The organism is Euryarchaeota archaeon (assembly GCA_016207515.1).
Taxonomy (GTDB): domain Archaea; phylum Thermoplasmatota; class SW-10-69-26; order JACQPN01; family JACQPN01; genus JACQPN01.
This window is the reverse complement of record JACQPN010000001.1, coordinates 57,672-105,952: the sequence shown is the minus strand read 5'-3', so window position 1 is coordinate 105,952 and position 48,281 is coordinate 57,672. Positions and strand designations below refer to the sequence as shown.

General features: G+C 62.7%; 52 protein-coding genes (1 of these 52 only partly in view). 20 read left to right on the top strand and 32 right to left on the bottom strand.

Annotated features, from left to right (window positions below; all coding sequences use genetic code 11):
• Positions 1–547: 547 nt before the first annotated feature.
• A complete protein-coding gene (locus HY556_00500; GenBank protein MBI4392264.1) occupies positions 548–1,009 on the bottom strand; it encodes a Mut7-C RNAse domain-containing protein in 462 nt (153 codons plus the stop codon).
• Positions 1,010–1,060: 51 nt separating this feature from the next.
• Positions 1,061–1,747: a dihydrofolate reductase family protein gene (locus HY556_00495; protein MBI4392263.1), complete on the bottom strand. Its 687-nt coding sequence runs from the start codon at positions 1,745–1,747 to the stop codon at positions 1,061–1,063.
• An 11-nt stretch (positions 1,748–1,758) separates the two neighbouring features.
• Here HY556_00495 and HY556_00490 point away from each other — a divergent pair, with 11 nt between their 5' ends.
• On the top strand, positions 1,759–3,036 hold the full coding sequence (locus HY556_00490) for a S8 family serine peptidase (protein ID MBI4392262.1): 1,278 nt from the start codon (positions 1,759–1,761) through the stop codon (positions 3,034–3,036).
• A gap of 51 nt (positions 3,037–3,087) precedes the next feature.
• On the opposite strand, the gene HY556_00485 is transcribed toward HY556_00490, so the two are convergent.
• From HY556_00485 to HY556_00470, 4 genes are all read right to left on the bottom strand, one after another.
• Positions 3,088–3,327, bottom strand: a complete 240-nt coding sequence (locus tag HY556_00485) for a hypothetical protein (protein MBI4392261.1) — start codon at positions 3,325–3,327, stop codon at positions 3,088–3,090.
• A 185-nt stretch (positions 3,328–3,512) separates the two neighbouring features.
• On the bottom strand, positions 3,513–4,067 hold the full coding sequence (locus tag HY556_00480; protein MBI4392260.1) for an SIS domain-containing protein: 555 nt from the start codon (positions 4,065–4,067) through the stop codon (positions 3,513–3,515).
• A gap of 103 nt (positions 4,068–4,170) precedes the next feature.
• Positions 4,171–5,037, bottom strand: a complete 867-nt coding sequence (locus HY556_00475; protein MBI4392259.1) for a TIM barrel protein — start codon at positions 5,035–5,037, stop codon at positions 4,171–4,173.
• A gap of 99 nt (positions 5,038–5,136) precedes the next feature.
• The gene (locus HY556_00470; protein ID MBI4392258.1) at positions 5,137–5,274 is read right to left on the bottom strand and encodes a hypothetical protein; all 138 of its coding nucleotides are present in this window, start codon (positions 5,272–5,274) and stop codon (positions 5,137–5,139) included.
• Positions 5,275–5,557: 283 nt separating this feature from the next.
• Between HY556_00470 and HY556_00465 the strand changes: the two genes are divergently transcribed.
• From HY556_00465 to HY556_00455, 3 genes are all read left to right on the top strand, one after another.
• Positions 5,558–6,718, top strand: coding sequence for a type I restriction enzyme HsdR N-terminal domain-containing protein (locus tag HY556_00465; protein ID MBI4392257.1), 1,161 nt, complete (start codon positions 5,558–5,560; stop codon positions 6,716–6,718).
• A 210-nt stretch (positions 6,719–6,928) separates the two neighbouring features.
• Positions 6,929–7,459, top strand: coding sequence for a nucleotidyltransferase domain-containing protein (locus HY556_00460; protein ID MBI4392256.1), 531 nt, complete (start codon positions 6,929–6,931; stop codon positions 7,457–7,459).
• A 2-nt stretch (positions 7,460–7,461) separates the two neighbouring features.
• Positions 7,462–7,851, top strand: a complete 390-nt coding sequence (locus tag HY556_00455; protein ID MBI4392255.1) for a HEPN domain-containing protein — start codon at positions 7,462–7,464, stop codon at positions 7,849–7,851.
• A gap of 36 nt (positions 7,852–7,887) precedes the next feature.
• On the opposite strand, the gene HY556_00450 is transcribed toward HY556_00455, so the two are convergent.
• Positions 7,888–8,250: a hypothetical protein gene (locus tag HY556_00450; GenBank protein ID MBI4392254.1), complete on the bottom strand. Its 363-nt coding sequence runs from the start codon at positions 8,248–8,250 to the stop codon at positions 7,888–7,890.
• A gap of 511 nt (positions 8,251–8,761) precedes the next feature.
• Here HY556_00450 and HY556_00445 point away from each other — a divergent pair.
• Together HY556_00445 and HY556_00440 are read left to right on the top strand one after the other, a co-directional pair.
• Positions 8,762–9,556: an electron transfer flavoprotein subunit beta/FixA family protein gene (locus tag HY556_00445; protein MBI4392253.1), complete on the top strand. Its 795-nt coding sequence runs from the start codon at positions 8,762–8,764 to the stop codon at positions 9,554–9,556.
• A complete protein-coding gene (locus HY556_00440) occupies positions 9,553–10,509 on the top strand; it encodes an electron transfer flavoprotein subunit alpha/FixB family protein (GenBank protein ID MBI4392252.1) in 957 nt (318 codons plus the stop codon). Before HY556_00445 ends, HY556_00440 begins: the two co-directional genes overlap by 4 nt.
• Positions 10,510–10,559: 50 nt before the next feature.
• Here the strand turns inward: HY556_00440 and HY556_00435 are convergent, their stop codons facing one another.
• From HY556_00435 to HY556_00415, 5 genes are all read right to left on the bottom strand, one after another.
• Positions 10,560–10,976 carry a hypothetical protein gene (locus HY556_00435; GenBank protein ID MBI4392251.1) on the bottom strand — a complete coding sequence of 139 codons (417 nt, stop codon included), beginning with the start codon at positions 10,974–10,976 and terminating at the stop codon, positions 10,560–10,562.
• Between the two features lie 10 nt (positions 10,977–10,986).
• A complete protein-coding gene (locus HY556_00430) occupies positions 10,987–11,409 on the bottom strand; it encodes a roadblock/LC7 domain-containing protein (protein MBI4392250.1) in 423 nt (140 codons plus the stop codon).
• A gap of 135 nt (positions 11,410–11,544) precedes the next feature.
• Positions 11,545–13,137 (bottom strand): lysine--tRNA ligase, encoded by a 1,593-nt coding sequence (gene lysS / locus HY556_00425; GenBank protein ID MBI4392249.1) that lies wholly within the window; start codon positions 13,135–13,137, stop codon positions 11,545–11,547.
• Between the two features lie 168 nt (positions 13,138–13,305).
• Positions 13,306–13,653: a hypothetical protein gene (locus tag HY556_00420; GenBank protein ID MBI4392248.1), complete on the bottom strand. Its 348-nt coding sequence runs from the start codon at positions 13,651–13,653 to the stop codon at positions 13,306–13,308.
• Complete coding sequence (locus HY556_00415; protein ID MBI4392247.1) at positions 13,634–14,104, bottom strand: hypothetical protein; 471 nt, start codon at positions 14,102–14,104, stop codon at positions 13,634–13,636. Before HY556_00415 ends, HY556_00420 begins: the two co-directional genes overlap by 20 nt.
• A gap of 134 nt (positions 14,105–14,238) precedes the next feature.
• Here HY556_00415 and HY556_00410 point away from each other — a divergent pair, with 134 nt between their 5' ends.
• Complete coding sequence (locus HY556_00410; protein ID MBI4392246.1) at positions 14,239–14,871, top strand: RlmE family RNA methyltransferase; 633 nt, start codon at positions 14,239–14,241, stop codon at positions 14,869–14,871.
• A 24-nt stretch (positions 14,872–14,895) separates the two neighbouring features.
• Here the strand turns inward: HY556_00410 and HY556_00405 are convergent, their stop codons facing one another.
• From HY556_00405 to artA, 5 genes are all read right to left on the bottom strand, one after another.
• Complete coding sequence (locus tag HY556_00405) at positions 14,896–16,041, bottom strand: tRNA (guanine(10)-N(2))-dimethyltransferase (GenBank protein ID MBI4392245.1); 1,146 nt, start codon at positions 16,039–16,041, stop codon at positions 14,896–14,898.
• A gap of 101 nt (positions 16,042–16,142) precedes the next feature.
• A complete protein-coding gene (locus HY556_00400) occupies positions 16,143–16,691 on the bottom strand; it encodes an NTPase (GenBank protein MBI4392244.1) in 549 nt (182 codons plus the stop codon).
• Between the two features lie 79 nt (positions 16,692–16,770).
• Entirely contained in the window at positions 16,771–17,475 is a 705-nt protein-coding gene (gene pssA / locus HY556_00395) for a CDP-diacylglycerol--serine O-phosphatidyltransferase (protein ID MBI4392243.1), read from the bottom strand.
• Complete coding sequence (locus HY556_00390) at positions 17,472–18,101, bottom strand: phosphatidylserine decarboxylase (protein ID MBI4392242.1); 630 nt, start codon at positions 18,099–18,101, stop codon at positions 17,472–17,474. The genes pssA and HY556_00390 overlap by 4 nt, the downstream gene beginning before the upstream one ends.
• A 60-nt stretch (positions 18,102–18,161) precedes the next feature.
• Entirely contained in the window at positions 18,162–19,292 is a 1,131-nt protein-coding gene (gene artA, locus HY556_00385) for an archaeosortase A (GenBank protein MBI4392241.1), read from the bottom strand.
• Positions 19,293–19,513: 221 nt separating this feature from the next.
• Here artA and HY556_00380 point away from each other — a divergent pair, with 221 nt between their 5' ends.
• The 3 genes from HY556_00380 to HY556_00370 are packed head-to-tail and all read left to right on the top strand — an operon-like array spanning position 19,514 to position 22,263.
• Complete coding sequence (locus HY556_00380; GenBank protein MBI4392240.1) at positions 19,514–20,302, top strand: slipin family protein; 789 nt, start codon at positions 19,514–19,516, stop codon at positions 20,300–20,302.
• Positions 20,303–21,619: a nodulation protein NfeD gene (locus HY556_00375; protein MBI4392239.1), complete on the top strand. Its 1,317-nt coding sequence runs from the start codon at positions 20,303–20,305 to the stop codon at positions 21,617–21,619.
• Positions 21,616–22,263, top strand: a complete 648-nt coding sequence (locus tag HY556_00370) for a ribonuclease HII (protein ID MBI4392238.1) — start codon at positions 21,616–21,618, stop codon at positions 22,261–22,263. The genes HY556_00375 and HY556_00370 overlap by 4 nt, the downstream gene beginning before the upstream one ends.
• Before the next feature lie 46 nt (positions 22,264–22,309).
• On the opposite strand, the gene HY556_00365 is transcribed toward HY556_00370, so the two are convergent.
• The 3 genes from HY556_00365 to HY556_00355 are packed head-to-tail and all read right to left on the bottom strand — an operon-like array spanning position 22,310 to position 24,685.
• On the bottom strand, positions 22,310–23,029 hold the full coding sequence (locus HY556_00365) for a hypothetical protein (protein ID MBI4392237.1): 720 nt from the start codon (positions 23,027–23,029) through the stop codon (positions 22,310–22,312).
• Entirely contained in the window at positions 23,029–23,553 is a 525-nt protein-coding gene (locus HY556_00360) for an RDD family protein (protein MBI4392236.1), read from the bottom strand. The genes HY556_00365 and HY556_00360 overlap by 1 nt, the downstream gene beginning before the upstream one ends.
• Entirely contained in the window at positions 23,537–24,685 is a 1,149-nt protein-coding gene (locus HY556_00355) for a DUF1614 domain-containing protein (protein ID MBI4392235.1), read from the bottom strand. The genes HY556_00360 and HY556_00355 overlap by 17 nt, the downstream gene beginning before the upstream one ends.
• A 73-nt stretch (positions 24,686–24,758) precedes the next feature.
• Here HY556_00355 and HY556_00350 point away from each other — a divergent pair, with 73 nt between their 5' ends.
• On the top strand, positions 24,759–25,145 hold the full coding sequence (locus HY556_00350; protein ID MBI4392234.1) for a hypothetical protein: 387 nt from the start codon (positions 24,759–24,761) through the stop codon (positions 25,143–25,145).
• Positions 25,146–25,170: 25 nt separating this feature from the next.
• Here HY556_00350 and HY556_00345 read toward each other — a convergent pair whose 3' ends face one another.
• Together HY556_00345 and HY556_00340 are read right to left on the bottom strand one after the other, a co-directional pair.
• Complete coding sequence (locus HY556_00345; protein MBI4392233.1) at positions 25,171–25,965, bottom strand: ABC transporter substrate-binding protein; 795 nt, start codon at positions 25,963–25,965, stop codon at positions 25,171–25,173.
• Positions 25,966–26,100: 135 nt separating this feature from the next.
• Positions 26,101–27,474, bottom strand: a complete 1,374-nt coding sequence (locus HY556_00340; protein MBI4392232.1) for a helix-turn-helix transcriptional regulator — start codon at positions 27,472–27,474, stop codon at positions 26,101–26,103.
• A gap of 423 nt (positions 27,475–27,897) precedes the next feature.
• Between HY556_00340 and HY556_00335 the strand changes: the two genes are divergently transcribed.
• Entirely contained in the window at positions 27,898–28,113 is a 216-nt protein-coding gene (locus HY556_00335) for a hypothetical protein (protein ID MBI4392231.1), read from the top strand.
• A 195-nt stretch (positions 28,114–28,308) separates the two neighbouring features.
• Here HY556_00335 and HY556_00330 read toward each other — a convergent pair whose 3' ends face one another.
• Complete coding sequence (locus HY556_00330) at positions 28,309–28,974, bottom strand: ArsR family transcriptional regulator (GenBank protein ID MBI4392230.1); 666 nt, start codon at positions 28,972–28,974, stop codon at positions 28,309–28,311.
• Between the two features lie 199 nt (positions 28,975–29,173).
• Between HY556_00330 and sufB the strand changes: the two genes are divergently transcribed.
• From sufB to HY556_00295, 7 genes are all read left to right on the top strand, one after another.
• Positions 29,174–30,622 (top strand): Fe-S cluster assembly protein SufB, encoded by a 1,449-nt coding sequence (gene sufB / locus HY556_00325; GenBank protein MBI4392229.1) that lies wholly within the window; start codon positions 29,174–29,176, stop codon positions 30,620–30,622.
• Between the two features lie 26 nt (positions 30,623–30,648).
• Positions 30,649–31,413 (top strand): Fe-S cluster assembly ATPase SufC, encoded by a 765-nt coding sequence (gene sufC / locus HY556_00320; protein MBI4392228.1) that lies wholly within the window; start codon positions 30,649–30,651, stop codon positions 31,411–31,413.
• Positions 31,414–31,422: 9 nt separating this feature from the next.
• Entirely contained in the window at positions 31,423–32,775 is a 1,353-nt protein-coding gene (sufD, locus tag HY556_00315) for a Fe-S cluster assembly protein SufD (protein MBI4392227.1), read from the top strand.
• Between the two features lie 16 nt (positions 32,776–32,791).
• Positions 32,792–33,235 (top strand): SUF system NifU family Fe-S cluster assembly protein, encoded by a 444-nt coding sequence (locus HY556_00310; protein MBI4392226.1) that lies wholly within the window; start codon positions 32,792–32,794, stop codon positions 33,233–33,235.
• 46 nt (positions 33,236–33,281) lie between these two features.
• The gene (gene sufT, locus HY556_00305) at positions 33,282–33,839 is read left to right on the top strand and encodes a putative Fe-S cluster assembly protein SufT (protein ID MBI4392225.1); all 558 of its coding nucleotides are present in this window, start codon (positions 33,282–33,284) and stop codon (positions 33,837–33,839) included.
• A gap of 109 nt (positions 33,840–33,948) precedes the next feature.
• Complete coding sequence (locus tag HY556_00300) at positions 33,949–35,166, top strand: cysteine desulfurase (GenBank protein ID MBI4392224.1); 1,218 nt, start codon at positions 33,949–33,951, stop codon at positions 35,164–35,166.
• A gap of 57 nt (positions 35,167–35,223) precedes the next feature.
• Positions 35,224–35,586, top strand: coding sequence for an iron-sulfur cluster assembly scaffold protein (locus HY556_00295; GenBank protein ID MBI4392223.1), 363 nt, complete (start codon positions 35,224–35,226; stop codon positions 35,584–35,586).
• A gap of 114 nt (positions 35,587–35,700) precedes the next feature.
• Here the strand turns inward: HY556_00295 and HY556_00290 are convergent, their stop codons facing one another.
• From HY556_00290 to HY556_00250, 9 genes are all read right to left on the bottom strand, one after another.
• The gene (locus HY556_00290) at positions 35,701–40,095 is read right to left on the bottom strand and encodes a PGF-pre-PGF domain-containing protein (protein ID MBI4392222.1); all 4,395 of its coding nucleotides are present in this window, start codon (positions 40,093–40,095) and stop codon (positions 35,701–35,703) included.
• Positions 40,096–40,242: 147 nt separating this feature from the next.
• Positions 40,243–40,971: a hypothetical protein gene (locus tag HY556_00285; GenBank protein MBI4392221.1), complete on the bottom strand. Its 729-nt coding sequence runs from the start codon at positions 40,969–40,971 to the stop codon at positions 40,243–40,245.
• 350 nt (positions 40,972–41,321) lie between these two features.
• Positions 41,322–41,729 carry a PIN domain-containing protein gene (locus tag HY556_00280; protein MBI4392220.1) on the bottom strand — a complete coding sequence of 136 codons (408 nt, stop codon included), beginning with the start codon at positions 41,727–41,729 and terminating at the stop codon, positions 41,322–41,324.
• Positions 41,726–41,932, bottom strand: coding sequence for a hypothetical protein (locus HY556_00275; protein ID MBI4392219.1), 207 nt, complete (start codon positions 41,930–41,932; stop codon positions 41,726–41,728). Before HY556_00275 ends, HY556_00280 begins: the two co-directional genes overlap by 4 nt.
• A 146-nt stretch (positions 41,933–42,078) precedes the next feature.
• Positions 42,079–42,729: a hypothetical protein gene (locus HY556_00270; protein MBI4392218.1), complete on the bottom strand. Its 651-nt coding sequence runs from the start codon at positions 42,727–42,729 to the stop codon at positions 42,079–42,081.
• 64 nt (positions 42,730–42,793) lie between these two features.
• On the bottom strand, positions 42,794–44,083 hold the full coding sequence (locus tag HY556_00265; GenBank protein ID MBI4392217.1) for a DUF58 domain-containing protein: 1,290 nt from the start codon (positions 44,081–44,083) through the stop codon (positions 42,794–42,796).
• 39 nt (positions 44,084–44,122) lie between these two features.
• Complete coding sequence (locus HY556_00260; GenBank protein MBI4392216.1) at positions 44,123–45,133, bottom strand: MoxR family ATPase; 1,011 nt, start codon at positions 45,131–45,133, stop codon at positions 44,123–44,125.
• A gap of 23 nt (positions 45,134–45,156) precedes the next feature.
• A complete protein-coding gene (locus HY556_00255; GenBank protein MBI4392215.1) occupies positions 45,157–46,125 on the bottom strand; it encodes a hypothetical protein in 969 nt (322 codons plus the stop codon).
• Positions 46,122–47,633, bottom strand: a complete 1,512-nt coding sequence (locus tag HY556_00250) for a DUF4129 domain-containing protein (GenBank protein ID MBI4392214.1) — start codon at positions 47,631–47,633, stop codon at positions 46,122–46,124. Before HY556_00250 ends, HY556_00255 begins: the two co-directional genes overlap by 4 nt.
• Before the next feature lie 169 nt (positions 47,634–47,802).
• On the opposite strand from HY556_00250, the gene HY556_00245 reads away from it, so the two are divergent.
• A protein-coding gene (locus tag HY556_00245) for a hypothetical protein (GenBank protein MBI4392213.1) crosses the window boundary here: on the top strand, positions 47,803–48,281 show its start. The gene runs 1,030 nt beyond the window's last position; 479 of the gene's 1,509 nt are visible here — the first part of the coding sequence; the start codon lies at positions 47,803–47,805; its stop codon lies beyond the right edge, outside the window.

Sequence of the window (48,281 nt, the reverse complement as noted above, 5' to 3'; positions counted from 1 at the left end):
GGTACTTCAGCCCGATGGATCGCCGGTACCGCGTATTCCTGGAATACTTCCCCCACCGCTCGACTGTGGCGAGTCTGCTCCGGTGGGGCGAAGCGTTCGGGGGATTTCACAACATGAAGATGGGGTTAACTTGACAGTCTCCCATGAACGTGACACAAACATTAAATAGAATATGCCTGTTGGCGGTCTTGGACCCGCGGGTGGTCGAGAAAGAATTTTCTCAGCCTCCCCAAACCCCCTACATCCATCCGCGGGCTTCCTTTTCACAAATTCTAGCGTTTCAGGGCGTAATACGGATTTCGTTGACCGTGTTTCCCTTGGACTTAGCAGGAGTTCCATTCCCCGGGAGGCCGCTCGCGAAGGTGGGCGGGCAAAGGCCCGCGAGTCCATGACATTTCGAACGATTCCCCTGACGCACCCCGGTTACCTCGGACGAGCAGGGTACGTTTTTTGAAACGGTCCCGCCTAGTCCATGCATCGGCCGGAACAAGCACGCTGCAACCTTTTCCCCGCGTTCATCCTTCGGCCTCGGTCCTTCGGGACGGGTTCATTCTGGTCCGTCGGAGTGTATGTGACGCGCAAGGAAGGCGCGCATGTTCCTCGTGTGCGATCCCTCCCAATAGTATTTCTTACAGCCGGCACAAAACAATGTGGCCTGTCCCGAGACGAACACATCTGCCGGCACGTCCCCCTCCTTCGGTCGCCCGTTCGCCAAGACCTCGTTACAGGCCGGGCATCGTGAAAGGAAAAGGGAAGGATCGGGGTTTTCAGGCGCCACATCAAGGAACTCGTCCAACTGCGAGTCGAGGTCGACGCTCGTGATGAATATCGCCCGCGCCGCGAGGCGGACCGCCAATTGTCGGTCTCGCGTCACGACGACACGGTCCTCCTTGGCTGCTCTCTCGATGATCTCGATGTCGGCCATGTCCCGGGCGTACTGCGTGTCGTAGCCGAGGACCCGGAGCCAGCGGGCAAGGCTTCCAAGCATCTCGTCGCACAATATCCTCAAGCCACAAGCACCGCCGTCAAGACCCATGAGAGACGGGAGACCGGGGTGATGTCACTTTCGCGCTCGGTACGAGAGAAGCGCGCCTTCTCCCAATCGCGTGGCGGAAACGAGTTCGAGCTTCCACATGGTTTCGAGGCTATTCGCCCCCACTCCTCCGGCAGGGGTTGGGGCGCCGCGCCCCCCGACGATCAAGGGAGCGACGTACGTGTGGAACTCGTCGACAAGGCCCGATGCAAGGAAGGAGGCGATTACTTCGCCGCCGCCCTCGACGAGGAGCACACGAGCACCCCTTTTTTCCAGTTCGGCCACGACCGCGATGGGCGCGATGGGGGTCGGAAGAGCGACGACCTCCGCGCCTTCGAGCCTCTCGCCGGCGCGGCCGGTGAAGATGATCGTGCGGCCGCCTTTGAGTAGACGCGCATCGCGCGGCGTGCGAAGCCGCGTGTCCAAGATGGCCCGTAGCGGCGTCTCTCGACCGGGGGGAAGGCCAGTTTCTACGAGGAGCGATGGATCGTCCGCCAGCACCGTGTTGATGCCGACGAGGATGCAATCACTATCCCGGCGAAGGCGCTCCACTCGCGCCTTGTCCTCGGGGCCGGACAATCGCAATCGGCCGCCTCCCTTGAGGGCGATCTTCCCGTCCGCCGACATCGCGCAGTTGACGACGACTCTCACGCGCCGGGAAGGGTCACGGGTCACGATAAGGGATACGCTCGCGACTTTAATACGGAGGGCCATTACCGGCCGTAATGCGTTTCCCGCTCGGCCCCCTCATCGCCATTCTCATCCTTGCAGCTCCCTCCCTGGCGCAGGTCGCGACCGAACGCATCTACGCGGCCGAGTCGCTCTGGGGGGTGAAGCATCAGATAAGCGTGGATCGCATGTGGCTGACCTTACGCGAGCCTTGGCTCAAAAGACCGAGCGGCGAAGGCGTCCGCATCGCCATCATAGACACGGGTGTAGACGCAAGCCACCCGGACCTCGAAGGGAGCGTCGTCCTTTTTCGGGATTTCGTGGGGGACAAGGACGGGCGTTTCTCGGAGAAAGCCTACGACGACAACGGGCACGGCACACACATCGCCGGGGCGATGGTCGGGCGCGGCCACCTTCAACTCAATCCGGTGAGCTACTATTGGATGACGGGCGAGCGCGGGATCGCCCCAGACGCGCGTCTCCTCGTCGCCAAGGCAATGGATCATGCGGGGGTCGGGACTGATGACGTGGTCGCGCGTGCGATCCGGTGGGCGGTGGCGCCGAACGGTGATTTCACGATCGGCGCGGACATCATCAACCTCTCGATCGGCGTGGAGGACCAGGAACGCCCCACCGGCCGCGGAGTCCTCGGAGCGACGGTCGGCACGCAGACAAGACGCGCCGTCGAGGACGCCATCGCCAAAGGCGTCATCGTCGTCGTCTCTAGCGGCAACGACGGCAAGGGCGAGGTGTCACAACCCGGCGACATCGACCTCGTCATCAGCGTCGGCGCGGTGGATCGCGACGGCGGCGTCACCGAGTTCTCGAGTTTCGGGTCGCGGCTTGACCTCGTGGCGCCTGGAGTACTCATCAGCGCAGTGCCTCGCGACCTTGACACGAACGATTTCCGTGACGACGGGTACGTCGGGATGGCCGGCACGTCGATGGCCGCGCCCATTGTGAGCGGGGTCGTCGCCCTCATGATGGAGGCGCAGCCGGCGTTACGGGAGCGAAACGTCGAGGGCGGCATGGAAACGAAGGTCGCGCACGTGCAAGACGTCCTACGCCGGAGCGCGGACCCGATCCCGGGGGCAAATGCGAAAGACGGGGCGGGGCTCGTCAACGCCTACCGGACGCTTTCGGCAATAGACGCCGGGACGGGAAAGGTGGACCTCGTTTCGACGGCGGTGGGCCTTCTCGTCGTCGCTCTCCCGATCTATGGGCTCGTCGGACTGTACCGGCGCGTCAAACGCCAAAGACCCGAGGGCGATTCCGCCGAGCTCGCCGGGTTCGAGCGATCGGGCGAGGGAAAGGACGGCTTTCCTCCGGAATAGGGGAAACGCGTCTTAGAAAGAAGACCGGTCACGGCCGCGGCGAATCGTGCCTTATCGCCACTTCGAGTAATGGTCGATGAGGCGGAAGATGTCGTCGCGCGTCTTGTTCCCGTACAGCTTCTCCTCGAATTTCTGCTGCGCGTACTCCTTCGCATCGTCGCTCGACCCGAGGCTGCCGCGCGCAAAGAGAGTCGCGAGGAACGACGCCTGTTGCTCGACCGGCAAGGTCGAGCCGACAAGAACTTGCCTCATGTCGTACGAGAAATGGTCGCGCCGGCGCACATCAAGCATCCTTTTTCTTGGAGACGGGGGATTCGGTTTCTTGAACTTATTGAACGTGCGCCGTTGTGCCAATGGCTCCCCTATGTGGCATCCCTCTTGATATATGTTTGGCACGTGGTCGAGGCAACAGCGCGACGTGCGACCGCGCCATGTGGTGAAACGGGAGAACCACGGATCGAAAAGTACGCGGCCGGCTATTCCAATGTCGCGTGGCGCGTGCGCATCGAGTCCTCGGTCTCACCGACTCGACGCATCAATTCTGCGACGATCCCGTCGAGGTAAAGCGAGGCCGAAGCCTCGAACAACGTGCCGAGCGGTGCGAACTCGCGGCTGCGACCGCCACGCTCATGCGGTATCTCGATCACGAGATCGCCCAAGTCGCCGATCGAGGACGACGCGTTCTCCGTGATCGCGACTATCTTCGCTCCAAGGTCCTTCGCGACGCGCGCTGTGACGAGGACGGAGAACGTCTCCCCCGAGCCCGAGAGAAGAATGACGACGTCGCCGCGCTGTACTGGCGGCGTGATCGTCTCCCCGACTACGTAGGAGGCTATCCCAAGGTGGGACAGGCGGACGGCAAGCGCCCGCCCGACGAGACCGCTTCGACCGCGCCCGAAAATGAAGACCTCCTTGGCGGCCTCGAGGATGCTCAGGAACTCCTCGCTACGGCCCGAGGGCACACCTTCGATCGCATCGAGTGCCTGCTCCGCGATGAAACGGCTCGCGGCCCGGTGTATGCGTTCGCCCATATTTCTCGCCGCGGCGGTGTTACGCCGCCGCCCGGGGGCTTTGGGCGAGCCGGACTTCCCGGCTTTTCCAGCGCCTTGCGCCCGTCGCGGCTTCTTGAGCGTCCTACCCCTCCACGATCGGGCGCGCACCGCGGCCTCCCGCGAAGCCGCGCTTTTCGAGCGCGCGTTCGAAATGGATCTTCACGAACATCGCGTCATGCTCGACGATCGGACTGTTGGAGATTATCGTGATGTCGTACGCGTTGTCGAGGACGACTTCGACAAGGTTGTCCACGTCCATGTCGCCCTTCTTGATGGGGACGTGGTAGAGTTCACTGCCGTTCACGTACTTGACGCCCGTGACGTACGAGTACCAGTGCTTCACGTTGAGCGACTCGAAGGCGTTGAAGACGCGTTGGAACTCATCCCTAGTCTTGAGTCCACCGTTCGACCTCGCGTGCACGTGCGAGAAATCGATGACCGGCGTCGTCCCCGGTACAGCCTCGCACACCTCCTTGACCTCTTGGATGTCACCGAAGGTCTGCTGCTTGCCCATTATCTCGAGGCCGAGCTTCACTTGGAACTTCCCTTCCTCGAAGTACTGCATTATGGTCTCGGTCGTCTTGATGGCCTTCTTGACCGATTCCCTCTTCCCGAGGGTCGTGTAGAAGCCGGGGTGGCAGACGACGACATCCGCCCCCATGAGGTCGGCCATCTTGCCGGAGAGAGTGATCTTGTCGATGGACTTCTGGATCGTCTTCTCGTCATCGGAGGCGAGGTTCGTGTAGTAAGGGCTATGCACGGAGAGCCGCACACCGAGGTCGCGGGCGAGTCTCCCCGCTTCCGTCGCATAGGCCTCGTCCATCCTGATGCCACGGACGAACTCCACTTCCATCGCGTTGAGGCCGAGCTCCTGCACATGCTGGATCCCCTCCATCACGGTGCGGCCTTTGCAGGAAAGCGGAACGCCGGCAGGACCAATGAAAATCATTCGAAAGACGTGTAATCGCTCGTGGTATTTAACCGCTCACCCGCGTCCATCTGGAGCGGCGGAACGGAAAGGACATCCCGTCAAGGCTTCGCTCGGAACCTACTTTCTCAGCCGACGCGCCGTGCTGGCGAGCATGCCCGCGACCTTTCCGACGAAACGCTCGTCCCGCGGCATGAAGGCGCCCACTTTGTCGCTGTCGATGTCGACCTCGCCGATGCAGGTGCTGTCGTCCATCATCGGGACGACGAGTTCGGAGCGGGTGTTAAGAAAGCATGAGACGTAGCTGGATCTTTGTTGAATTCCGCCGTCGCAGGCGCCTCCTGGGCCATTGCGACGTCGACCTTGGCCTCGACAATCTCGCCGGGAGACACTTCGGTCGCGCCTGATTTGGGGGCGAGTATTCTTTCGGCAATGGTGTGGGGGCGGCGGCTCATGACTGGTCAAGGAGGATGTAGTGCGGCGAGTCATATGAAGGTAGCCGCGTCATCAGGTTTGACATGGCCTCGCCACATGCGAAACCATGACCGAGTCCGAGCTACAAGCCGTCCTTCGTTCGCAATCTTCGATCGTGGCCTCTGGCCGGAAGTTGTCGGAAGCCAACACGCGGGCGAGAATTATCGATCCATTCCTTCGGGCGATTGGATGGAATTTTTCGCCCGACGAAATCGAAGTGGAATACCCTGTCCAGATGGCATCCGGCAACCACCCGGCTGATTATTGCCTCAAGGTCGATGGAAATCCTGCGGCATTCCTCGAAGCCAAGGCACTAGGAACAGAAATCGGCGAAAGGGAATTGAAGCAAACGATGTCTTACGGCCGAAACGAGAGGGTCCGGTGGTGCATGGTTTGCAACGGGTCCGACTTCATCGTTCTTGATACGGAGGCTGCGGCAAAGAACGCCACGGACGCGATCGTAATAAGATTCGCTCTCCACAAGGCGTCCGAGTTCGAGTCTTACCTGGAGGCCCTGTCGCCCGAAGGGCTCCGGAAAAACCGATTGGCCGACCTCGCTGACGAGATTGGGCAACGAAGGATTGCTTTGGCACTCTTCGAGGAGGTGCGTGAGGAACGAAGCCGGCGAATCGTTGCCACGTTGGCTGACGTCGGCGTCGAGGAATCACGAATACGCGCGGAAGTCGAGCGTTTGCTCGATCAGGTACGCCTTCAATTAGAGGGGGCCACACCTCGCCTAGTCATGAAGTCGGTTGAACCAACTCGGCTTGAATCCCCCCTAGGGACCTCGGCCGTGGGCCGAATTCGTCGGGAGCGCCTGGTTGGAGACGCTGAGGCCCTAGTCGCGGTAGTGCAGGCAACGCCTGATGGCATTCCATTTCTGGAAAAGTATCGTGCATGGTATCAGGTCCCGATGAAAAGAAACCCGGCGTTTTGCGCCTTCTACATCACGAAGCCCCGTCAGTGCATAAGATTTGTTGCGCCCGTGGAACGCGTAGTGCCCGCTCCCGAGTGGTTCCGTACGACACGGGTCAAGTTTCCGGAGCTCTCCGACGAAGTGAGCGAGCCGAAGGACTGGAAAACGGCCGTAGAGTTCTCGAATGACACTCTCTGGGAGCTTGAGGATCCGATACCGCTTCAGCAAGGAGAACCCCATGTGCAAGGGCTCATTTACACGACCCTCGGTCGCCTCCGAGTGGCAGAGAGCGTAGGCACTTTGCGAACGTAAGGAACATCGGCCGTTCTGGGCGCGGACCGCCGGGGGCCCCTTTCGGAACGCTGTCCGAGTGTGGGGCACGCCCCTAAGAACGTGGCCCCCCACCGAAACCTCTATGTTATCACCAGCTAATACATGTTATCTGGTGCTAACATTCGCTTCCATGGCGGTCTGGAGCCTGTTCTCCATAACACGACGTCGGTTCGGCTTCTCCGGACCCTCGTGGCCTTTCCTGGAAAGGAATTCACCGGTCGGGAGCTCGCCCTCGCGTCGGGCTGTTCCGTGCCGATGGCGATCAAGGAGTTGAACCGGCTCCTGCGCCACGGTGCGCTCTTCACCCGTGTGGCGGGCAAAGCCCACCTGTGGCGATGGGAGAGCGACCACTACCTGACGGCCCCTCTTTCAGCACTCTTCACGGCCGAGAGGCGGGCAAGAGAGGAACTCGCGCGACTACTCCAGGACGAACTCCAGTCGTCTCCGGGACTCGTGCGGCTTGTCCTCTTCGGATCCGTCGCGCGGGGGGAGGAATCGCCGGAAAGCGACATCGACCTTCTTGCGATCGTCGCCGACGAAGCGGCGAAGTCCGCGCTCGCTTTCCGGCTTGACGCAGCTCAAACGAAGGTCGCGTCGAGGTTCGGGAACCGACTTGCGGGCGTCGTCTATTCCGTCGAGGAGGCACGCCGAAAGAATCGGCTGCCCCTCATGAAGAACATAGAAGCAGAGGGGAAGGTGCTCCTTGACCGGACACCATGAGAGTGGAAAGGCTCCCGAAAACGCGTGCCGCCGTCTATCTTGCGAAGGCGACCCACTTCCATCGCATGATGAGCGACGCGTACTCGACCGGTAACAGCGACGGCGCGGCACTCGCGGCCGTTCATTGTGTCATTTCCGCCCTCGACGCGGTAACGGTCGCGTATCTGGGCGAACGGTCCCGCGGCCCAGATCATGCAGACGTTCTGGCCCTCGTCTCGAAGGTGTCACTCCCCGACGTCAGGGAAAAAGCATCGCAGGCGAAGAACGTCCTCGCGATGAAGAACGTCGTCGAGTATGAGGATCGTCACGTCTCGCCGGATGAGACGGAGATCATTGTAAAGGAGGCCGAGCGCGTCCTTCGATGGGCGACGCGGCGCGTAGGTGGTCCGTGAGCGAGGGCACCTGCTCCAAAAAGGGCGACTCCGCCGTCATTCCAATAACTTCGCGACCATCCGCCCCTCCAAGTAATCCCTCTCGGCCAGCGTCACCTTCACCTTGTCCCCCCGCTTGATCTTCACCTTCACCGTCTCGCCGCTCTTGGGGTCCACAAGGTCGCGCCAGTTCTTCGCGTCGATGGTCGCGAGGATTCCGGGCCTTTCAATCGACCCGACAAGAGGGTAACTGTCGTTCTCGTCCACCGACCAAGGCCTGCCCGTGATGGCGGAGGCCGCAATACTCGCCTTGAGCCCGGTAGTCGAGCGGGAGACGCCAGCGTCCGCGATGCCGTTGCCGGTTCCCGCGGATGGTGCGCCTAGCCCGATTTCGCGCGTCTCGGACCTTACGGCGGTCATTTGGGTCTTCGCCGTCTGAACGACGCAAATCGCGATGAAACGACTCACGGTCATGGCGAACATTATTACCCTTGACGCGTAGTGGAATACAGCCCTCGCACAATCACACACCCCGGATACACGTGATGGGAGTGCGGTTGCGGGGGCGAAAGGGTCCGGCAATGGGCCCCCGGCGGAGCGGCTCCCCAGGAGCTATACTTTGATGCCGGGACAACGCCGTCCCCGATACGCCCCGACAGTCGCCCCGCCACGGGTCAGGAAATCGAGAGGGCGAAAGCCCTCAGATGAAACGAACTGTTAGTGGCGGGGGACAGGGGTACAGGATCTTGCGAAAAGTTTGACCCCGGGCCAGCGCGTCGTGGACGCCCGACCCGTACGCTACACACCGGCGGCTTCCACCACACTCGGCTGCCCCGGGGCTTCCGTCACCGTTGTCGATGATGCGGATCGCATGCTCGTAGAATCGACTATTGATTTTATATCGCTCCTCCCGATACCCGCTTGACCGCCCATGGTCAAGATAATCGTCCTCGTGAAGCAGGCAATCGACGTCGATGTCGTGAAGATCGACTCGAAGACGGGCGAACCGCAACTTTCCGGCGTTCCTTTCAAGGTCTCGGACATGGACAAGAACGCGGCCGAAGCCGCGATACGCGTCAAGGAGAAGAACCTGGGCTCGACCATCACGGCGCTCACGGTCGGCGGGGCGAAGGCCGAGGAGGCGATCAAGGAAGTGCTCGCGATGGGCTGCGACGACGCCATCATCTGCCGTGATCCGGCGTTTGACGGGTCCGATAGCGCCTCGAAGGCGTTGATCCTCGAGAAGGCGATCCGCAAGGCCGGGGCGTTCGACCTCATAATCGGCGGCGAATTCGCGATCGACACTCTAGGGGGCCAGGTCACGCCGCGCCTCGCGGAACGATTGGACCTCCCACAACTCTCATACGCGACGGCGCTAAAGGTCGACGGCGGAAAGGCCGTGATCGAGCGCGAAGGCGACGAAGGGGTCGAAGTGCTTGAGGCGGACCTCCCGGCTTTTGCGAGTGTGACCCAGGAAATCAACCAACCGCGTCTCCCCTCGCTGATGGCGATCCTGCAAGCCGGCAAGAAACCGATGAAGGTCTGGAACGCAAGCGAGCTTGGTGTGGCGGCTGCCGACGTCGGGAAGGGGATGGCGCGCGTGAAGCAGATATCCAACAGGGCCCCGAAGAGCGAACGGAAGGCCGAACTCATCCAAGGGGACAACCTAGAAAAACAAGTAGAGGAGCTTGGCCGCCGTCTCGTGAAGGAAGGTGCGTTGAAGTGACGGTGATCCTTGCTTGCGGCAATTCAACGCGCGGCGGGCTCGAGGCCATAGCGGCGGCACGGGCTCTTGGGGGTCCCGCGGCTCAAGTGATCTATGCTGACCTCGGGAAGGCGGCGGGTGATGTTTCCGGATTCATTTCGCATGGCGCCGATGCGGTCGTCGCCGTCACGGACGCGGGGCTAGACGCACGTTCCGTGGAAGGTTTCACGGAGGTCCTTCACAGACTCATCGGCGAACGCGCGCCTTCCTACGTGGTCATGGCCGGGAACAAGTTCGGCAGGGAGACCGGGCCTCGTCTTGCCGAGCGCCTCAAGGCCGCTTGCATCAACGACGTCATCCGGATCCATGGGGACGGCCCGTCCTTCGAGCGGCTCGTCCTCTCCGGCAATTCGGTCGAGACCGTGGCGCCGTCAACGCCCGGGCTCACGATCGTCACCATCCACCCCCATTCTTTCGAACCGCTCCCCGCGGATGCCTCACGGAAGGGGGAGGTCGCAGAGGTCAAGGTAGCTGTCAAGCCAAGCCGGACAAGGCTCGTCGAAGTCAAGAAACGCTCCACTGCGGGTGTCGACATCTCCGCCGCGCAAACAATCGTCTGCGGCGGTCGCGGCTTCAAGAAGAAGGAAGACTTCCAGATGTTATACGACCTGGCCAAAGTCATCGGTGCGGAGGTCGGCGGGTCGCGCCCGATCGGGGCCGACCTGAAATGGATAGCCGACGACAAGTGGATCGGGCTCTCCGGAAAAGAGGTGAAGCCTCGACTCTACATCGCAGCAGGGATATCAGGCCAGATACAGCACCTCTCCGGGATACGTTCCGCGAAGACCATCGTCGTCATCAACAGCAACAAGGACGCGCCGTTTTTCAAGGAGTGCGACTACGGGCTCGTGGCCGACCTTTACAAGGCGCTGCCGTTACTCACCGAGTTTTGCAAGCGGGAACTCAAGCGTTAGTCGAGGCGCTGGAGACCCCGCGCATCAGAGGCGCTCTTCGTCGTTTTCGCCTACTCGAGCCGCCGCTTCGGGCGTCGCTTCCTCGCCGCAAGGTCTACAAGGAGGCCGCGCGAGCGATCCTCCTGGTGACGTCTTGAATAGCCCGAGAGTATGGTGAAGGCGAGTATCGTGGCGATCAAGAGGAAGATCGCCTGGATGCCGTTGAGGTAGAGCGCCATCCCCTGGAATGTCCCGATATCGGCGACGCCGATCGCAGCGACGAGTGGCGGCAGGTACTCCACGAGTTCCATCGTGAGGACCGTGAGGAAAAGGGAAGCCGATAGCGCCAGTTCCCGGACGCGGATGTACATGACCTCCTCGATCACTTCCGATACCGGGTTGTTCGAGAGCACTTGCGCCAGGCGAAGCCCCACGAGGAGGATGAACACGGCCGCGACGCCGTTGAAGAGGGCCACGGCATCTTGCATCGTCGTTATCTCAAACGCCAGGAGTGATCGCCTTCCTGATCCTCTCGACCGCTTTCCGGGCCTCGACGAGCACGAGGATGCTGTTCGTGTGAGGCTGCAGGAGGACCGTGAGCGTCGTCACGTCGTCGACCGCGAAAACGCAGATGGACCCGCTGTCCGTGGTTATCACCGTGTTCATCGGAGTGCCGAAGTCCATGAGCGCGACGCAACGCTCCGAGGCTTTTGCAACAAGGCTACCGACGATGGCGGCCGGCCCCGTCTCCGCCCCGCCCTTGAGGTTCGCTGCGACCACGTGGCCCTCGTCCGTGTTGAGAATCGTCCCTAGTATCCCCGGGACCGCCGATTGGAGGTCCGCGAGTATCTTCGCCAGCTCCTCCTCAAGCTCTTCGCTCGGAGACAGCGGTCTTCCCTCGCCTGCGACGGCTTCTGGCATACGTTGCGCCCGGGTATACATTGGCGTATTAAGCCTTTTATGAAGGCGCGCGTCACAAAGCGGAGTTGTGCAGAGGGCACCGCGTGACATGGATCCCGCGCCGTCTCTCGTGCGCGGCCGGAATCTAGCGGCGTTTCACTTCGACGCTTCCGCGAGCCGCGTGATCACGAAATCGCGGTCGAGACTCGCGAGGAAGAAGCCTGCGCGCGGGCCCCGCTCCTTCGCAAGAAGCGCCTTGTATACGGGCTTGAACGCCTCGCCGCCTTTGAGCCCGAGTCTAGCGCCCGCCTCGTGTATCGCATTGTGTATCGCCTCGGGCGACCAAGCGACGGATCCAAGGGCCGCGACGACGGCCTGAAGGGTGTTCCGCTCGCTCGGCGTGATCGCCGCCGCCATTTCATCGGTGAGTGTTGCCTGGAGGGAGAACCGCACGTCCTCCGGCGCGAACCGTTCGATCCAATGCTTCACGTGCCGGACTCGCTCGCGAAGAGCCTCGCGATCGGCGTCTGATAGCTTCGAGATGTACCCGGTCCGCCCGAGCACCGCCTCGACCTGTTCGATGCCTCCTGCGACCTGCACGACCGTGACGAGGTGTCGGTACGCGACTTGCTGGGGCCGGATGCGTGGGATCTCCCGTGGTTGCGCGAGTTCGTAGGTTCGCTTCGCCTCCTGGAGTTCGGGCGCGCTAGTCCCCGTGAAGGCCGCGTCCTCCCACTTGTCGTAATCGTCGACGAGTTGCAGGATGCCAAGCCCCGTGTCGAAGTCGATGTGCCGCTCCGGCTGGTATCGTAGCATCAGGAACCGCAAGACCGCTGGCGGCGTCATGGCGAGCATGTCGGTGGCAGCCACGGCCGTCCCGGTCGATGAGTGCATGGCACCCTGTCCCTTGATGAGGACGAACTCGTAGACCGTATGGTGGGGAGGTTCGTAATCGTAGACGCGCTTTGCGATCTCGGTGCCAGTGTCCCACGAGCTTCCCGCGGCGGCGTGGTCCTTGCCGAAGGCCTCAAATGTGACGCCTAGGAACCCCCAGCGTGCCGGCCAATCGACGCGCCAAGGGAGTTTTCCGCCTCCCGGCCTCGTTATGTCGTAGCGTCCGACGTGACCGCAGCCCGCCGGGGTCTCGCCCTTCGCGGGAAGCGTGCACGAGAAATCGATGAACGGGTATTCGTAGAGCGTCGGGACGACGCCGCTGAAGCGTCCGCACGATGGGCAGAGGACATTGAAGGGGATCCAGTTGCGGGGCAGGGCCCGCTTGCTCACGCGCTCGATTATCTCCCTGATCTCCGAGGTGCGCTCGAGCGCCACCTTCGTCGCCTCCACGTACATCCCGGAACGGTACATCTCATGGGCAAGGAGTACTCGCGGGTCCACGCCGAGTTCATGAAGCGCCCCAAGGAAAGGCTGCAGGAAATGCTCGGCGTAGGACGCGTGACCGGCGCAAGGGCAGGGGATGTCGGAAAGGGGTTTACCGACGTGAGGCGCATAGGTCGCGGCGTCCAGGAACGGGTAGACTTTGCGCAGTGGATCGAACGTGTCACCGATGTAGATGAGTTCCGAGGCGACGCCAAGGTCTTTGGTGGCCCGGAACACCGCCTCGGTCGTGAGGACCTCGCGCATGTTGCCTACGTGGATCGGGCCGGATGGAGTAATCGCTGTGGCGAAGACCTGTTTTTCAACGGGTTTCTTGGCAACGAGTTCGGAAGCGAGGACGTCGGCCCAGTGCATTCGCGCGTGTTAATGTGGAGGGAGTAAAAAATACCTCTGACGCGCCCCCACCATGGTCGATCGAAACGGGCGACGGCGCGAGGCCCGCGGACGACCTTGCGCCCGGGAAGGCGCGCCCGCTCGCGAAAGGATGGGCCGTTTGAGAGTCGGAATGTCTCGGAGGTGCTTTCAGGGCCCGATCTTCTTCTCAAGCGCCCCGAGCCTCACCTTGATCTCACCTTCGGCTTCTTCCACGCGCGCGATGAGGTCCTTGATGTCGCGATGCGCCTCGATCATCGACCGTTCGAACGGCGTGAAGCCCCGTCCCTGGAGTATCCGATGAGCGACGAAAAGGCCGATCAACATCCCGCCGAGGAAAGCGAGGACGATTATCGTGACGAGCAGGAACACGTTCCCGAGGAGGAACAGGAACAGGCTTTCAAGCGGGATGATGCCGAAGGCGGCCAAAACGACGAAGAGGATGACGAGGGCGACAAGCGCCAGCGCCGTCACGTAGCTACGGGGAAGTTGCGCCATCGTCCTTCTGGCCGTTAATATCCACACGCTCTAATAGCTTTTCGAACGGCAACGCGGTCTCGCGCGCTTCACGGACCAAGGCGACCCCGGCCTTGTAAGGGGTGATGCGGGCGGACTCGCCGGACGCGTTCAAGGCGAAGTCGAGTTCATAGTAGAACCGGTTCTCGGCGCGCAGGGCATCGATCCGTAGGTGGAAGGAAGAGTTTCCCGTCTTGTTGTTGAGCGCATAAGTGTCATTCAACGCGATGGACGTCGCGTTGTCGAGGCTCAAGTTCAACCAGTCATACCTCAATTCTCCGAAAGCCGAGTGCACGTAGACTTCAACGCGGCCGTCGTAGCCGTCCGCCAGGAGGAGCTTCGGATGCTGCAACGGAGAACCGGAAGAGGGAGCGCCCACACTGAGACAACCGCCGAAAACGAGTATCAGCGGCAGGAGCGCTCTCGCCTTCACGCTCGATGAAGGTCGATGGGGCGGATAAGTTTGACCGTTCTCGAGACGTCTTGAAGCGCCTCGCCTCGACGCCTCGCCCGCGAGCGGCGGCCCCGATGCAAAAACTCTATCGTGCGGGGCCCTCTCCCGCCCCCGTGGTCAGGCGCTGGGTGAAGGAAAGGCGTAACGACGCCTTCTACCGCAAAGCGAAGCGCGAGGGTTACCGCTCCCGCGCCGCTTACAAGCTCCTGGCGATCAACGAGCGGTTCGAGATCTTCAGGCCCGGTTTTTGCGTCGTCGACCTCGGGGCCGCCCCGGGCGGATGGAGCCAGGTCGCAAAGGAACTCGTGGCTCCGGACGGCCGCGTCGTAGGCGTCGACTTGCAACGCATCGACCCCGAGGAGGGCTGCGTGTTCCTCCGGGGCGATGTCACGAAACCCGAGGTCGAGGAAGAAGTGAGGAAGGCCGCCGGCGCTAGCGTGGACGTAGTGCTTTCGGACATGAGTCCCAACATCTCGGGCCACTACGAGACCGACCACGCGCGATCGGTGCACCTTGCGGAGACCGCGCTTCTCGTCGCGACACGGTTACTGCGGCCTGGTGGCCGGTTGGTCGTCAAGGTCTTCGAAGGCGACCTCTTCCAGGATTACGTGAAATTGGTCGAGGCGAAGTTCAGCAAAGTGAGGACCCATCGGCCGCCGGCGACGCGCGAATCGTCGAGCGAGATCTACGTCATCGCGAAACGGTTCGGCCTTCCTCCGCAGGACAAACCGGAGAACGAAGAATGACACGACCGGGTGGAGCGCTCGGCCTCATCGGGCCTTTGCTTCGAGAAGTATCGCCTGGATCTCCTTAGGGGAAGCATCGGTGCGGATCCCCGTGTCGATGAGCGACGTCCTCGAAGCCTTGAACCCGACGGCGCGTAGGCCTTGAAGTATGTCGGAAAACGGGATGGAGGATGCCTTGACGCCACGGGCCACGACGTGAACGTCGATCGAGGGCGATTCCACGCGGGCCTCTTCGGCGAACCGGCCCAGTTGGGCCTCGAGGCGGGTGGCGGAATGGAATTCGCGTTTCCCGAGAATGCCGTGAAGCTCCTCGATGAAGGATTCATCGAAGATCGGCCCCGCCCAGAGGGGGCCGGCTGTTTCGAGCGGGCCGCCGCACTCGCAATGTTTGGCGGGAGCAGTGTGCAAGGCTCTTCGGAGGCATGACGTACAGTATTGCATCACGCCCAACCGGTCAAGCGTCTTGTCCGCGGTCGCCGCTCCCCCGGCCGAACGTAGATGGACGCGGTAATAATGCTGATCCGTCTCGACGAGAAGCGGCTTCAACGCGACGTCGTATTTCGCCGCCGCACGGATCGCCGCACCGGCGAGGATGCGTAGCCCCGTCTCATGCATCGCATCGAAGCGAAGCGGGGTCGCGAGGTACTTGCGCTTGCACGCGGCGGGAGAAGTACCGGCGAGGCAAGCGGTGTCGGTGGCCGTGATCGAGACAAGGCCACCACGTTTTAGCGAGCGGCCGATCGCGTCGAGAAACGGAGCCGGGGTGCCGAAGGGGTCTATGTCGATGAGATCGTAGCGCTCGTCGCTCATCAGCGAATTGAGGTCGCGGTTCGTTATCTGGGGCGCCACCGAATTCGCCTCCGCGTTCTTGAACTCCAATTCCGTGGCGGCCGGATCGCGATCGTTCAACGTCACGTCCTTGACGCCGGCCTCGACCATCCAGCGAAGGCCGCGCACTCCACTGGCCGAAAGCCCGTCGAGAGCGAATATCGGACGCGGCGCGTTCTCGGTGGCGGCGATGAGGACGCTAAGCGAGCGGTTCTTCTCGCCCGCCCGGTTGTAGAAGAGCGGGCCGCGACGCTTTCCGGGGCCGCGCTGCTTGTGGTCCGAGGGGACGCGAAGGGTGGTGCCGCCCTCCTTGATCGCGGCAAGCGCGGCATCGGGGTTCATTTGGAGGACCCAAGTGGGCACTCGCAATAAAGTTTGAGGTGTCGCGCAACGGAAGGCGTCCTCCGAAGGCCCGGGCCGCGCGGCCCCAACCGCAGGGTACCCTAGAGCACTTCGCCCTCAAGCAACTTCTCTATCTTGTAAGGCAGCAGGTTCCTGTTCACCTTCGTTACCTCCAGGATGCGGATGTCGTCTCTTCGCCGGATGTCCTGAAGAAGCGGATTCCTGCTCTTCTTGTGCAGTGTCATGAGCATCGGCTTGTGGCAGTCGAGTGCCTTCGTGACAGACGCGCAGAAGGCCTCGCTCTCCATCTCCATCTTGCCGACCTCGTCGATGACGATGACCTCGGCCTCCTTTATGGCCTGCTGGATGGCCTGGACCCCCACGTCTTCGAGGGCTTTCAGGTCGACTCCGAACTTCCCGACCTTCACCTCGCTGTTGATGTTCACGTGGGCGAGGATGCCCTCTTCCTTCGTGAGCCAGTTCATTATCTTGAAGCCGGTCCGTTCGCCGTCGTCGTCGTCGATGGACTCCGTCACCATCCCACCGACGATCGTCTCGCGCTCTTCGAGCTTTGCGACTATCTTCAGGAGCGTCACGGTCTTTCCCACCGATGGGAGGCCGGTAATGCCGATTTTCACGTCGACGGGCATCGTGAGCGGGTGTGTAACGTTCTCCGTGCTAATAAACAGTTTTTAACGTTCAGGGTTGAAACAGGCGCTTTCCGGGGCGTTACTGGCCCCGGCGCTGCAACTGCATCGACACGATGGGCCCAGCGGCGACGATGAGCGCGGTGAGCGACGAGGCAAGGATGAGGACGACGTCCGTGTAGCGTGGATAGAAGAGGAGCGACAAGGCGAACGCCACGGCGACGACGATGATGCCGAGGGCGACCCCGGTTATCCGGTCGCGAGACTTCGGGTAGGCTATGTTGCTGACCATCAACAAGGCGAGGAGGCTGATGACGGCAAGAGACACCGGGCGCGGGATCGGCGAAAGGACCAGGAGGCATATCGAGACGGCGCACCACGGCGTCGGCAGTCCACTGAAGGTCTTTGCTTCGGGCTCGTCGGTCGCGTTGAAACGCGCGAGGCGCAACATGCCAAAGACCAGGACGAGAAGGGCCACGAGGATCGCGGAATACCAGGCTTCGGCCCCGTAAGCATAGATGATGAAGAGGGCTGGTGCGACGACGAAGGTTATGAGGTCAGAGAGCGAGTCCAACTGTTTCCCGATGCGCGTCGACCCGAACCTTCTTGCCACGATCCCGTCGAGCCCGTCGAAGGCAAGCCCGATGCCGATGAACGCAGTCGCGACGATGTCGTCGCGTATCGCCGTGAAGTACCCCGTCTCGATGAAAAGAGTGATGATCGCAAAGAATCCCGCGAGGCCGTTCAGGAGGGTGAGAGCGTCCGCGAAATGGTTCTTCAGCCTCATCCGGTGCGCCTCGCGATCGTGCTTTGCGACGCCCTGACCCTCTCACCCTTCCCCACCGTGGGGAGGAGACCGGGGGGCAGTTCGACATCGACGCGGCTTCCGAGCATTATGATGCCGAGACGTTCGCCTTTCTTCAACGTCTGCCCCGGCACCACGTAGCTTCTCACGCGGCGCATGAAAGCACCCGCGATCTGCGTCACTACGATCGTGCCTTCGCTGCATTGGAGCGTCGTGCGAAGGCGCTCGTTGGCGTCGGAGTCCTTGTCCCATGCGAACCGGTGCCCGCCGCTACGATGCTCTTGCGACACGACAACGGCGTCGGCGGGCGACGTGTTCACGTGGACGTCGAGCGGTCCAAGGTAGATGCGGAGGGCGTGGCCGCCGACCTCCGTCTCCTCGACCGCGACCACCTTCCCGTCCGCGGGGGAGACGACTCCCGGACCCGCCGGGCGCGCGGGGTCTCGGAACATGAAGCCGAGAGACACGCCGGTAAGGTGGAGCGTCAACCCGGCGCCGAAATACAGTCCCTTGTCCGGGACGAAGAAAAGGTCGTAGAGCATGAGGAGGATGCCGATGAAGAAAGGCCAGAAGTAGAGGTGGAAGGTGCCGGGCGCCGTGACTCTCATCATAGACCCCCGTCAACCCTATCGCCAATGGCCGGGACGACGTAGAGGCGGCGCACGAGTTCACCTTGGCGAGGCGCTTGGATCTTCATCCCGTTTTTCGGGTTGCTCGACCGGCCCCGCGTCGCCGGAGGTAAGCGCGCCTCCGTTCACGGGCGGCTTCGGCGGCCTTTCGAAAAACCCGGGTCGACGGCGCTTCGGAAGGTCGAAGATGTCGAGGATGTTCGAATGCAACTCGGGAAGAAGCATGAAGACCGCGAGGGCGATGAGGACGAGGGCGACGAGGCTTCCGCCTTTTCCGACGACCGAGTGCATGAATTCGAAGCGCGCGTACGAGTTGACCGCACCCGTCTCGACGCCGAACAGGCCCCAGAAGCCTACGAACCAGTCTGGAACCGTCTCCTGGATCTTGAAGCCCCAGACGATCAACGCGTTACGGAACAGGTTCAAGAAATAAATGACGGGGACGACCGCGAGGTACGCGAGACGCTTTCGCTCCTTCGCAGCGTTCTCCGTGCAGTAGATAGCGGCGACGAAGATCATTATGGATTGTATCGCCGTGCACGCAAGGATGATGGTGACCGCGTAATCCGTCCCACCTTCGAGGAATATGTGGTACCGGCCCTCGGGGTCGCTCGACGGAGCGACGACCACGGTCGACGGGACGCCGAAGATGAGCTGCAGCACCCACGTCGTCTGGACGGTGGTGGAATAGATGAGCGCCTCGGTTATCGGGGGAAGGCGATATATGACGAAGTAGGTCGCGGCGGAAATGAAGGTCGCTCCAGCCATCCATCGTAGCGGCCGCGGATCCTCGCCCCATTTTTTCGACAGGTGCTCGTGATATGCGATGTAATCGAGGAAGAGCGGCCCGAAGAGGGCGAAGTACGCGTTCACGGGGTCCCCTTCGAAGAAGAAGTGGGGCGCCTGTGTGGGCCAGTAGGAGGCGAACAGCAGCCAGCCGGCGATACGCAGGTCGTACCGGTTCGCGCCACGCGCGTAGTACCCCGCCCCGAGTAGAGCCAGGGAGCCGAAGACGACGAGAAGGAGTACCGGGTCGATGAAGGCAAGGACGGCGCGTAACTGCCCCGGGAAGACATTCAGTCCCACGAGGACGAATACGATCGGGGCCGCGCCAGCGACCGCGATTCTTTGGACGAACGGGTCCGCTAGCTGTTCGTCGAGCGACCTCATCGGGTCTCGGTCATATTGGCTAGTATAATAACTTTTTTGCACTTGCAAGCGACGGAGGGCAACACACGACCGTGGCCTCCCCGGTGGGATGAATGGGCTCGGCCCAGGGGACTTCGTCGTAAAAGGGAGGCCTTCCCCGTGCTTTCGCCGTGATAGGGAAGCCTTCCCAGTGATTTCCCTACCCTTATATCGCCGGCCGCTCTTGCCGTGCCGGTTGTAAAATGGCCTTTGAAGACACGCTCCTGATCGTCATCGTCCTGCTGTTTCTCGTGATGCTTTTCTTCGCGGCTGTCAGGATACTCCGTGAATACGAGCGCATAGTGATTTTCCGCCTTGGTCGGCTCATAGGCATCAAGGGGCCGGGGGTGGCGTTCATCATACCCATCATCGACCAGACGCAGACGATCGACCTCCGCGTCAACGTGATCGACGTCCCAAAGCAACGCGGCGTCACGAAGGACAATGTGACCGTCGACGTGGACGCGGTCCTCTACTATCGGGTCTTCGACCCGGTGAAAGCGGTCGTGAACGTACAGCAGTACTTCCTCGCGACCGGGCTCCTGTCGCAGACCACGCTTCGAGACGTCATCGGACAGGTGGAACTCGATCACCTTCTGAGTAACCGCGAGGATCTCAACCGCAAGCTCCAGGAGATCCTCGACCACGCGACAGACGCGTGGGGCGTGAAGGTCTCGGGCGTGACCATCAAGGACGTGTCGCTACCCGAATCGATGCTACGTGCCATCGCGAAACAGGCCGAGGCGGAAAGGGAACGGAGAAGCCGCGTCATCATGGCGGAGGGAGAGTTCCAGGCGGCCCAGAAGATGAAGGACGCTGCGGAACTGTATACGACCTACCCCACGGCGCTGAAACTCAGGGAGCTCCAGACCCTTGCGGAGATAGCGCGGGAAAAGAACCTCATAGTGGTCTCTTCGATGGGTGGCCAACTGACGGGCGAGACGGTGGCGCTCGCGCGCGGCGTCTCGGGCCGAGGCGGTCCCGGGGCGTAGATGCGGGGCGTCCACGCACTACTAGTCGCATCGCTCGTCCTCCTTTGCGCCCTTCCGAGCGCCGAAGGGGCCGGAGGGCGCGTTCTTGTGATGAAAGTCGACGGCCCGATCACCGGATCGACCGTCACGTATCTCGAGGAAGCGCTCGACGCCGCGGAAAAGACGGGGGCGGCGGCGATCGTCTTGGAACTCAACACGCCAGGCGGAGGTCTCGAGGAGACGTTCCAGATAACTGACATGTTGGCCGCCTCGAAGGTGCCCGTCATCGGTTACGTGCACCCGTCCCAGGCGGTCGCGTGGTCGGCGGGGACCGTGATCCTCATGGGGACCCATGTCGCCGGCATGGCGCCTTTCACCGTCATCGGATCGTCGCAACCGGTGGCGCTCTCTGAAAGCGGCTTCACGCCGATCAACGACAGCAAGATAATCAACGCTCTCGTGAAGAAACTGCAGGAACTTGCCAATGCCCATGACCGAAACGCCACGGCGGCCGGCCTATTCGTCACCGAGAACCTCAACCTCAATGCGACCGAGGCGCTTTCGGCCGGAGTCGTCGAGGTCAACGCTCCCGACGTGAGGAGCCTCCTTGTTGCGATACACGGCCGTAACGTCGCGACGGCCACCGGGAATGTGACCCTCGACACCTCGTCGGCCGAGATCGTGGAGTTCCCGCCGTCGCTACGCGTCGGTCTCCTGTCGTTCTTCCAGGACCCCACGATCGCCTCCATCCTTCTCCTCGTCGGCATCTACGCGATCATCTTCGGCCTCCAAGCCCCGGGCCACGGGGTCGAGGTGCTAGGCGTCATCGCCATCATCCTCGCACTCATCGGCCTCGGGTTCAACGTCAACCTTGTCGGTGTGCTCATCATCATCCTCGGCATCGCACTCATAGTGGTGGAGCTCACGGTCCCAGGTTACGCGATTTTCGGGATAGCCGGCGTCGTGCTGCTCCTCGTCGGCGTCGCGATAACCGTCCCGCTCTCTCCAAGTGCGCCGGGGGAGGGTTTCCAGTTCCCGGCCGAATACCAACGACAGTTCCTCATCGTCATCGGTGTACCGACGCTTCTTCTTGCCCTCGTCGGCGTCTATGCGTTGGCAAAGGTCGTCGAGGTGCGAAAGAGAAGACCCGTGATCGGCGAGATCGTGGGGGAAACGGCGCGCACCGTCGACCCGGTGGGCCCGGAAAAGCCGGGCTACGTCGATTGGCAGGGCGAACGGTGGACGGCCCGCTCGGAGGAGGAGATCGGTCCGGATGAGGACGTGGTAATCACCGGCAAGGTGGGCGTCGAACTCAGGGTCAAGAGGAAGACCGTGTGAAGGAGCTCATCGTCGGCGTCGATGAGGCAGGCCGTGGTCCCGTCATCGGTCCCTTGGTCGTCGCGGGTGTGGCGGTCGATTCGATCGTGGCCTTACGCGACATCGGAGTGAAGGATTCGAAGAAACTATCGCCGGCCCAAAGGGAACGCCTGGCGCCGGAGATAAAGAGGCTCGCCGTCGATTGGAAGATCAGGGTAAGATCGGCCGCGGAACTGGATCGCCTCATGGAGAGGCAGACTTTGAACGAGATCGAGGTCGACATGTATGCCGAGGTGATCTCGCTTCTAAGGCCCACGCACGCGTATGTCGACGCCGTGGACGTGGACGAGAAGCGTTTCGCGGCCGACCTCATGAGGCGCATCCCCGCCGGGATAACGGTCGTCGCGGAGCACAAGGCCGATGCGACCTACCCGCACGTGGGCGCCGCGTCCATACTCGCCAAGGTCCTAAGGGACGCGGAGGTCCAGAAGATATCAAAGGAACTCGGAGGCAAGATGGGAAGCGGCTACCCGAGCGACGAGGTGACGATCGCGTTCATCGAGAAGTACGTCAAGGAACAAGGCCGGTTCCCGCCGCATGTGCGGCGTCAATGGAAGACGGCCAGGGACATCTGGAAAAGGGCCACTGGTCTCGATCGGTACTGAACACGCATCGCCTCGCGTCCCCTCGACCGGTGCTTCCCCGTGCCGTTCATTTCTTGAGCCAGCCGCTAAGGACGTTCCTCACCTGCACGTAGGCGTTCTCTGGAAGGACCGGCCGATCCCCCTTCTTTCCGGCAACCCCCGTCATGACCTTGCCGCCGATCCCGCAGAACATCGCCTCGGACAAGGTCCCCCGCAGTTCCGTGGGCGGAAGGTGCGCGACGGCGACGCCCGCGCCGCTACGCACCGACACGTCGTTGGTGACGATGGTGAAGGCGTGGCCGGCGTCGACGTTCGTGATGATGAGGTTGTCGGCGTCCGGATGCCTGTGTGCCGAGAGCACCTCACCGACATGGAGATCTATTGCGTTCTCAGGGTGGTTTCCGGGGAGCCGGAAGCGCTGCGGCAGGCGCTTGAGATTCGCGAGGGCGAACCGGACGAACGCGGCGGCCATGCGGTCCTCCTTGATCTTGACCTGCCATTGGGGGCCGCCGAGGCTCTCCTCGATCCTTGTGGCCGCTGCGACGACCTCCTTGGCCGACGCGGAAGTCTCAAGGTCGCCGGATTCACCGTACGAGTACTTGAGGCTAAGGACCTCCGTCTTCAAATGGGACACGGCGGCTTCGAAAGCACCCTTGTTGAACTGCCCACGAAGGCGGTTGCCGTGGCTCACCGCCGCGAGTTCCGTCTCGATCCGTTCGGCCACCAGTACCCGGTAGTCTGCTGCCGTGTCCATTTCCTCACCCGACTCGTGCGAACGGGCGCCCACTACTTGACGACTACGATGGTGGATGCGGCCGTGTCCCCGATCCGTTGGTCGAATTCCGACCTGTGTAGCACCATGACGTCGATGGCCAACATCAGGACACCGATGATGAGACTCAGGCCGTCGCCCGCAAGAAGGGGAATCATCCACAGGAAGCGCAGGAGGTTTCGAAGGAACGCGTCGTAAAGGCCGACGCCCGGGGCCGCGCCGCCCGGCGACTCGCCTTCGCCCGGCATCGGAGAACGCGTCCGTATCGATGCCACTCGTATCCCGACGAGGCGCTTGCCCAATGTCTCCCCCCAAAGGCCTTCTAGTATCGTGAAGTAGGCGAGAAACGCAGGGAAGACGAGGAGGTTCGCGAGGGTAAGGCTACGAACGAGGCCCGTCGGCGACTCGGTCTGGCCGAGGACGGTGAGGGAATAGGCGACGAGTATCACGGCGAAGACGGCGACGACGTCGGCGGTCAGTGCGGCGGCCCTCTGTCCCAAGGAGGCTATGTGCGCCTGCGTGTCAGCGAAGTGGTACATGGTCCACCCTCCACAACCGGTTCGCCCCGACCGCGGGCGGTGCCAGACTGGCCACGATTGTCTTCGCCGCCCGGTTCGCCTCGCCCGCCTGGATGCGCCCTGGTTCGACGACCAGTGAAAGCCGGTACTCGCGGCTCAAGGTCTTCATGTCCTCGAGTATCACGCCGTTCCTGATCTCGCGTCGCTTGAACCGCGTGATGAGCGGGGGCGAACCCGTCCTCAAAGCGTAGTCGACCGCGCGGTAGGCGTATTCAAGGGCACGGCGGTGTTCGCCGGACTTGATGTACAGGTCGGAAAGCGCAAGGCTCGCGTGACACTTCTCCTCGGGCGTCGGGTCGGCGATCATCTTGAACCGCTCCCAGACAGATAGAGGGTCGTAAAACTCCACGGGCGGCACGGGGTACTGGAACCTCAATCTCATGAGGGAACGTTCCCCCGGGCGAAAGAGGAGCACTATGACGAGGTCCGTCGTCATCGCGAGTATCCCCGCGAGGAAAACCATATCGAAAACACCGGCCCCCCCGATCGAGATGGTGCTCGAGCCGCCGGTCTGGGCGAAGAAGTTCAGGATCTGGGGCAGGTTGTAGATGTCGGCGCCAAGAAGCGACCCGATGCTTCCAGCCGCGTAGGCCACCGGGACGCTGCGGATGACGAAGGGTACGGTTACCAGAAGGGCAAAGACCAGAGCGACCAGGGAAGGCGCAAGGCAAGTGGGGCACGTGGTGATGATCCCGACGTCGGGCTCGAAGCGCACTATGAAGAAGGCGACTATCGAGACGAGTACGATGCCGATGACCGCCTTTCCGGCGTCGAGCTTTCCGCTCCTTATCCACCACGCGACGAGGAAGACGGGGATCAGGGCACCTCCAAGGTTCACCGTCAAGAAGGCGTCGCCCACCGGCAAGATAGGGATGTTGACGCCCCAACCGGCGATCGACCCGAGGCAGAGCAAGGTCACCTCGCGAAGCGAGAAACCGATCTCCCGGAACACCTCGGCACGCTCCTTGAAGAGCGCGTAGACGGCAAGTATCGAGCCCGCCGCGAGGATGATTGGCCACGGGAGCGCCGACACCGACTCGTAGAGACCGGGTCCGGTCTGGGACAATACGACCGGCACGGCGACGGGCATCAAGGTATCGGTCGCAAGAACCCGGCGGGCGATAAAAAGGATTATGGACGCGCGAGACTTGGGTCGGGTGCGCGCGATGGAGAGAGCCTGGGTATTCGAATCGAATGCGACGGTGGACGAGTTCACACGGCCCTTCAACCGGGCGCTCGTCATCCGGGGCTGGACGCTCAAGGCGGGAAAGGTCCCGGGCTTCATCGCGGCAAGGGGCCTTTCCACCGTGGTGTTCCGCATCGATTACGACGCGCGTGGGCTCCTCGTGAGAGCCCGCATCAAGTCGCTTCTAGGCGGCGCCAAGGCGGCGGAGGCGGATCTCGTCTGGGCCGGTCAATCTGCCCAATTGACGATCCAGACGCACGACGCCGCGTGCCCCGCCCCCGACTTGCCTCGAGCGCGTGCAAGGGCGCCCCCGACGAGCGAGGCGGGGCGTTCAGAAGACCCTTCCCGCGAAGGCCCGACCAAGTAGGAAGCCGTATTCTGTCGCCCGCGCCCTATACGGTCGGCTCTGGATTGCGCTCCACCCAATCCTCGACCACGCCGGCAAGTCGCGCGGCCCCTTCGACGATCCGCGGCCCCCCACGCATCAGTAATCGGTCGTCGACGGGGATCAAGCCGCCGTGGCGCGATGAACGAAGGTGCGACCACCCCGACCTTGCCGCGGCGTGCGTCGCGTCGATGTTCCCGGAGAGGCCGCACCACGCCAGGAAATCGATCTCTGGATCCCGTCCCTCGACGTCATTGGCCGTGACGGTGCGAGGCTCCGGGTCGGCCTCTTTCACTAGATCCGGCCAGACGTTCTCCCCCCCAGCGATCTCCAGGATCTCGGCCACCCACGGGACCGCGACCATCACGGGGCCCCCCCACTCCTCGACCATCGCGCGCGGTCGCCGTGGCAGGCTCTCTCCCCTCTCCTTGACGACCGCGAGTCCCGCTTTCATGTTCAAAACGAGGTCGCGCCCTTCCTCTTTGCGGTCTATCAATTGGCCCACGAGGCGTACGTTATCGAAGATGGAACTGAGGTCGGTCGGTTGGAGGACGAAGACGCGCAGGTTCCGTCTCACGAGCGCTTCAACGACCTTGTCCTGGATCCTGGTCGACGCGAGGACCACGTCCGGCGACGCCTTCACGACACTCTCTGCGTCGACCGTGGCGGAATCGGAGACACGAGGCCGGTCCTTGATGTGGTCTGGGAAGTCGCAGAAGCGGGAGATGCCCGCGAGTTCGCCGGCCGCACCGAGCGCGCAGACGATCTCCGTTGCATCCGGACTGGTGGAGACGATCCGCATCGGCGGAGCATGCCGCTCTTGGTAGATGACCGTTCCCGGCGAGGCGCCCATCATCCGCCGACGACCGTCGGGGTCTCCGCTCAAGCCCTGCTTGCTTCGATCCTGCCAAGTGGTTTCTTGACGGCCTCGGCTCGTTCACCCCCAAGACCGCGCCCGAGCTCGTACGGCGGGCACGCGGACTGAAATGTCGCAAACACGGATGAGGAGCGCGTCGAGGGCGCGGGCGGTGACCACGAATCCGCCTTCGCTCTTCTCGATGAGCCCGGCTGCAAGTAGGATGCCAAGACGCCGGCTCGCCGTCGACTTCGCAACACCGGCCGACCGCGCGATCTCGCCCGACCCCATTCCGGGCGTGCGGACCAGTGCCCTCAAGAATTCACCGTTCTCGGATCTTCGAAGCAACAGGATGTCCCGGGCCGCCTCTACCGGGAACCGCCCGTGGTTCTCGAAGTAACGGGGGCCGGTGCGGGTGTTGATCCCAGTGACGAAGTCGAACTTGTGGAGCACCACGAGGTGCCGTTTCGCGGTCGTGATGTGGACTCCCACCGCCCTCGCGGCCTCCGCCGACCCGGCCCCCGGGTTCGATCGTACGTGCTCGTAAAGACGCCGGCGCACCTCGTTTGCGAGGAGGCGCTTCTTCACGAGGCGCGTGTAGAGCGTGATGATGGGGCTGAGAAGCATGACGCCCACGGCGGCCGCCGCCGCAGCCGCTACGAGCGTCTCATGGGTGCCGCCCTCCTGCCGGTCGCGCCCCGGTGACCGCGCGGTCCCGCTCCCGGGTGGCGATGGTCCTGATTCGGTGACCGGCGCGTCACTTCCCGGTCCCCGTCCGCCAGGTGCCGCGCCTGCCTCGATGCCTTCGTAAAGCGCCCAATAGAACCCGGCGCCGCCAGTCATCGCGTGCGGGGCAGCATCGACGGCGCCCGGCAGGATTCCGTTCACGTCTGGCAGTGACGGTGCGGAAGGTGGCGCCGGCATCGCGGGGGGCTCGCTCGGAAGGAGGCCATCAGTGCGCGGAACCGTCGGGAGCTCCGGCCCGTCTATCTGTGGAGATGATACCGTCGGACGGGGAAGCCACCGCGATAGCGAGGAGGGCGGCGGCACTTTGATCTCGGAGATCACGGGAGCGCCCGGGAGGGCGGTCCAGAGCCAACGCACGTCGATAACCGGCCCTTGGGGCGGGCCCTGCGGCGCGAGGGTCTCGGCGTCGGCGCCCGGTGCGGGGCCCGGCGGTGCCTCTGGGGAGCCGGGACCATGGTCGTTCAAGAGCCGCTCGATGGCACTCTCCTCGGTGCCCTCGGCTTCCCCGCCACCTCCGCCGCCACCGCCCACGCCACCGCCTCCGGCTCGCCCGCCCAACCCTCCGATAGGCGCCTCGTCCCCTCCGACAGATTCGATGAAGTGCCCTTCGACCGACCGGAACATCATCGCGGATGCGCCGCCGACGGCAAGAGTACCCGTGAGCGCGAGCAGGACCGCAAGTGAGCGAAACTCCAAGACGTTCCCCACTTGGCATTGCGACGCCGACCATTAACCCTGTTCGGGAGAGCGTAGTCGAGTGAAAGGCGGCGTCCTACGGCAAAACCAATGTCTCGCGTTCGAGTTCGTTAGGCTAGAGTTGATGACGCCTCCAGCCGGGCGGCGGGCCCCTCCTGTGGAGGACGTTCGAGACCCGTAGGGTCAACGCAATGTCGGCGGCAGATGATGGCGAATCGCCCCTCGCGGGGCCGGACGGCGCCATGGGCGACGGTCCGGGACCGGCGAAGAAGCCTGGGGGCGTCCACGCGGGCCGAGACCGGCGCTATGGTGCCGGACGGCGTGTCTGTGGACGCGCGTAGGCGGTTTCGCATGGTGCCGGGCTCTTGCCACTGACGCGGGTCGGCCCGCAATGGATACGGTGAAGCGGATCCAAGAAGGGTAGAAGGCAACGACATGAAGACGAACAAACTGATGGCAATCGGCCTGTTGGCCCTAAGCTTGATGGCAGTGACCGCCCCGAGCGTGGCCGCCGCGCCCGCACTCATCGACGCGGCACCCTCGGACGACCTCACGACGACAAACGCGGCGCTCGCCCGCGTGGCGATAACGTGCGCCCTCGTCTTCGTCTGGACACCGTCCGGCGGCGCGTTCGTCTGGGTCTGCGTCTAGAGAAGGCACGCGCGATAGACCTAGACGTCAACGGAACCTCCGAGGGCCGCTGGGATGGCGGCCCTCTCGTTTTTATTTTTTTTCAAGGACGCGAACCATCGTTGAAGCCTTTTTTTCGTAAACGGCCGGCGATCACGGCCGACGTCGCAAGACCTCGCCAGGCCACGTTCTTGTTTTGCCCGGTCTGGAACGCGATCAAGCCTGTTGGCGTTTCTTCCCGGGGACAGGCCCGAGGACGTTGTGGCAACTATGAGCGCCTTCGGCCATGGTCTGGACCAATTCGACCTTGTCGTCGCCGAGCGTTTTTCGGATGAGTTCGTTGTCGAAGGCATGGCATACGAGGCCATGCGTCTCCTGGGCTGCCGCCAAGAAGATGCAGTTCTGGCGCACGAGTTCGAGTCTCCCGTCCTTCTCCTCTATGTGCGCCTGGAAGCCGAGTCCGTTGAGGAATCTCTCGAGCCCTGCGGCGCGTTCCCGGACGGTTTCATGCTCCCCGAGCGGCACGGTCGCGGCCATCTCGGCCGCCAACTCGTTCAGCAGCCCCGCCGTATAGGTCGTCCCCCGTTTCTCCGTTATCTTGGCGAGAAGCATGCGCAAAAGCATCCCGTAGTTCCTTGGTTGGAGCTCCTTTCCGGAGGCGCTGAGGGCGTACCTTTTTTTTGGTCGGCCGACCCCTTCGTTATGGAACTCCGCGGTCACGAAGCCCATGCTGGTGAGCGCGTCGAGGTGTCCTCGGACCGCGGTCTCGTTGATGCCGACCGCGGCACTTAGCTGCGAGATGGACCTGTCACCGCGGGAAAGCTCCTCCAAGATCTTCGTCTTGGAGGCGCCAAGAAGTTTGGCTTGGTCCTCACCCGGCATAGGAAATCCTAGGAATTGGCCCCTATATCTAATTAACTCAATATAGACACCACATAATGTTTAAATAAGGATGGCCGGCTAATCATGAGCGTCGCAAACGGGTAACGGCGACCCTTTGGCCTCTGAACAGGTGCAAGGCTAATGGCGCCCAACCGCACGGGAAACGCTCGGGCGACGCGAAACGCGGAACGGGAAAGCGATGTCGGTACCTAACGAAGCGATCCACACGAGGATCCAACAGGAGTACAAGTACGGCTTCGTGACCACCCTCGACGAGGACAGGGCGCCGAAGGGTCTCAACGAAGACATCATCAGGCTCATCTCGTCCAAGAAGGGCGAGCCCCCGTGGCTCCTAGATTGGCGCTTGAAGGCTTTTCGCCACTGGCAGACGCTCACGGAGCCTACTTGGGCGAACGTGAAGTACCCGACGATCGACTACCAGGCGATCACATACTATTCGGCACCAAAGACGAAAAAGGACGGACCCAAAAGTCTCGACGAAGTGGACCCCGAGGTCCTGAAGATGTACGAAAAACTCGGCATCCCGCTCCAGGAGCGCGAGAAACTAGCCGGGGTCGCCGTCGACGCGGTCTTGGACAGCGTCTCGGTCGCGACCACTTTCAAGGGCCGACTTGCTGAACTTGGCATCATCTTCTGCTCATTCTCCGAAGCGGTGCGCGAGCACCCCGAACTCGTCAGGAAGTGGCTCGGCACGGTGGTCCCTTACTCGGACAACTTCTTCGCCGCGCTGAACAGCGCCGTTTTTTCGGATGGCTCGTTCTGTTACATCCCAAAGGGCGTTCGATGCCCGATGGAGCTATCAACATATTTCAGGATCAACGCGGCCGATACCGGGCAGTTCGAGCGCACGCTCATCGTCGCGGAGGAAGGTGCCCACGTGAGCTACCTGGAGGGGTGCACGGCACCCGTGAGGGACACGAACCAGCTTCACGCGGCGGTCGTGGAACTCATCGCCCTCGACGACGCGACCATCAAGTATTCCACGGTCCAAAACTGGTACCCCGGCGACAAGAACGGGAAGGGCGGAATCTACAACTTCGTGACAAAACGCGGGAAATGCGCCGGACGAAACAGCAAGATCAGTTGGACGCAAGTCGAGACCGGCTCCGCGATAACCTGGAAGTACCCGAGCTGCATCCTCCAAGGCGACAACTCGACCGGCGAATTCTACTCCATCGCACTTTGCAACAACTACCAGCAGGCCGACACGGGAACGAAGATGACCCACATAGGAAAGAACACGAAGAGCACCATAGTCGCGAAAGGCATCTCCGCCGGCCACGGACAGAACACCTACCGCGGTGGCGTCAAGATCCTCAAGAGCGCGGAAGGCGCCAGGAACTACTCTCAATGCGATTCGCTTCTCATCGGCGACAAATGCGGCGCGCACACGTTCCCCTACATCGAGGTGAAGAACTCGACGGCCCGGATGGAGCATGAGGCCTCCACATCGAAGATCGGCGACGACCAGCTGTTCTACTGCGCGCAGCGCGGACTCGCCCAAGAAGAGGCCGTGGCCCTCATCGTGAACGGTTTTTGCAAGGAAGTGTTCCGGGAACTTCCCATGGAGTTCGCGGTCGAGGCCCAGAAGCTCCTGAACGTCAGCCTCGAAGGGACGGTGGGTTGATGAAGACGGACCATAAGGCAGGACCGATGTTGGAGATCAGAGGGTTAAAAGCGAAGGTGGGCGAGAACCCCATCCTTAGAGGGATCGACCTCAAGGTGAACCCTGGCGAAGTGCATGCGATCATGGGGCCGAACGGCTCCGGCAAGAGCACGCTGGCCCACGTCCTTGCAGGCCGGCCCGGATATGACGTGACGGCCGGCGAGGCCCTTTACGAAGGGAAGAACCTCCTTGACCTCCCGCCGGAGAAAAGGGCGCGCGAGGGCGTTTTCCTCGCCTTCCAGTACCCGGTAGAGATCCCCGGTGTGGCCAACTCCTATTTCCTCAAAGCCGCGTTGAACTCCATCAGGAAGCATCACGGGATAGAGGAGCTCGACGCCATGGAGTTCCTCGAACTCATCAAAGCCAAGGCCAAGTACGTGGGGCTCGACGAGGAGCTGCTCTCGAGGCCCGTGAACGACGGGTTCTCGGGCGGAGAGAAAAAAAGGAACGAGATCCTGCAGATGGCGGTCCTTGACCCGAAACTCGCGATCCTCGACGAGACGGACTCGGGGCTCGACATCGACGCGCTGCGGACCGTCGCCGACGGCGTGAACCGCCTGCGCAACCCCCACCGCGCGATGATCGTGGTCACGCACTACCAGCGCCTCCTCAACTACATCGTGCCCGACCGCGTCCACGTTCTCTACGAGGGGCGCATCGTGAGGTCGGGCGGCAAGGAACTCGCCCACACCCTGGAGGAGAAGGGCTACTCCTGGATCGAACAAGAGGCCGCGCTCGGCGCGAGCCGGTGAGGTGACGTCGTGCCGCAATCGACGAGCGAAGCCAAAAGCGTCTTCATGGACCATTTCGAAAAGCGGTCGGCACGCGGGCGCCGCGACGAACCGGCGTCGCTATCGAAGATGCGGGAAGCCGCGATCAAGGGCTTCGGGAGATCCGGCTTCCCGAACGCGAGGCAGGAGGCCTGGAAGTACACCGACCCTGCCCCGATAGCGCTCACACGGTTCAAGGACGGCGACGAGCTCGATACAGAGGGTCTCGTCTGTGCCGAACGGCTCTCGCCTTTCAGTCCGGACGGCGACGCAGTGATACGCCTCACCTTCGTGGATGGGCGATACTCGAAGAAACTGTCGAGCACCGCGGCGTTGCCGCCGAGCGTCCTGGTCGAACCCCTGGGGGAAGCCCTCGCAAGGGGCGACGGGGAAGCGGAAAGACACCTGGGCTCTCTCGCATCGCCCGAGGCGAACCCCTTCACGGCCATCAACACCGGCCTCTTCGCGGGCGGCTCCTACGTGTGGGTCGGGGCGAAGACCGTGGTCCCGGCGCCCATACACCTCCTTTTCCTCGCTATCTCGCCGGGCGAACCCGTAGCGATCCACCCCCGGAACCTCATCGTGCTCGGTCACGGGAGCCAAGCTGCCGTGATCGAGACCTACGCATCCCTTGGGAATGCGACGTACCTCACGAACGCGGTGACCGAGGTCGTGGTCGGCGAGGATTCCGTCCTTCGCCATTATCGTCTCCAAGAGGAAAGCGAGACCGCGTTCCACGTCTCGCGCACGGAGGTCGTACAACAGCGTGGGAGTTCCTACCATTCGAACAACGTGAACGTCGGAGGCCGGCTCGTGAGAAACGAGATCAACACGCGCTTTTCCGGCGAGGGCGCGGAATGCGTCCTCGACGGGCTCTTCATGGGAAGGGGCCGCCAGCACGTGGACAACCACACGTTCATCGACCACGTCGTGCCGAACTGCACGAGCCGCGAACTCTACAAGGGTGTCCTCGACGGTGAGGCGCGCGGCGTCTTCTACGGCAGCATCGCAGTCCGAAAAGACGCGCAGAAGACCAACGCCGTGCAGACGAACAAGAACCTGCTCCTCTCGAAAGACGCGATGGTCGACTCGACGCCGCAACTTGAGATCCTCGCCGACGATGTGAAATGCCGGCACGGCTCGACCATCGGACAACTCGACGAGAACGCGATGTTCTACATGCGCTCGCGCGGGATCGGGGAGAAGCAGGCCCGCGCGATACTAACTTACGCCTTCGCAAGCGACATCGTCGCTCGGATAGGTATCCCGGAGCTACGCGAGAAAGTGGACGAGATACTCATGGGCCGCTTCGGCCAGAACGAGCACACGACGGGGGTCGCGTGAGGCGGGGGAGAGACCGATGAGCGACCTTTCCGAGCTTTACGAACAGGTCATCCTCGACCACAACAACAATCCACGTAACTTCAGGAAAGTCGAGGATGCGACCAACCACGCCGATGGGTTCAATCCGCTCTGCGGCGACAAGGTGAGCGTCTACCTCGATATCCGGGGCGACGTCGTGAAAGATGTCGGGTTCGTGGGCGAGGGCTGTGCCATCTCCAAGGCTTCGGCATCGCTCATGACGCAGGCGGTCAAAGGCAAGAGGGTCGAGGAGGTCGAGCGGCTCTTCAAGGGCTTCCACGCCCTCGTCACCGGCCAAGACGCCAAGGGTGACGAGCTTGGGAAACTCCTTGTCTTCTCGCGCGTCTCGGACTATCCGGTGCGCGTCAAGTGCGCGAGCCTCTCGTGGCACACGTTGAAGGCCGCCCTCGAGGGAAAACAGGCGAAGGTGTCGACCGAATGAGGACATTGCATCGCACGAGATCCAAGGACCGCACGAGGTGAACAAGATGGCGAGATTCGAGAACGTGACCGTGAAGCGCGACATCGAGGTCGTCCAGATCCCCTGGGGCGCGAAGATGGAGCTCAAGGCCGGCACGCGCGTCACGATCACGCAGTCGCTCGGGGGCTCGTTCACGATACTCACGGACATGGGCCACATGGTACGAGTCGACGGCAAGGACGCGGATGCGCTTGGAAAGACCATTGAGGGGCCGAAGCGTGCCGAGGTGCCTGCGGGCGCCGACGTATCGAAAGAGGCCGTCGAGAAGAAGGTGTGGGACGTCTTGAGAGCGACTTTCGACCCGGAGATCCCGGTGAACATCGTCGACCTGGGCCTAGTGTACTTTTGCAAGGTGACGCCCCTCGACGGGGCGAACAAGGTCGAGGTGAGATTCACCCTTACCGCCCCGGGCTGCGGGATGGGGGACATCCTGAAAAACGACATCGAGAACAAGGTCAACGCGATCCCCGGAGTCGCCAAAGCCGACATCAACGTCGTCTTCGATCCGCCGTGGGACCGGACCATGATATCCGAGGCCGCAAGGCTCCAACTCGGCCTCTACTGAAGGGCCCGGCGGACCCTGCGGGATGCACTTGCCCCATGGAGAACCGCGTCGTGTGGCGGCAAATCCATAAGTAACAAGGCAAAGATAGGGAAAACGAGGATTGAGGGCATTGGACGTAAAGAAGATCCGAGAAGATTTCCCGACGCTCAAACGCACTGTGAACGGCAGGCGCCTCGTCTACCTTGACAGCGCGGCCACCGCGCAACGCCCGCGGCAGGTCATGGAGGCGATGGACGACTATTACAACAACCACAACGCGAACGTCCACCGCGGCATATACGGGATCTCCGAGGAGGCGACCAAGCTCTACGAGGGCGCTCGGGAGAAGGCACGCGCCTTCATCAACGCGCGTAAGACGAAGGAGATCGTCTTCACCAAGGGCACCACGAACGCGATAAACCTCGTGAGTTACTCGCTCGGAAAGACGCTGAAGCCCGGCGACCAGGTCATCTCCACCGTGATGGAGCATCACTCGAACCTCGTGCCCTGGTACTTCCTTCAGAAAGCCGGCGTCAAGGTCGACCACATCGACGTGACACCCGATGGGACGTTGGATCTTGCGAGCCTCGAACGCCTCATTTCGAACAAGACGAAGTTGGTCACCTTCACAGGTTGTAGCAATGTGCTCGGCACGATAACGCCGGCGCGCGAGATCGTGAAGATGGCGCACGACCATGGGGCGCTCGCGATGGTCGACGGGGCGCAATCGGTGCCGCACCTTCCTGTGGACGTTCAAAAGATCGGTTGCGATCTTCTGGCTTTCTCGGGGCACAAGATGCTTGGGCCCACGGGGATCGGCGTCCTCTACGGGCGCGAGGAGGTGTTGGAGAGGATGGAGCCTTTCGAGGGCGGCGGCGACATGATACGCGAAGTGCAGTTGAACGAGGCGACGTACAACGACCTCCCCTACCGCTTCGAGGCGGGGACCCCCAACATCGCCGGCGCGATCGGCCTCGGCGCGGCGGTCGATTACCTCGCGCACCTTGGGATGGAAAACGTCCGGCGCCATGAGAAGGAGCTCGTGTCGTATGCTTTGAAGCACCTCGGGGAACTCCCGGGAATGAAGATCTACGGCCCGACGAACCCCGAGATCAAGGGGGGTGTCGTGGCCTTCAACTTCGGCCGCATCCACGGCCACGACCTCGCGACCATCATGGACAAGCAGGGGATATGCCTCCGGTCGGGCCACCACTGCGCCCAACCGCTTCTTGCGAAGTACGACACGTTCTCCACGTCGAGGGCGAGCTTCTACGTGTACAACGACGAATCCGACGTCGACGCGCTGGTCGCCGGGTTCGAGAAGGCGAAGCAGATAATGAGGGCCTGAAGCGCCCTTTCAGGGGAGACGCACGCAATGGGTTCCCGCGAAGATGACGGCGGAGCGATGTATGGCGAGGAGATACTCGACCACTACAACAATCCCCGGAATTTCGGGAAACTCGACCCGGCCACGTTTAAGCAACGCGAGGCGAACCCGCTTTGCGGCGACGTCATCGAGGTCTACGTAAGGCTCGACGCCAACGGAAAGGTCGAGGCGGCCACGTTCAACGGCCAGGGGTGCGCGATAATGACGGCAAGCGGCTCGATGCTCACCGACCTCGTGAAGGGCAAGACATTGACGGAGCTTCGCTCCATGCCGAGCGGCGAGATCCTGAAACGGATGGGCGTGCAATTGACAGAGGTCCGGGAGAAGTGCGCGCTCCTTTCTTGGCAGGCCGTCACGGCGGGCGCGGCAAGACAGCGGTGAGGCTTTTTCGCGGGACAACGATGACAGGCGGGATGCATTCGCGTTGAAACAATCCGCGAATCCCTGGCCCGACGGCGGAGGAAAGACCGGCTTCCAAGTGCCGGTGCGGTTTGGCTACCGTTTTCGCGAGCGTCGCATGGCGGCGCACGCGACCAACGACGCAAACAGTGACGCGAGCAGCTCCGCACCCGGCGTCCTCGTCTTCTCGACTGTGAAGGAAGCGCTTCCCGTTTCAAGGGCCCCGTCGGAATAGACGACTGCGACGTCCACTCTGTGGGCACCTGGACCGAAGTAGGCCGGGTCGATCGTGTAGGAGTACGGGGGGCCCTCCGCTATGTGGACGCTTTCCCCGTCGAGCGTGAAAGTGACGGTCGCGCCTCCTTCCCCATGGGGCCGGATCTCGACGGTCTTCGGCTGCGTGAGAATGGAGCCCGATCGAAGCCCCGACAACGGGAAACTCGTTCCGGCGACATGCGCTTCCCGGTCCACTTCGATGGACCAAGTCACGACCTGCGCGTTGCCCTGCGAATCTGCCACCGTGAGCATCAGAGCGTGGACGCCTTCTGCGATGAGACCGGCCCATAGGACCTCGTTGCCACGGACGATTACGGGCGCCTCGACGGTCTCGCCGTCGATCGTCATTGTCGCGGCGTCTCCATTGAGGGGCGATTCGTCTTCGAATGCCGCCTTCATCTCCACGTTCTGGCTCGCCAGCCGCGCGCCGTCCGCCGGGTGAAGGGTCACGAGGCGCGGCGGCGCGTCGTCGGCGGACGCTGCCACCGTGAAAAGCGTCGACACCTCCGTCTGCCTCCCCGAGTTGTCCGACACCTCCAGCCTTATCTCATGGGCTCCGACCAAAAGCCCGAAGAACGTGTGCATGACTTTCTCGTCCCCGGATATGTGAAGACCTTCAACGGCGACTCCGTCGATCGACAACCGGACCGATCCTATGACCAGACCGACGTCGTCGCTCACGACGGCCGTATAGAGGACGGTGCGCTGCGATGACGTCGCGTCCGACGTGGGCGAAAGGACGTGGGCGCGCGGCGCCTCCGCGTCCCCGACGATCGCGAACAATGAGAATCCCGGGGAATCGGCTTCGAGCGTCATCGAGGCGACGCCGATGGACTTGATGCGCGTAGGAAGTGGAGTCCAGCCCGTGGCTTCGTGGCGAAGGATCACGATCGCATGGGCGTCCAACCCGTTCGACGCGGCCCAGGCGATCGGCACATCGAGGGTGAAGCGTGCGGAGGAAAGCGCCACGCGTCCCCCTCCATCGGCGCGCGTGGCCTTCGCCTCAAAGTATGTCATGACGACGCCCCCAGGGCGCTCGATATCCACCGGCTTCACGTTGCCGGCCGAAAGCGTCACGATGGCGCGAGAATCCTCGGCAGCGAGGATGTAGAGGCCATGCACTGGGATGAGCGCGTCATCGACCGCTATCTGGGTGGCAGTGGACGTGGTGAGGTCCGCTTCGACAGGTGCCATCGCTTGAACCGTGCCGGGGACCTGCTCCGTCGATACGGTGAAAGCGCACACGGCGACCGACTTCTTCCCGGCGACGTCGCGCGCCGTGAATTCGAAGGTGTGGACGCCTGGCGAGAGAGGCGAGGAAGGAAGATACCGTGTCGCACCGGACGACAGCGGCGTGAGCGCCTCCCCGTCGAGGAGCGCTTCGACGGAAGCGACCCCAACGTCATCCGTGGCCTCGCCCTCGAGTGCCGGAAGCGTCCCGCTCGGAAGTCTTGGGCCGCAAGTCACACGGGGGGTCTCAAGGTCGAAAAGCACCGTCACGTCGCCGCTTGACTCCCCTGGTTCCACGTTTCCGGCGAGGTCGATGGCGGTGGCTCGAAGCCGGTAGAATGCGGGGATCGTCGGCTGGAAGACCAACATGGATTCGCCGACCGGTACCTCGAAGCGCCCCGCCTGCATCCATGCTCCGGACGCGTCGGACGGCGAGGCCGAATGCCGTTCGAAAAGGAGCAACGAGCCGCCCGGCGCGGCATCGTCGAACAGGACGGTGATCAACAGCTTGTCCGAGTCTTGTACGGCGGCGATTACGGCGGCCGTCGGGGAAACGAAATCCACCGTTGTCGAAGCGTCCGCGGATCGTTTGGTCTCGACGTGGCCCAAAAGGTCCACCGCGTGCGAAACGAATTCGTATTTCCCCCCTTCGGTCGCTTCAAAGATTGTCGAGAGCAGGGGTGTGGAAGCGAGAAGCGTGCGCCATCCGGGATCGCCCTCCTTTCGCCAAAGCACGTTGTATTCGCGTACACCGGTCCCGGCGTCGGCGCCTGCCCAATGCAACGTCACTTCGCTCGACGCGGTGTACGCCGGTAGCGCGAAAATCCTCGACACCGGCGGCGCGGTGTCGATGACGAAGGTCGTCGTCGCCGAAACGGTGCGTCCTGCCGCATCCATGACCGTGACGGCCACCGTGTGCGATCCATCCGTAATCCCATCGAACAAGTGACCCGAAGGAGATTGACAGGGAAAAGGGGCCGCTTGATCGAGCCGGCATGAAATAGCGACCGGGTTCGCCTCCTCAATGGCAAAGCCCAAGGCAACCGTGTCGGCATCCGTCACCGTCCCCGGTGCCGGGGCCGTGATTGAAACGGAGGGTGCGACCGTGTCGCGGATGAAGGAGACGGACCGCGACGTCTCACGTAGCGCCTTGTCCGTGGCGACAACGGTGAGAATGTGGAACCCGTCGGAAAGCCCCGTGAACACCTTCGTACCCGGTCCATCGCAAGCGACCGGGAACCCACCGTCGAGGCCGCATCGCACCGAGGCGATGTTGGTGTCCGTAGCCCTGAAACGCAGCGCGATCGAGTCGCCGCTTGCGAGCGTCGAGCCTTCCACGGGGGAGAGGATGATCACCAAGGGGTCCTTGAGGTCGACGGTGAAAAGCGCCGAGGCCGTCGAGACGCGCCCCTGCGAATCGTGCGCCGCTATCGTGAACGAATGGGTGCCTTCGGCGACTTGGTCGAAGGTGAGCTCCGTGAGGCCAAGACAGTCAAGGCTTTCTCGTTCGTCGAAGAAACAAGACGCGGCCTCCAGGAAGGCGTCCGCAGCGAGAAACCGGACCCTGACGCGATCGACTGCTACGAAGCCGCCGTCGGCGGGCGAAGAGATTGATGCGACCGGTGCTTCGAGGTCGAACGAGACGGTAGTATCCGGGGCCTGCGGCGCGCTTTCGACGTTACCTGCCTGGTCCCGGGCGATCGAATGGAAGGAATAGGTGACGCCGTCGAGCCCCTGGAAGGCGCCGCTTAGTTGCGAGGTGCGCGTCAACCATTCCCTCGGCGCGGCCTCGTTGTCTGCAAAGACCACAACTGTAAAATCCTGCACCGGCGAGAGCGCGTCGGCGCCTGACCAATGGACCACGAGGTCGGCAATGGGGCTCTTCGAGGGCAGCGCCGTCACCGAACTCGTCGGCGGGGACCGGTCGACCACAACGAACGCGTCGGCCTCGCTTGGGATCACCTCGACGTTTCCGGCACAGTCGACGGCGACCGTGGCCACACCGTTCGACCCCTCCATCTGGAGGGTCGCGGAAATGGGGATGTCGCTCGTCGCGGGTCCTGTTAGGACGCAGTCAGACACCACTGATTCGCCAAGGAACGCAGTCGATCCGGCGGCGAACCGGTAGACCCGAATGGCACCGATGCCAGAGCGCGAGCCATCCGCGGCATGGGGATCGGTTGCGGACGGAAAGATCGTCGCCATAGAACTCACGAAACCGGAAAGAAGGGACGCAGAGGACGAAGGTGGTGTCCGGTCGAGGACGATGACGTCGTCGACTATCGTGCCCTGGGCATCGATTCCGCTCGCCGGCGACGCCTCGACGTTGCCGGCGTGATCTCTCATGATCGTGAAGAATCCGTACCTGCCCTCGGCGGCCGCGTCGTCGAGGGACCATGAGAAGTCGCCGTCAATCGACATGTCGACCCGTTCCAGGGTCGATCCATCGGGTAGCACTGCCGCTATCGTGACGCTTGCGATCCTCGCAAAACCTTGTGAGCACCCGACCGCCGATGCCCCGACGCAATCCACGGCGGAATACTCGATGAGCACCGTCCGCCCGTTGGTGCTGGCTAGTGCGACTGCCGCGGAGCCCTCCGGCGGCGAGTCGTCGATCAGGAAGTTCGTGGCCGCGACCTGGTGGATGACGGCGTCATTGGCGAAGCCTGCTGTCGTTTCCAGCGCGAACGTGAGGTTGTCCCATGGGACAGGGTCCCCCTCGTCCACGCCTCGAAGTACGGCCTCGCCCGTCCCGGACATCCCGCGCATGAGCTCGTCGGGGAATGCAACGGCATCGGAGTAGACGTCGCACTCCTCCGAGTACGCGGCTCTCTTCGCGTCGGTCGGGGCATCTGGGCACTGGTGCAAGGCGCCCGCGGGCAACGGGTGAGCGGAAAACACGACGAGGAGAGCGAGGGCCAGCGCGCCGCGAGAACCCGAAAGGGGTCCGCGTCCAGTGTCTCCTGCCGTCTCTATGCGCCTCAATACCGTCCTCCCGGCCACCTCGCCGGCTAAGCCCGTGCCGTCATCGCCAGGTCCACTTGCCCCATCATTGGAGTCACCGAGGTCCGCTAGTCGGACGATGGACCGGTGAGGGCTTCGGAGGCCCCGCGGTCGCTTCTCCGGTCGATTCTATGGGGTAAGGTCGAACCCGGTAAGTTGCTCCGTGAGTGAAACGAAGGCACCCGCCATCGGGACCAATGCTCTCGACGCGTCGCAGGATGTGTCTTGATGCCTTGCCAGCTGGGTTTCGCCGCCGCCGACACGATCCTGCGCCAGCGACATGGCGTTTCGGCCCACGGAACCGTTTCGACACGATTCGAATGGTGTCGACGAGGCCGGGTCGGTCGTGTTGACCCCAGCGGCCACCGCGTCTGCCGGCCGATTGCATGCCGCGTTTTGGGCGCTCTGACCCAGCGCGCTCGTAGTATCGGTGGTCGTGTTCAAGAAAGCCCAGCCGTTGAACAGCAACGAGCTGCCGTTCACGTTGGGGACAGGCGTCTCGGGAACGTTTGCCAAGACCGAGTTACTGAAGTTCTGGATGATCGCGATCTGGGCAAGTCCCGAATCGTTGCCCGCCTCCACTATGGCTTGGGCATATTGGATCGCGGGGCCTGCATCGCCGGTCGAGAGACCGTTCACACCGACTGTCGATAGTCCAGACACGTTTTCCGTGGCCGACCGGTTGAAGGCCTCCACGTTGGCCACGGTCTGATCCCCAGCGGCCGTCGCGTTGTCCTGGATGTTCTGGCTGCCGTCCGCGGATGCAGATCCCGAGAATACGAAAAACGCAATCGACATGATCCCGAACTCTACCAATACCTTGGTTGACCTGTTCATGCAATTCCCTCTTTCAGCCATCGTGGCCGCGCCCCCGCCATTAACAGCCATGATGCTTGCAAACGAATCGACACCTCGATTCTTCGTAGATAGGTCAACCGAGCAAGCTTTTGAGATTAAGAACTTTCTCGCGAGAGTCTCTGCGGAACCCCTTAGAGACCCGGACTAATAAGGTTTGGTCGACGTGGGCGCTATCCATGGGACCGCCCTCGAACGTAGCCGTCAGGCGCTTGGAGACCACACTCCCGGACTCTCCGCGCGAAGTATATGCTTTCCCACTACGAGAAATGCTCGTTTCTTGGTTTCGATCTCCTAATCTCGGGGCCGCCGATGGCAGGAATCATCGCAGGCCGCTGGCGGCCCCTGACCTCTTACGTGGACCGTCCTGACGACCGCTTCTTCCTTGATCGGCCCGCCACGGCCGCCAGGATGTCATCGTCGTAACAGAGGGGCGACGCGCCCAACATCTTGCAACGAGCAACGACGGCGGAATCGACCCAACTCAGGGCCCCGTTTGCGCCCGCGAAGATCTCAGCCGTGGCGGCGCCTTCACCGGTCTCCAAGAATTCCATATGGGGAATCTTTCCGAGATCCGCCCATATCGCCCTGGCCACGTCGAAGCCGCGTCGCAAGTGGACGACGCCGAGGGTCTCACCAAGAACCTCCAAGGGAACAACTATCGGTTCCGGCTCTTCGGCGATTTCGCATGCAAGCGCGTGCCGCGGGTCCCGCTCGTCGAAAAGCGTGATGAGGAAACTGGTGTCGGCGACTCGGGTCATGCCCACTCGACTTCGTCGTGGTGATCTGCCAAGTCGCCGCCGAGATTGAAGGCCCGTATGTGGGAAAGGTCGACTTTTCCCGTCGGGCGTACCTTGATCTCCACGACGACCTCCTGTCCTTCCCTGAGGCCGGCTTTCCGCGCCTCCTCCTTCGTTATGCGCAGGCCATAGCTGTTGCCCCACTTCAGAACCTTGGCAATCATGCATTATACCATATGTATAATTGCATATTTCTGCGTTTCGGCGGGGGCCAGAAGTCGATCAAGATGACTTGGTCCCGGGCTGCCTCGCCCCGAAGGACGCCGCATTCTCCCCGGACCCACGCGGAAAACGCAGTGGGCACGGCGCGCTACTTCGGCCGAGCCGCCACCGCGGCGCGTAGCCCCACGGCGGCAAGTACGACGCTTGCAAGAAGCATCGCGAGCGTGAACGATCCAAGTTGCGCCTTCGCGAGAAGCCCAGTCCCTAGCGCCGCAATGATGGCGAGGCCGAGGACGGCCACCGTCCCGGCGGCGATCCGGCTTCGAAGCGAATGGGACAAGACCTCCTGCGCCTCTGCGGCCATCACGTCGTCGGCGCCGCGGGCCTTGAGTTCTGAAACGACGCCGATGGTGAGCGCTTCGAGGTGGATCCAGATGCTCACGGCGAACGCGGCGACGTCCAGGAGCGCTTCGACGAGGTCGAAGCGTTCGCTAGCGCTCACGGTCCCGCCGAGCGGAAGGAAGACGCGGATGGAACTGCGCATGATGGTTGCCGTCGAGATTATCCCAAGTGTCCAATAAACGACGAGGGGAGCGCCCGCCCCCTTTTTTGCAGTCAGGCTCAAGATTCCTATGACAAGCGTGGGGACGAAGAGAATAATGACTTTGAGGTCGAGGCCTCCATACTGGGGTATCGGCATCGGGCCCATCGTCTCGGCGACGAACGAGACCTGGAAGGCGAGGGCGAGGAGGATCGAGAGGAGGAGGATGTGCGGAAGGAGACGGAGCTTCGCGATCACGTCGCCGCCCTCCGGTCCCTGGCGCAACACATCGGGCCGAGGCCCCGGATCGCCGCGCCCTCGGTCATCTCGAAGCCCCCTTGATCGGCACACGCAGCCGTTTCGACGCGTCGTTCCAACGTATGACGGGGAGCGTCGCCCGCCGCGTCTCCTTGATCTCGGCCTGGCGTTCGAGAGCAAGTAGCGGGGTCGTGTCGGCGTCTTCCTTCGAATCGACGTCAAGGACCGCCACCGGAGGCGTCGAACCTCTGAGGACGCGCATGCGGCGCCTGAATTCCAGCAAGGTCGCTCGCAGCGGCGTGAACTGGGCGTCGACGCGGCTCACGACCACGACCATCGGCGACTTCGCGAGCAGTTCCCTCTTGCGTTTTTCGAGCCGTGAATCGAGCGTTTCACCGTCGTCGCCGGCCTTCATCGTGAACACTGCGCGGCGGATGGCGAGGAGGTTCTGGCCGCCCGGCCGGATCGGGAGCGATGGGGCGCCTTTCGGCCCGAAGGCGAGTAGTCCTACGGGATGGCCTCGTGAGTTGAAGTGGAGGCAGAGCTCGTAGGCGGCGTCGGCGGCCCTGTCGAAGCGCGTCTTGATGGGACCCCCTACGTCCATTCGGGATGTCGCATCGAGTATCACGAGCACGGCACGTTGCCCTTCGGGCTCGTACTCGTTGACGAGCAGCTCGTTCTTGCCAAGGCTCTGCGCCCGCGCGGTCGCTTTCCAATTGACCTTGCGGAGTGGATCGCCGATGCGGTATGGACGGATCTGGCGGAACGAGTTGCGCTCCTGGCCGCCCGGCGTCTTGTCCTCGTCCGGCCCCGCTTGCGCGCCGCGTTGCGGAGCGCTACGGAAACCGCGCACGGCCACGGGCTTCGCGACGACTTCAAGGGTCACGGTCGCGCCAGCGTCCAGGCTCTCCGATCTGCGAAGCAGCCCGCCATCGATGAGCGTGAGCCTCAAGGGGGGGATTTCGTAAAGGCCGCGTTTCGGGAATTCAACCTCGCAATCGTGGGCGATGTTCAAGGCCTCGTTCTCCTTTTTCGAGAACACGGCGAAGTTGGATCCTCGGACGATGTTTGCGACAGCCGGGAGCTCGAATCTTGCGATCACCACACCGGACCCTTCGGGGACCTGTCCTTGCATCCGGAACGCGACGCGCGTCCCTTCGACTATCTTCGGGCTTGAAACGACAAGACGCACGACCGGTCCTTGAGGCGGCGCAACCGAGAGGCCTAGGAGAGCGACACTCATCGGCACGAGGCCAAGGAGGATGAGGTGGTGGTTTCCGAGGATGAGGCCGGACAAGAGGGCGGCTCCGCTGGCCTTCACGAGAAGCGTCGCAGCGGGGCCTTGCATCGCCATTCCATCAGATCCGTGAGTACGTACTTGTACCTATATTGCTCAGCCTCGGCCTATGATAGGCGGCGCGACCGTGGACAACGCGTCCTCGACGACGGCTGTTCCAGAGGCACCTTCCACTTGCGACTCGGGCTTCAAGATGACGCGATGTCCGAGCGCGTCCTTCGCGAAGTATTTGACATCGTCGGGGACGACGAAATCCCGGCCCGACATCAGGGCATGGGCGCGGGAGATCTTCAGAAGCGCGAGGCCCCCTCGAGGGCTCGGTCCCGCATAGACGCGCGCGTCCTCCCTCACGGCCCGAACGACCCTCGCGATGTAGCGAAGCACCTCCCGCTGCGTGTGGATCTTCGTCTCGGCCACCTGCATGAGGTACGCGAACTCGGATTGCGTCACCGCCGGCTGGACGGAGGCCGTCGGGTCGTCCTTCTGCCAGCCGACGCGGCGGGCCAGTATCTCCTCCTCGGCATCGAGATCGCTTGGGTACCCCGTCGAGAGCCTCATCATGAACCTGTCCATCTGCGCTTCGGGAAGGGGGTAGGTGCCCTCCTGCTCGATCGGGTTCTGGGTCGCCAGGACGAAGAATGGCGGGCCGAGGCGGAAAGTCTCGCCGTCGATGGTCACTTGCCGCTCCTCCATCGCCTCAAGAAGCGCCGACTGTGTCCTCGGCGGCGCCCTGTTTATCTCGTCCGCAAGCAGCATGTTCGTGAACACGGGCCCTTTTTGCAACCTGAACGAGCGCAGTTCCTGATCGTAGATTCGTACCCCGATGATGTCCGACGGGAGGATGTCCGGGGTGAACTGTACGCGCTTGAAATCCGCCCCGATGCTGCGGGCGAAGGCCTTCACGAGCAGCGTCTTCCCGAGGCCCGGGAAGTCCTCGAAAAGCACGTGACCGCCGGCAAGCGCGCCGCAGAGCGTCTTCCGGACGACCGTTTCCTTCCCCACGAAGAAGGTCCCGACGTTCCTCACGATCTTCGCCAAGGCCGCCGACTCCTTCGCGTACGGGCGGCCGCCAAGCTCGATCGCGACGATCTCGTTCCTGTCCGTCATCTCTTTTCACCTGCGTCTCGTCATCATAACGTGTTCACCTGGATGCTTCCTTGGATGATGCGCGTGATCTCTCCCATCAAATGGGCGCGGCGCTTTTTTCCCCGCTTGGCTTCCGCCAGTATGAGGCCTCGAAGCCGCTCGCCTTCCCCGGATCTTCCGAGGCGCGTCATCGACGAGGCGACCCGTTCCCCGATCTCGGTAGCGAACATCCCACGCGAGACGTACGCGTTCACAAGCGCGTCGGAGAGCGATCGCTGCTGGTCGGTCTTCACCTCAAGACGCTGCACATGCGCCCTCGCATCCTGCGGGATGAGAGGCGGCGGGGCCTCGCGGGTTCCCGCGAGCGCCGGCTGCAGGGCGCTCACGAGGCCGATTATGATGAGGCCCCACTCGGCAAGCGGCCCGTAGGGGAGGCTGTTGGCGAGGAACAATGTGAAGAATAGCACGGAGAAGAGGTATAATGTGGCCGCCGGTTTCGTGAGGTTGTCCTGTTGCGAGAGCCACAAGACGACGGATGCGCCGAGAAGCGTGAGGAAGAGGACGACCTTCGTCACGACGGTCCCTGCGGGAAGCATCGTGGTCGCCGCGTAGCCTGCCACGACGAAGAGGAGGGCGGCAAGAAGCGCTTTCTTCGTCGGCCGCCAGGTCTTTCCCGGCTCTCCTAGGCCCGGCCGGGAGACGAAGACGTCGAGGAAGAACAATGCCCCGATGACGGCGATGATCTGCGGTGAGAGGACGTTGGGGCGGAGCACGAAGAAAGTCGCCGGTGGGATCCAAGACAGCACGCGCATGAGCCGCGCCTCGGATTGACGGCCCGAGAGGACGCCCACGAAGCGAAGCGCAAGCCCTGCGAGGGCGAACGGCAGAAGCGCCGAGAGCCGGAATGAGCCGCTCGGGGTGGCGACACTCGTGCCCGTCTGGGCGAAGTACACGAGGATGAGTGCCGCGGAGCCGAGGCCCAGGAGGTACACTAGGCGCGTACCGGCGCTCACCGCGTTGCAGCGCTCCTCTTGCCCTGCCCGCCGCGCTCATTGAGCGCCCCCTCGACTTCGCTTTTCCCGGCCTCCTCCGATTCGATGCCGCGCATCGCCCGGACGAACGCCGAGTAATGGAGCCGCTCCACGCTCTTTCCCGAGTATCTTGAGAGTTCGAAGATGTTGAGGATCTGGGCGAGTGCCTCGGCAACGGCCTCGCCGCGACCTTCGGCGAGCCTGTCGACCACGTCCCGGGCGGTCATCGCCTCGAACGACGATGACGGGCGCGTCGAGGGGGGGGTGCGCGACGTCGGGCCTTGTCCCGCGGCCAGTTCCGCCGCGCGTCGTCGCAACCGTTCGAACTCGGAGGCTATCTCCTCGTCGTACTTCACGATGCGGATGCTGCGTTCCGCTTGGCGGCTCTCACCGGTGACCGAGGCCACCTTCAACGTATACGTGGCGGGCACCTTGAACTTGAGGGAAATGACCGCCGGCGCGCCCCCGATCTCCATGGGGATGGGCTTTGCGGGAGGGCATTCGAGATTTAGGGCTTCGCGGGGCGTCGTGGGGCTTCCACCAATGCGTCGTACTTCGATCTCGAGGTCTTCACCGGCGCCCCAGACGTCCGGAAGGTCGCGCGGCATCTGCGGGAAACCGATGACGAGGGTCGGCGCGATCCGAAGCGGAGCGACGGGAGCGGGCGCCTGTCTCGTCTTCTTTCGCCCGGGAGCGAACTTCATGTAGGTGAGTCCGGCCGTGGCCGCGAGGGCTCCGATGAGGATGACGGTGACCCCCGGCGGGATCGGGGTCGGGGTGTTGGTGGAGGCTTGACTTATCCTAAAAGTCGAGTTTCCGCCGGGGGATGATTCGGTGTAGACGCCTTCGACGAACAGGTCGTGGTAACCGGCACCAACGTTCAGGTTGAGGTAATCTAACGCGACCACGTAGTCCCCGCCCATGTGCGTGAGTTCCACTGTTTGATCATAATCCGTTGCGTGCGCTTCAGAGACATCGAACCGCCAATCCTTGGCGACCGTGCCATTCGGATATGTGATTGTGATGTGGAGATTCCCCACGTAGTCACTAAGCACAAGGCGCGCCACAAGAGCTACATCGTAGGTGCGGGTCACGTTGAACTCGGCAAACCTGGATTCCTGGTTCTTGTTCCTGCTGGTGTTGTAATAAATCTCCTCCACCATCTGTTTCGCGGGCTTCGGCTGCGACTGGTTCTTCGTGAGGTTCTCCCAATCCTCCTTCGTGAAGTTCGGTGGAGGCTTCCAATCCGGCGGAGGCTCCCAATCGGGAGGCGGCTTCCAATCCGGCGGAGGCTTGAAGTCCTCCGGCGGCTTGATGTTGTCCGGCGGCTGGAGATCGTCCGGGGGCTTGAGGTCGAGGTCGTCAGGAAGCTTCGACAAGTCGATCTCGAACGACTTCGCATAAGCGTCGTTCACCTCGTTGAAAACGGGCACTAGGGCGACGAGAGCTACGCTGGTGGCAGCGTAGAATGCGAGGAACTCCTTACCCACCGTCAGCCATCACTCCATCACAAGTTACCCTGGGGGTATAAAAAGGAGATTGGATAGGTCGTTGTAATAAGGAGACGGCAAAGGAAGGGGCGCGACGGCGAAAGCCCGACGTCTACGGCCCATGGGAGAAGACTTCATGTGCTGACGCCGTATCGCGCATTGACTGCCTTTGGACGCATCCACGATATTCCCCTATGTCCTCGTGATCGGCCAATTGGCCACGGCCCTCGTGCTTTTTCGGAGTGCCCAAGAGCCACGCCTCGCGCTCCGGATTCTAGGCGTCCTGTTTCTTCTGAACGCCGGCGTCACCGCGGTCCTTGGCCTCCCCCGTGACTACGCGATCTGGCTCCACTCGGACGAGGGGTTCGTTACCCAACTTTTCCGGGCGTTTGACGCGCCCACCGGGGCACTCCTCATCGCCTTTGTCCTGGCCCGCCAAGGGGGGGCTCTCGCGCGCAAAGGGGCGTACCTCATGATGGGGCTTGGCGCAGTTCTTGCCTTTGCCGAATTCCCTTTCCACCGCTTCATGGCGGATAACGAGCACTACGTCCGCTCGGTGCCGTTCTACGGCGCCCTAGGCCTGTCGTGCTGGGTCCTCGCCCGTGGAAAACCGTGGGAGCGTTGGGTCTGCCTTGGCTTTCTTGCCCG

Excerpts from the sequence above, each read along its gene's own strand:
- HY556_00280 (MBI4392220.1), bottom strand. The coding sequence starts at position 41,729 with ATGACCCGAGTCGCCGACACCAGTTTCCTCATCACGCTTTTCGACGAG.
- HY556_00450 (MBI4392254.1), bottom strand. The coding sequence starts at position 8,250 with ATGACCGCCGTAAGGTCCGAGACGCGCGAAATCGGGCTAGGCGCACCA.
- HY556_00430 (MBI4392250.1), bottom strand. The coding sequence starts at position 11,409 with ATGCCAGAAGCCGTCGCAGGCGAGGGAAGACCGCTGTCTCCGAGCGAA.
- HY556_00495 (MBI4392263.1), bottom strand. The coding sequence starts at position 1,747 with ATGGCCCTCCGTATTAAAGTCGCGAGCGTATCCCTTATCGTGACCCGT.
- HY556_00375 (MBI4392239.1), top strand. The coding sequence starts at position 20,303 with ATGCGGGGCGTCCACGCACTACTAGTCGCATCGCTCGTCCTCCTTTGC.
- HY556_00380 (MBI4392240.1), top strand. The coding sequence starts at position 19,514 with ATGGCCTTTGAAGACACGCTCCTGATCGTCATCGTCCTGCTGTTTCTC.
- HY556_00345 (MBI4392233.1), bottom strand. The coding sequence starts at position 25,965 with ATGCGGATCGTCTCCACCAGTCCGGATGCAACGGAGATCGTCTGCGCG.
- HY556_00475 (MBI4392259.1), bottom strand. The coding sequence starts at position 5,037 with ATGATTTTCATTGGTCCTGCCGGCGTTCCGCTTTCCTGCAAAGGCCGC.
- HY556_00260 (MBI4392216.1), bottom strand. The coding sequence starts at position 45,133 with ATGACGGACAGGAACGAGATCGTCGCGATCGAGCTTGGCGGCCGCCCG.
- HY556_00390 (MBI4392242.1), bottom strand. The coding sequence starts at position 18,101 with ATGAGAGTCACGGCGCCCGGCACCTTCCACCTCTACTTCTGGCCTTTC.
- sufC (MBI4392228.1), top strand. The coding sequence starts at position 30,649 with ATGTTGGAGATCAGAGGGTTAAAAGCGAAGGTGGGCGAGAACCCCATC.
- HY556_00485 (MBI4392261.1), bottom strand. The coding sequence starts at position 3,327 with ATGCTTGATGTGCGCCGGCGCGACCATTTCTCGTACGACATGAGGCAA.
- HY556_00285 (MBI4392221.1), bottom strand. The coding sequence starts at position 40,971 with ATGGCTGAAAGAGGGAATTGCATGAACAGGTCAACCAAGGTATTGGTA.
- HY556_00330 (MBI4392230.1), bottom strand. The coding sequence starts at position 28,974 with ATGCCGGGTGAGGACCAAGCCAAACTTCTTGGCGCCTCCAAGACGAAG.
- HY556_00335 (MBI4392231.1), top strand. The coding sequence starts at position 27,898 with ATGAAGACGAACAAACTGATGGCAATCGGCCTGTTGGCCCTAAGCTTG.
- HY556_00295 (MBI4392223.1), top strand. The coding sequence starts at position 35,224 with ATGTATGGCGAGGAGATACTCGACCACTACAACAATCCCCGGAATTTC.
- lysS (MBI4392249.1), bottom strand. The coding sequence starts at position 13,137 with ATGCACTGGGCCGACGTCCTCGCTTCCGAACTCGTTGCCAAGAAACCC.
- HY556_00445 (MBI4392253.1), top strand. The coding sequence starts at position 8,762 with ATGGTCAAGATAATCGTCCTCGTGAAGCAGGCAATCGACGTCGATGTC.
- HY556_00405 (MBI4392245.1), bottom strand. The coding sequence starts at position 16,041 with ATGAACCCCGATGCCGCGCTTGCCGCGATCAAGGAGGGCGGCACCACC.
- HY556_00470 (MBI4392258.1), bottom strand. The coding sequence starts at position 5,274 with ATGATGGACGACAGCACCTGCATCGGCGAGGTCGACATCGACAGCGAC.
- HY556_00480 (MBI4392260.1), bottom strand. The coding sequence starts at position 4,067 with ATGGGCGAACGCATACACCGGGCCGCGAGCCGTTTCATCGCGGAGCAG.
- HY556_00490 (MBI4392262.1), top strand. The coding sequence starts at position 1,759 with ATGCGTTTCCCGCTCGGCCCCCTCATCGCCATTCTCATCCTTGCAGCT.
- HY556_00310 (MBI4392226.1), top strand. The coding sequence starts at position 32,792 with ATGAGCGACCTTTCCGAGCTTTACGAACAGGTCATCCTCGACCACAAC.
- pssA (MBI4392243.1), bottom strand. The coding sequence starts at position 17,475 with ATGAGGCTGAAGAACCATTTCGCGGACGCTCTCACCCTCCTGAACGGC.
- HY556_00465 (MBI4392257.1), top strand. The coding sequence starts at position 5,558 with ATGACCGAGTCCGAGCTACAAGCCGTCCTTCGTTCGCAATCTTCGATC.
- HY556_00350 (MBI4392234.1), top strand. The coding sequence starts at position 24,759 with ATGGAGAGAGCCTGGGTATTCGAATCGAATGCGACGGTGGACGAGTTC.
- HY556_00275 (MBI4392219.1), bottom strand. The coding sequence starts at position 41,932 with ATGATTGCCAAGGTTCTGAAGTGGGGCAACAGCTATGGCCTGCGCATA.
- sufT (MBI4392225.1), top strand. The coding sequence starts at position 33,282 with ATGGCGAGATTCGAGAACGTGACCGTGAAGCGCGACATCGAGGTCGTC.
- HY556_00435 (MBI4392251.1), bottom strand. The coding sequence starts at position 10,976 with ATGCAAGATGCCGTGGCCCTCTTCAACGGCGTCGCGGCCGTGTTCATC.
- HY556_00400 (MBI4392244.1), bottom strand. The coding sequence starts at position 16,691 with ATGCCCGTCGACGTGAAAATCGGCATTACCGGCCTCCCATCGGTGGGA.
- artA (MBI4392241.1), bottom strand. The coding sequence starts at position 19,292 with ATGAGGTCGCTCGACGAACAGCTAGCGGACCCGTTCGTCCAAAGAATC.
- HY556_00420 (MBI4392248.1), bottom strand. The coding sequence starts at position 13,653 with ATGGCGCAACTTCCCCGTAGCTACGTGACGGCGCTGGCGCTTGTCGCC.
- HY556_00265 (MBI4392217.1), bottom strand. The coding sequence starts at position 44,083 with ATGGCGATGCAAGGCCCCGCTGCGACGCTTCTCGTGAAGGCCAGCGGA.
- HY556_00360 (MBI4392236.1), bottom strand. The coding sequence starts at position 23,553 with ATGTACCACTTCGCTGACACGCAGGCGCACATAGCCTCCTTGGGACAG.
- sufB (MBI4392229.1), top strand. The coding sequence starts at position 29,174 with ATGTCGGTACCTAACGAAGCGATCCACACGAGGATCCAACAGGAGTAC.